Source organism: Grimontia sp. SpTr1 (genome assembly GCF_947387585.1).
Classification (GTDB): Bacteria; Pseudomonadota; Gammaproteobacteria; order Enterobacterales; family Vibrionaceae; genus Enterovibrio; species Enterovibrio indicus.
The window spans coordinates 805,244-862,914 of the sequence record NZ_CANDOD010000001.1 but is presented as its reverse complement, the minus strand read 5'-3'; the positions used below and the strand labels follow the sequence as shown (position 1 = coordinate 862,914).

The following is a 57,671-nucleotide window of genomic DNA, read 5'->3' as shown; positions in this document are numbered from 1 at the left end:
CTGAAATACAACTTCGACAAGGTGAAACTGGACCGTTCTCTGTTGTTGAACGTGAAAGAAGAAAGAGGGCAAAACCTCTATCAACTGTTAGCCAAAATCAGTGAAGTAACAGGTTGTGCATTGGTTGCTGAGGGCATTGAAACTGAAACGGAAAAAACGTTCGTAGAAAGCTGTGGCATTGATATCTGCCAGGGATTCTATTTCTCACGCCCATTACCGCTTGATGAAGCTATTGCTTGGTCTAAGGAGCACACAGAGGCGACTGGGGGCAAACAATTACAACCAGCAGAGCGATAAAAAGAAGGCCGCGATAAACGCGGCCTTCTGCTATGTCGGATATTGATTATTTGAAATCGAGAAGTTCTACTTCGAATATCAGAGTTGAACCTGGTTTTATCGAACCTGCTGACATATTGCCGTAAGCCAGCTCGGCAGGGATGAAGAAGCGCGTTTTGCCGCCTTTCTTCATCAATTGAACGCCTTCGGTCCAGCCTTTGATGACTTGGTTTAAACCGAACTCGATGGGTTCGTCACGTTGGACTGAACTGTCGAACACTGAACCATCAAGTAAGGTGCCGTGATAATGCACTTTTACACGAGATGTGGCCGAAGGTTGCGTATCTCCTTCACCTTCCTCCAACACCAGATACTGCAATCCAGAGTCAGTGGTAACAACACCTTCTTCCTTGGCGTTTTTAGCGAGGAACTCTGCACCGATTTTCTTGTTTTCTTCAGCCGCTTTTTTCGATTTTTGGCGGATAAGGATAATGAAAACAATCATCACGAGGATGACGAGGGGTAAAGCGAAATCCATTGTAACTCTCTCAGTTGGTGACCTGGCTGCGCCAGTGGATAGCATTCATTATCCAGAACTCAGTAACGAATTGGAATACATGGAATTACATCCTCGTCCTGTTTGGCTATGGTGCATTGCTTTGGTGCAACTCTTGCCCCAAATGAAATCATTTTCGCGATTGTAAACAACTGAAAATAATAGATTTCCCAGCTTAGAGGGCAATTTAATAATTGGTACGGTGTTTGCTATATAGAATTTGTGCTCCACAGCACGGCTTACACTCACTATCTCCGAAAGGAGATGAATTAGTTAGCGCATTCTCCTTGTTGCTTGTCTCCGCCATGTTTTGGACTGGCGGAGATTTTTTTTCTTCAAACTTAATTCGCCTGTGACTCCCTACTGTGATCTTTGTTCAATCTCATTGAATTATAAAGAAATTACATACAGTCCGCTGTGCGGAAACCTACCAGCCAAAACTTGTGAACCATGATGCCTTCATGCAAAAAATTTCCGCAAAAAATGTAATTAATTAAATTCATTCCGAAGCACGATACCAAAGTTTGCGATTTTCATTCGCGTCAGAAATTAAGTGGTGGAAGAGTAAATCCGAAGGAAAACACCAACACCCAAGACGTGGAGAAAAATAATATGAATAAAGGACTTAAGTTCACCGCGATTGCTGCATGTGTGGCCGGAGCGCTTGGCGTTGCCGCGACTGCTACCGCTGCACCATCGCACGATAAAGCGGTTATCGGCTACCTAACCCAATGGGAGGCATGGAAGGGAACCGATGCTGGTTTTAGCGTAAAAGGTGAAGCTACACACCTCAACGTAGATATGGACATCTACAACATCCTCAACTTTTCTTTCTTCGGCGTAGCGAAAGACGGCTCCCTGCACAGTGGAGACCTTCGCAACAAGAGCATTTATCAGCCTGGTGCGGTTCAAGAGCCGGGCCCGCTGCTTCACCCTGATGTGTATTCAAGCTGGGACTTCCACATCCTATGGGGTGAGTTGGAATACATTCATGAATACCCTGGAACTGAACCTTGGCAAGCAGAAGCACTGGCAAAAGTTCAGGCCCAAGGTTTTGTAAAAGACGGTCGCGGTTGGAAGCATGCGCCAACCGGTATCACTGGCCAAATGCCAATCCCTTTGAAAAAAGCGGGCGGTGCACCGGGTTTAATCGACTTGGCGAATGAAAAAGGCGTACAGGTGATGGCGTCTATCGGTGGTTGGAGTATGTCCAAGCACTTCCCAGAAATGGCTGCTGACCCAGTCAAAAAAGAACGCTTCCTGCAAGACATCGACAAACTGATTGCCCTAGGTTTCCACGGTATTGACATCGACTGGGAATACCCGGGCTCTGGCGGCATGAACTTCACCGGTACGGATGCAGACTACGCAAACTTCGAGCAGCTGATGGATGATATCCGTGAACGTATTGGCCCAGACCGTCTTCTGACAGCTGCTTTTAAAGCTGTGCCAGCTGCATTGGAAGGTTACGATTGGGCGCGACTGCAACGTTCAATGGACTACTTCAACATGATGACTTACGACCTGAATGGTGGTTGGTCTAATGTTACCGGTCATAACTCTCCACTATACCCATATCCAGAAGAAGAGTTTGAAGGGTTAAACCTCGATACCTTGAAAAACTGGATGGTGAACGTTAAGGGTATCAACCCGAAACAAATTAACTTTGGTGCTGCGTTCTATGGCCGTGGTGTTCAAACAACAGAAGCGGAAGCTTACCTTGGTGCACCGACTGACAAACGTAATGTGAACTTCTCAGTTGATGGCCCAAGTGTTTCTGCCGTTGACCTGACAAACTGGAAAGCGTTCGAAGGTCAACCAAACTACAACTATCTGATCAAACAGCCAGGTTGGGCACACAAGTGGGACGCAAACGCGGAAGTACCATATGCAGTGAAAGGCAAGTATTTCCTGAGCTATGACGATCCAGATTCAATTCGTAAGAAAGCGGAGTACATCGTTAATAACGATTTGGGCGGCATCATTGTATGGCAGGTGCACGGTGACATTCAGTGTGAAGGCACTTTCGTTAACTACGGCACCAAGCTGAAGCAATGTACCAATCTCCGTTCGCCGTTGGCTGAGCAAATTGATCAGGTGTTCAGCGCGAATATCATTCCAAATGAAGCCCCAGTTCTGGCCTTGCCAGGTGCTCAAAATGCAGAGAGCGGGGCGGTGATTAGCTTTACTGTGTCAGCGACTGATGCAGACGGCGACGCGCTGTCGTTCACTGCACAAGGTGCCGACGTAACCGACAACGGTGATGGTACCGCAACGGTGACGTATAAAGCGCCAAACACCGCAGTCGACCTGACTGAAACGGTGACCGTGAAAGTTTCAGACGGACGTAAATCTGACAGCGGTTCAGTGACGGTGAATGTGAAAGGTTCAGGTGATGTGGTTAACACTGCACCAGTACTGACTGCACCAGCATCTGTTTCTGTCAAAGCAGGTGAAACCGCAGTGATTGACCTTTCAGCAACTGATGCAGAAGGCGATTCTCTGACGTTTACTGCATCTGCGGGAGAGCTGGTTCAAACAGGTAACAGCGCAACAGTATCTGTGGCGACAGTAGACTCAACAGAAAACAGCGTGGTTAACGTCGTCGTTACTGTGACTGATGGTGCAGAAACTGTTGAAGCAACAGTCGTTGTGAACGTTGAAGGGTATACGCCAGTAGACAGCAACTGGGATCGAAACAAGGTTTACAACACTGGCGATAAAGTAACCCACAATGGCGTTGAATATACTGCTAAATGGTGGACCAAAGGCGAAGAGCCGGGAACGTCAGCAGTATGGGAAGCGTTTGATGATGGTTCAGCAAAAGACTGGAGCGCTGACAAAGTCTACAACGGTGGTGATGTTGCTATCTATAACGGCAGCACCTACAAAGCAAAGTGGTGGACGAAAGGTGAAGCACCAGGATCTGCTTGGGGTCCTTGGGAACTTCTATAATCCTTAGCGTTATATCCCGACAAGGCCTCGTTTATACGAGGCCTTTTTATCTGATTCTCTTAAGGAAACTATGGCAGTACTGCATGCTTTGTAGGTGGATTTTATTTGGATGCTTCTATGACGTTCAACAGACCTAGATACCTTAAATAAAATCCTGACATTTCAATCCGTTCATATCCCGAATGATTTGTTCAAAGATCTTACTGGAGACATCGATCAAGGCATCCGGGAAATCATAGTGAGGATCGTGCAAAGGTGGATGATCAACGCCGCTTCCAAGGCCGAAAAATGCTGATGGCCAGGTTCGGGAATATTCTGAAAAATCTTCAGACCACCTCATTGGCACATCGAGGTCGTTGTGAACAAACCCCAGATCTTTACATGCTTGCTTAAGAAGCATATTTGCTTCGCTGTGATTGATGATGGCATTGAATTTATCGAACCATTCAATGTTGAGCTCAAGCCCATCCCGCTCAGAATAATGTCTTGCCATGCTTTCAACCTGATAGCAGAGAGATTCAAAACACTTATTGCTGTCGCTTCGAAGCGTTGCCATTACAGTAGCTTGTGCCGGCGTCGTACCGAAGGCTGGTTGGCCCAGGCTGACATGAACGATGGTTGCAAGCGCAAAGCTGCTTGGAAAAGCAGTTGGCAGTCTTTCAATATCATTCATCAGAGCTTTTAAGGCTGGAGTCGGATTGACCGCTGTTTCTGGGTAAGCTGCATGGGCTGTTTTGCCTTTCAGTGTGATAGAAACACCTGCAGACGCGCATGCGAAGGTGTTTTCCCGACATAGGATTTGCCCTAGCGGGTGTCCCGGCACATTGTGATATCCAAAGGCATAATCGACTTTTCCCTTATCCCAACTTTCATCATCCAACATGGCTCTGGCTCCTTGGCCATTTTCTTCTGACGGCTGGAAAATAAGCGTGACTTTGCCTCGCTGGATGTCCGATTTGGACAAGCGGTAAGCCAGTGCCATCAAACTGGCGGAATGACCATCATGCCCACAGGCGTGCATGACGCCGACGTTACCAGAGCAATGACTGTGTAAGGCCACTTCATGAATGGGTAATGCATCAGTATCGGCGCGGAATAAAAGATGGGGTCCTGGCTGGCCGCTGTCGAGATGTAATACTATCCCATGTCCACCGATACCAACCTGAGGATCGTAGCCAAAGCTTTGCAATGTATCCGCAATCAGTTTTCCAGTTTTGTCTTCAAAACCAGAGAGTTCAGGCATTTTATGTAACTGGTGTCTAAACAGGATAGGATTGAACATGATTCCCCCTACAGCCGGAAATAAGCTCCACACTGTACGCTCTGAAGCACGTGATTTATGTGATCGAAGTCAGATCTGAGAGGGCATGGTGATCAGAGTTGTTATTCGTATCGTTTGTGCTTAACAGGTAAAAAAATGGCAGGTAAAACCTGCCATTTTTCTCTTTATGATTTACCAGAATTACTTGCGGACACCTTCTACGTGCAGCTCCATATCAACGTAGCTTGATGGGCCCATAACCGCGATACCGTAGTCTTTCAGTTCAAGGCGAGTAGTGCCTTCAAAGCCTGCGCGGTAGCCACCCCACGGGTCGCTGCCAGCGCCAATGAAGTTTGCAGCGATCGAGATAGGATTAGTTTTGCCGTGAAGTGTCAGGTCACCATTGATGGTGATCGAACCATCACCATTGTCTTTTACTGAAGTACTCTTGAACGTCGCCGTAGAGAATTTCGAAGCATTGATGAAGTCACCGCTACGGATGTGCTTGTCTCGCTCTGCGTGGTTTGAATCCAGGCTGGTAGTATCAATATTGACAACAACGGTTGATGCTTCAACATTGGCAGGATCATACGAAAACTCACCATCAAAGTCGTTGAAACGGCCTTTAATAAAGCTGTAGCCGAGATGAGGCACCTTGAAATTAATTGATGCATGAGCACCTTTGGTGTCAATCACATAGTTGTCGGCAACCGCCATTGTTGGCAGCATGGTAGCCGCGGCCAGTCCCAGAGCAGCAAGAGTCTTTTTCATAACGATTTGTCTCCAATCATTTTCCGTAATGTATTGTCTTTGTCTATGTAGTGGTGCTTAAGTGCCGCTGCCGCATGAAGAACAGCTAAACCTATCAATGTAAAGGCAGCGTAGTAGTGGATTGCGCCCGCAATATCTGACTGATCCGGGAATAACTCTCCAAGAGCAGGTACTTCAAACCAGTTAAATACTTCAATGGCTCTACCATCTGACGTAGAGATCAGATAACCAGATGCAAAAATAACGAACAACAACACATAAATAAGATGGTGAGCGGCATGGGCCCCCGCGCGTTCGAGACGATTCCCCACTATTTGAGGTGTACCTTTTATTGTGCGCCAGACCAACCTGAATACGGTTAAACCCAAAAGGAGAATGCCAATGGATTTATGCCAGTAGGGAGCGGTTTTGTACCAAGTGCTGTAGTAAGTGAGGTCAACCATCCATAGACCAACAGCAAAAAGGCCGATAACGACCAAGGCTGTAAGCCAATGGATGGCGCGCAAAACAGCATTGTATTGCGAAGGTTGTTCCATCTTACGTTTGTGTCCAATCAAATAAGTTAATGAGAATTATAATCATCATTAACTGTAGGTGAACCGGATACAACTGAACGAGTCATTCGAAAATTTCGATGGAACTCTGTCTACATTACTCTTCTTGTTGCCAACTTAAACTTAGAGACACAGAGTCAGCGAAACGCAAGGCATGTGGCTTATCTATTGTGACGCTGGCAAATGTTACCCAATGATGAGAGCGAGAAATCTCTAACACACTGGAGACTAATTTTTCCAACAGTAGGAAACGGCCATTTTCGACATGGTCGATGATAGATTTGGTAATCACTTTGTAGTTTAGTGCTTCTTCTACATTGTCATTCATACAGGCTTTATCGCCTGGGTAGTGGATTTCAATATTTAGTACTACGTCCTGTTTCTTCTCTTGTTCTTCAGGGTTGAAGCCAATAAAGGTACGCAGGCGAAGATTTGTAATTTTGATAATGGCATTTTGCATAGCGCAGCCTCCGTTAGTTATTTGAGTGCTCGACCGCCATCCAAATTGATGCTTTGGCCGGTCATGTAGTTACTGTTCATGATGAATTCGACGGCGTTCACCACTTCTTGTTCGCCAGGCGCTATCGCCATCAGTGATTTAGACAACGCTTTCTTTCTGTAAGCCTCGTCATCGCCTTCATTAAACATGATAAGCGCTGGAGCGATGCTGTTGACTTTGACACTCGGCGCCAATTTCTGTGCGAAGGAAAGCGTCATATTGTCCAATGCCGCTTTACTTGCCGAGTAGGCGATATGTTTCTCGCTACCTTTGCGCACGACGTAATCCGTAAAATGAATAATGTCTGAACCCGCCGTTGAGTCAGTCGCCATAAAGGGAGACAAGGCGAGGTTAAGCAGATACGGCGTTTTAACGTGTATCTGCATCATGTCATCCAGCAGGGCGGCATAGTCATCCGTTTTACTTTCGGCATTCCAGTCTGACGCGTTATGGATCAACGCACGGATCTGAATGTTCTGCTCAGCGACTTCCCTTGCGAATTGATGGATAGCGCCATCGGCTGAAAAGTCGGCCTGAATACAAGTGACCCCCATTTCCCGCAAGGCAGTCACACCGGGTTTTTCCGAACGATATGACGCGATCACGTGAAGACCCAAAGTCCGAAAATGGCTCGCCAGCGCAAATCCGATACGTTGACCAGCACCAGTGATCACAATTGTTTTATCAGTCATATAACTCTTATAGCGTTTGATGTGCGGAACCCAATACGAATGCCGATCAGAAAAGATCAGAGTTGGGCGATGATAATTTTAAAATCAGTAAGTTAGATTCTAGCAGAACGGCGAGTGAGGGAAGGATGCAAAAGAGCGTATTGGTGGTTGGCTCACACGGAACTATTGGAAAAGCGATAGCCATTCAGCTGCAGGACTTGGGGTATCAGGTACTGACACTGAGCCGTGAAGGAAAGGAGTCAGACAACCACCTTATCCTTTCCATGAGCGAACCAGAAAGCGTGGCTGTTTTGTCTCGTTGGCTTGAACGGCGTGTTGAGGGTTTGGTAGGGGTTATTCAGTGTGCAGGCCTTCTTCATTCGGGCGAAAAGAGGCCCGAGAAAAACCTCAAGCAACTTAGCGGTGACTGGCTCAGTCAGTCAATGGCGGTGAACGTGATGAGTCATGTCCACGTTGCGCAGGCATTGGACGGATTCGTAAAGCGTCATTCGAAGCTTCGTTGGTTATCGCTAAGCGCTAAAGTTGGCAGCATAGAAGACAACGGTTTGGGAGGCTGGTACAGCTATAGAATGTCTAAAGCCGCCCTTAATATGTTTATCAAAAATCTTTCCATTGAATGGGGAAGAAAAGCGCCGGCATCTTCTGTGATTGCTATGCACCCTGGAACCACGCCAAGCACACTCTCTAAGCCTTTCACCACAAATTGGCCGAAAGATAAACTGTATAGTCCTGAACTCACAGCAAAAAGAATCGTTACCGTGTTTGAGCACATGACGCCCGAAAGGTCAGGAAAACTCTATCATCACGATGGTTCAGTGATCCCTTGGTGATTATTGAAGAGGGTAGCGTCGGACGTCGATGACTCTTGCAGACCAGTAGGGGTTATCGACACGGGAAATCGTGACGCCTTTTGAGGAAGAAGCATGCATGAACTGTTTTTCGCCAATATAAATCCCGACGTGATAGCGCGTAGAGCCGGTCTTGAAGAAAATCAGGTCTCCATGATCTGCAGTTGCCAGAGAAATTTTATCGCCAGTTTTGATCTGTTGCCTTGTTGTTCTGGGAAGTGAATGCTCGAACACGGCGAGGAAGGCCTGTTGGGTAAATGCGGAGCAATCAATACCTCGCTTGGATGCACCTCCGTAGCGATAAGGTGTTCCTTCCCATTCCTCAAAATATGCAAATAACGCAAGACTTTTTGATGTATCTAAGTCAGAGCCAGAGGGTGCTAACGTCGCTGGACGAGTGGTTTCGTAGTATGTCGAATGGTCTGAACGATTTTCTGCAGATGTTGGCGACTCGCAACCCGTCATGAATAGGGCAGAAAAAAAGCCAGTAAAGAGCATCCAGATTCTCGGCATTGGCATGTTCATCTATAAAGTTGCGTCTGTTCTACAGAGAAAGTTTATGATTGCAGTGAAACATAGCGTTCGCTGATTTTTATTAAGTTTATTGACAGAAAAATAACTGTGCAATGATGTTCCACTCATGCTTTTACAGAAGTCTCAAGTCTAAAACTCTATGCAGCGCTCTGGTTTCTCCGTACATACCATTCTGTAATGTAATCAGCCAATGCAAGAACCGCAGGTTCATTTGCGCCGGGTTTGACTGCTATTCCATTTGCAATTGCCGTTTCGAGAGAATTTGAATTCACATGCTCAAGTAAATCCATTTTTTCGGTGACCGAACAAGCGGCGATCAGAGAGACCGCCATACCAGATTCAATGGCCGCATTTAAGCCATGGAAATCAGCTGCGGTGAGAACGACTTGGTGAGAGATATTTTCACGATTTAGTAATTCCAACGCCAGCCGCCCCCAACGACAGTCACTTTCTATCGCGACAGGTAAAGGCTTGTCTTTGCAGTAGCTTACGTGGCGCGACTTCGCCCAAACAAGCCTTTCGGTAGAGACTTGAGTAACTGGGTATAGATCATCATGAATATTCACTAAAGCCAGATCCAGTCGTCCATCTTGAACCTGTTTCAACAACCGTTGGCTGCTGTTACTTTGTACGGATAACTGTAGATTAGGATAGCGCTCGGTAAATCCATTCAAGACGCGTCTAAAAATCAGGTTAACGTAGTCATCGCAAACACCGAATTTCACCATGCCGTTCATATCCGGGCTATGGAAATGTGCGACAGCTTGATCATTGAGGTTAAGCATTTGACGGGCATAACTGACCAAGGTTAAGCCATGAGAAGTAAGAACATGTCGCCTTCCTTGTTTCTGGAAAATAGACACGCCCGCTAACTCTTCAAGCTTTTTCATCTGCATGCTCACTGCTGATTGTGTCCTGTGAACGCTGTCTGCAGCCGCTGCGAAGTTCCCGCAATCTGCTATCGCTACCAATGTACGAAGTTGGTCAATGTCGAAATTGGTCATTACTTCAACTCCTTTGAAGTATTTTGAAAGAAATATTGGCTTTTCTGATTAATTAAATTGATTAAATATTGCACTGTCAAGAAGGAAAACAATAACAACGTCAGGGGAGAGCAGGCATGGTAGTAAAAACCAACGAAAGTGACTTAATCAGTGATGACCAGCGAGGAATCCATCGCTTCGTAAATCAAGGCGGGATTGTCGCCAGACTGATTCATGGGTTATGGCGCTTTAATCGCAAACATTTTTTGATTGAAGATCTTTCTAAAAATCTAGATGACGAACGATTTCTAAAAGATGTTGGTTTGACGCGGGCACAAGTAGAAAAAGAAATACAGAAGCTTCGTCAAAGTAAAATTTAAGAATCGAGTCCTTGGATGCTTCCAACTATCCGACCGCACGCCAGTCTGGTGCTGCGGTATTTTTTTACCCCATCGATCCTTCAGTAACGCCACGAATAATGAGTGTTCAATTGATTTGTGTTGTTAATACAACTGAAAAACTCTGCTGTTTTACTGGCCTTTGGGATGTGAAGGATAACCGCCTGAATCTATAGGCGTGTTTTGTACTAAAAATTTGGCATGACAGGATTTGGCTGACTACACTTTTAGTAACTTAATGAATATGAATCAGTTTTTGTTATCGCTGTGGATGTGGGTTTTGACAAAAACTTTACAACCGACCTGGTTTTATGTGATTATTGTCACCATTGATGTCGACCATATTGCTTATGCTGGTATAATATTGCGACGCAATACAAATTAATGAGCGATAGAACACTAAGCAATGTCTCTTTCGTTCAGTTGCTTTTCAGCAACACTTGGTAAGATTTTTTTCATAACAATAAGGTTTGTCGTTAGACAAATCATTGGACACAAACAGTCACTGGGCTTTGGTTTGGCCGCCGACAACTCAATGATTGGTCCAATTTTGGCGTTACTGCATAGCTGGACTTTACATTCGCTTGCTGCGTGAAAAGTCAAATAAGTAACCGATACCCGGCTTCCATGGACCGGGTTTTTTATTGCCTGAAGTAAACGAAAAAGATCCAAATTAGAAACAAAAAAGCCAGACTGATGTCTGGCTTTTGTCATTTTGGAGTGTGATTACTCGCTTTTGGCAGATTCTTCTTCCGCTTTTTCAGCAATCACTGCGAATTCGCGGGTAGGTTTACCAACGATAGAGCGGGTAGGTTCTTTAACTTCAGCCAGAACGACTTCAATGGTATCGCCAAGCTGGAACTCTTTCACGCCATCAACAGAAATGGTGCCAGCGTCGCCATTACATTCGATGCGTTTCTTGTTGTCCACAATCAGCGGCGCCGGAATAAACGCCATTGCGCCATTTTCCAGCAAACGAACACGCATGCCTGCACGGTTGATATCGAAGATCTCCGCGGTAAAGGTTGTTTTCTCGGCAACGCAATCTTTAAGAAGACGGACATACAACCAATCTGCCACATCGCGTTCTGCCATTCGATGGTGTCTACGGTGCAATGCCAATTCTTCACCGATCATTTCGTCTGGTGTTTGAGCGGCATCTTCACCACGAATAATGGCTTTCAGAAGACGGTGGTTGACCATGTCGCCATATTTACGGATTGGAGATGTCCATGTGGCATAAACATCAAGGCCCATGGCGAAGTGTGGCGCTGGTGCATTACCAATTTCACTATAAGACTGATACTTACGGATGCGGTTATCCAGATAAGTGGTTTCCTGTTCATTCAACCAACGACGCAGAGCACTGAATCCTTCAATTGTTTCCAGTGATTCAGCAGTCACGTTGCCGCCGTGACCATTGATAAGCTCAACTGCATCCGCCATTTTCTCTGGGTGGAAGCCAGCGTGGGTGTTGAATACGCCGAAGCCAAAGTGTTCACGAAGTGCACGCCCAGCACAAATGTTTGCCGTGATCATTGCTTCTTCTACCATGCGATTTGCAATACGACGAGGATCCACGTGAATCGCGACAACGTCGTTGTCTTCGCTAAGTTCGAAGCGGTAGTCAGGACGATCTGGGAAGGTCACAGCATTTGCTTCACGCCATGCCATACGCGCTTTAGCCAGACTATGTAGTGCATTCACTTGTTCAGCAATGATCTCTGACGGTTGCCATTTATCACAAGAACCTGTTTCCAGGAGATCAGAAACATTGTCATAAGCCAGTCGGCCTTGAGACTTAATGGTCGCTGAGAAGAATTGCGCATCTTCTGAGATAGTGCCATCTGCCAATAGGGTAACGCGGCAGCATAGAGCAGGACGAATTTCTTCGTCACGCAGTGAGCACAAGTCGTCACTCAGTTCGCGTGGCAACATTGGAATATTGCGGCCCGGCAGGTAAATAGTGAATCCACGCTCACGCGCTTCTTTATCCAGATCAGTACCTTGAGCGACATATGCCGTTGGGTCTGCAATCGCAATGGTCAGCGTGAAAGTGCCATCTTCGTTTGCCACTGTATGCAGCGCATCGTCCATGTCTTTGGTGGACTCGTTGTCGATAGTAATAAAAGGCAGGTGAGTCAGGTCTTCACGAACCAAAGATTCGTCCAGCATTTCCCAGCTAGGCTGTGGTGCCGGTTCTTGGTTTGGCAGATTATGTTTAGCCAGCGTTACCCACCAAGGCGCGATCTTGTCATTGGCATCTGTGATTTTCTCACTGATTTCACAGAAAAAGTTATTGTCGCCTTTCAATGGATGTTGAATCAGAGTAGCGACGACCCAGTCACCTTCAGACAGTGCATCACGGCTCAAACCTTTTTTTGTTTTTGCGCGGATGGCATCTTTAAGTTGAGGGCTATCAGGCACGACATTCAACTTGTCGCGGATCATTTTTACACGGCCAATGAAACGCTCTACCGATTGTTCAATCAGCTCGTCTGGCTCAGCCACTTCTTTTTCTTTTTCGGTGCGGATAAGCGCGACGACTTTATCGCCATGCATGACTTTTTTCATGTATGCAGGCGGAATGAAGTAGCTGGTTTTACTGTCTACTTCGAGGAAGCCAAACCCTTTTTCGGTTGCTTTGATCGACCCTTCTTTTTTGGGAATGGTCTCTTTGATTTGTTGCTTTAGCTGTGCAAGTAATGGATTGTCTTGAAACATTAGCCTGGTCTCAGATTGTGAACCGCCACACTATACGGATTCGGTAGCCCAAAACCAAGTCATCACTCATTAAACCTACGTGACGATATCTGTTACGCCTTAGCGCAAACTGAGAGGTAAGTCAGCGAAATGAAACAAGAATGAACATTTCTCTCGCAAACTTGATGTAACGAAGAGGCCATATTCAACATTAATGACAGAATGACACTTTCGTAAAGGGAAGTAACGGTTTGGCGTATGGAAAGTGCTGAAGTACAGCAAAGGTGTACAGCTGAAGATGTGTCGAGCACGCTGGATAAATGGTGTGAAGACATCTTTAGCCGTCTGGTCTGTGAAAACGGAATCAACAATATTGCTCTGTTTGTCTTAGTCGATGATAAGCTGAAGCTCATCGCCAGCCAGACACAGGATGTATTTAACTTTTACCCAGCCTTCAAACCCTGCGAAGAATATAGTGGGTACTATATTGACTGGGAATCCCTCGCCAACAAGCACAAACAGCATTTTTCTTTTATTTCCGAACTGGCATTCAACGGTGGTTGGCAGCAAGACAATCAGCTCTGGGAACATGCCGTCATTCCTCTGTATAAAAGAGAGCATCGGCTTGGGTATCTGCTGGTTGAGGCTGAAACATCAACCCGCGACCGCAGACTGTCCGAAAAAGGCTTTGACTGGGTGCGAGAAAATGTCGATACGCACCTGAAATGTAAAATCCTTGCGCATCGTCTAAATCAGCAAAACGTCAAAAGCCGTAAAAGCGAACTCGACCTCGCGTTACATAATCACACGCTTGCTTCGCAACTGGGCTACCTGAAAAACTTGCATGAAATTTCCCTACGGTTTACCAAAGCCACCACTATTAATTCCTTATGTCGGATTGCTGTCGAATTAGGGCGGGACAAGCTGCAAATTGATCGTATGGGTATTTTCCTGTGTGATGTGGAAACCCACAAAATGTGGGGGACCTGGGGAACGGATCCTGATGGTCAGGTGGTAGACCGTTCTGAGTTTTGCCAGGAAATGCCAAATACGCTTTTCATGGAAGAAGCCTTTACCAAAAAAAATGAACTGATCGTAAAAGAAAACGTGCCCCTTTATTTTGGAAAGGAGCAAGTGGGTATTGGCTGGAATATCATGATGGCGATGTGGGACGGTGATGAGTGTATTGGTTGGCTGGCTGCAGATAACCTTCTATACCGGACTCCTCTTGATGAGCCGAAAAAAGAAGCGATAAAACTGCTTGCCGCCTCAGTTTGCCAGAAAATCGTTAAGCTTAGGCACACAGAAGCGTCTGATGCCCGATACAGTCAACTTGTTACCATCAATAGTGAGCGGGAATCTGAATTAAAGGCACTCAAGCATAAGTTGTTTACCAAGAAACGAAATGAACGCTGGATGGGTATCACCGATCAGGATACGGGCTTGCCGAATGCTTTGGCAATGCAAATGGCATTGCCCGGGTTGTTAAAACAGGCGAGAAAAGAAAAACAGCGGATTGCGGCCCTGTCTATCGATATTGATTGCTTTGCAGGGTATCGAAAATTTTATGGCGATGTGGCTGCGACAAATTTAGTGAAAAAACTGGCTGATGTGATGGAAAGACAGGTGGGTTCGCACCTTTCGGGGATGTTTGCTTATTCGTCACCAGGAACATTTTCTCTTCTTTTATTACATGATGATGATTTGATGCTGCGAGAAGTCGCGGAAAGCATGGTGCATGGTGTATATCATCTCAATATTCCAAACAAACCTTCTGCGAACTATCAGCGTGTGACCTTGAGTCTTGGCATGACACTCAGCTCAGTTTCAGTCTTTACCCGAAAACTTAAAATCATGAAACGCGCAGAGAAACTGAAAACAACTGCGATTAAGTTGGGACAAAATAGAGTTTGTCTTGACTAAAAAATCAAACCTCACCACAGAGCCTTGCCTGAAATAACAGCAATTTGTTTTCGAAATAGGCGTTTGCAGTCAAAAAGCCATCAGTCGTAGAAAGAATTGTGAACTTGTTCAATTTTTTCTGGCTTTTTTTGGTCTAGTGGCGCAGAATGCACGCCTTATTTGTCGAGGCCCGTAGCGTTAGATACTGTTACAGAGAGTAGGAAGTCACTTAGTTCTGAGTAGTGACCCTGTATCAGTGAATAATAACAGTGCGAAACCGCTAGCAGGGGCCCCGTTTTTTTTGTCTATATATTGGGATCCCAATGCAAGATACTGTTACTGAATTTCGCCAGTTAGATCTGGCTGAAAACATTCTTTCTGCTCTTGACGCAATCGGCTTTGTAGCGCCGACTCCTATTCAGGCAGCTTCAATTCCTCTACTACTGACCGGTGTTGATGCACTCGGTAAAGCACAAACAGGTACCGGTAAAACCGCGGCATTCTCTCTGCCTCTGCTGAACAAACTGAACCTGAACCAGCACAAACCTCAAGCGATTGTTATGGCTCCAACCCGCGAACTGGCAATTCAGGTTGCGGCGGAAGTAAAACAACTTGGCCAAAACATCAATGGCCTGAAAGTTCTCGAAATCTACGGTGGCGCGTCGATCGTTGATCAAATGCGTGCTCTGCGCAGCGGTGCTCACATTGTTGTTGGTACCCCAGGCCGTGTTAAAGACCTGATCAACCGTGAACGTCTGCAGCTGGACGAAGTACACACTTTCGTTCTGGATGAAGCTGACGAAATGCTGAAAATGGGCTTCGTTGATGACGTTACCTGGATCATGGAACAAGCGCCAGAATCAGCACAACGTGTTCTGTTCTCTGCAACCATGCCTCCAATGGTTAAAGAAATTGTTGACCGCTTCCTGCGCGAACCTGCTCGCATCGACGTAGCAGGCAGCAACCGTACTGTTGAGAAAGTTGAACAGCAGTTCTGGGTTGTTAAAGGCGTAGAGAAAGACGAAGCGATGTCTCGTCTGCTTGAAACTGAAGAAACTGACGCATCTATTGTATTCGTACGTACCCGTCAGGACACCGAGCGTCTGGCTGATTGGCTGAGCGCGCGTGGCTTCAAAGCTGCCGCACTGCACGGCGATATTCCACAGTCTCTGCGTGAGCGTACTGTTGATCATATCAAACGTGGCGTTATCGACATTCTGGTTGCGACTGACGTTGTAGCACGTGGTCTTGATGTGCCACGTATTACTCACGTGTTCAACTACGACATCCCATTCGATGTTGAATCGTACATTCACCGTATCGGTCGTACAGGTCGTGCGGGGCGTGCAGGTAAAGCAATCCTGCTGGTTCGTACTAACCAAATCCGTATGCTGCGTACCATCGAGCGTGTGACATCTACCCGTATGGAAGAAATCCAACTTCCACTGCGTGACAAAGTCGCTGAAGCACGTCTGGCACGTCTGGCTGCTGATCTGCAAGAGCAGAAGGAGTCTGACAGCATTGAAGCGTTCGTTGGTCTGGTTGAAAAACTGCAAGAACAAATCGATGTAGATGCGGCAACACTGGCTGCAATGCTGCTTCAACGTCAGCAAGGCAAACGCCCGCTGTTCTACAACGGTCCAGATCCAATGATCGCAGCGATGGAGCGTGACAGCCGTCGTCGTGAATCTCGCCGTGATGATCGTGGTCCACGTGATCGTTCAGAGCGCGGTGAGCGTCGCAGCTACAACGCAGCAGATTGGGACACTTACCAATTGCAAGTTGGCCGTGATCAAGGCGTACAAGTTAAAGACATCGTTGGTGCAATTGCTAACGAACTGGGTCTTGAGAAGCAATTCATCGGTTCAATCAAGCTGGCAACCGGTCACACTTACGTTCAGCTTCCGAAGAAAATGCCAAAAGAAATCCTGGGTCAGTTGAAGCAACTGCGCATTCGCCAGAAAGCAACTGATGCACAACTGGTTGAAGGTCACGTTGACATGTCTCCACCACGTCGTCGCAATGGCGGTGACCGTAACGGTGGTGGCGAGCGCGGTCCACGTCGCTTTGATGACCGTGGTCCTCGTGGTGGCAATCGTGGTGAAGGTCGTGGTGATCGTGGTGGTCGTCGCTTTGACCGTGACCGCGGTGGCGACAAACGCTCTTTCCGTGGTGAGCGCCGTCACGCTGACGCATAATCTGCCCGTTTAGCAATTCAATATCCCAAAGCCCGCTTTTAAAGCGGGCTTTTTGCATTTGTGTGGCTTTGAAATATTTACTTACGTATTTGCTAAATCAATAGACGCTGTTCCAAGGTTTGGGACGAGGCTGTCGGATTCGCACTGCTATATTGTTGAAACAGCAAGCCGAAACTGGGCGTTAACTCTGTAACCCACGCTCCATCATTGATGTAGCTTGGGTAAAGATGTGCATGACTGATTCCAGACATTTAAACAATCTGGGGTAGGTCGTGTAGGTTGTTTCCCTGTTTGAGGACTGTTTTATGCTGAATATGCAGTTTGATCAGCGGGTGATCATAGACACCACCGATATGGACTGGCAGCCATCGCCTTCGGATGGTGTGTTTCGCAAGCCTCTTGCCAAAGAGGGAGCCGAACGTGGGCATGCCACCAGTATTGTGAAATACGCACCCAAGTCTTCCTTTTCCCGTCACGAACACCCTTTAGGAGAAGAAATTCTTGTCCTTGAAGGCATCTTTTCTGATGAAACAGGGGACTATCCGGCAGGTACCTATATTCGGAATCCCCCCGGCTCTTCCCATGCGCCCTATAGCGAAGTTGGATGCACCTTACTGGTTAAACTTCATCAGTTTTCAGCTAACGATCGCAATCAGGTACGAATCAATACGCGTTCGGAAGAAGATTGGATAGAAGGTCAGGGGCGCTTGTTGATGCTTCCACTACATGAATTCAATGGCGAGCAGGTTGCCATGATTCGATGGCCAGCGGGACAGCACTTTTTCAATATTTCCCATTTCTGCGGTGAAGAAGTATATGTACTCGAAGGGGAGTATCGAGACGAATTTGGCAGATATGGGCAGGGAACCTGGATACGTAATCCGCATATGTTCGAATACAACCCATACGCAGAGGAAGACACTTTACTATGGGTAAAGGTAGGACATCTTCCTTATCCTGGTGTCAGTTGAAAATAGATGGCTGGTTGAACACAGAAGAATGTACAGATTAACCAACGACGATTGATATCATTGCATGTTTTATCTTCATGGACGTAAATCTGAGACAAATGTCTTCGTGGTTTATCGCTAGTATGTTGGTTGAGTGCAGGGCTCAAACTTATGAGCCTTTTTCTTGAAAGTGCCTCAGTGGCAACAGGACATGACAGACTCGGATGTTTCAGACAGACAGCCCCTTCCAGATGCAGTTTTTTGAACTGGCACCTGTACCCATGGTAATTATCAATGACCTCGGCGAGATCATTCAGAGTAACCGTGAGTGTCAGCAACTGTTCCAGATTATGCCAGATGAAGCCAACATCGACGGTTATCTCAGCTCGGCTACGTGGAATGAAGTTATCCGTTACTTTCAGGTCGTTTCCCAGGCGGTGCAGCATGAGCCATTTACCAAAGTTGTCCGCCTGACAAGAAGCAAAGATACTTACATCCTCAAAGTGAACCTACTCAATACGGTTCCCTGCAACATCTACATTGTGGCACTAACCCTTTACTATCCTGATGATGAATTGAATGAAGCCCTTCAGGAACGGTTACCTATGGGCATGGCACGTGTGGATACTGAAGGTCGTTTTATCAGTGTGAATCCAGCATATTTGGCCATGTTGGGTTATGGGGATGAAGAGATTCAGCCACTGACTGAGTTTGATCTTACTTACCATTCTGATGCAAACAGCGAAAAGCCGCTGCGCGAAAACCTTACGTTGCGTTCGGGCAACCAGTACAGAGTCGACAAACGTTATATTCACAAAAATGGGCATCAAATCTGGGTGCGTGCTTTTGTTTCTTCGATTACCTGCAAGTACACCAATCAACAGCAGTTTCTGATTGCCGTGTTGGATATCCATGAAGAAAAGCAATTGCAGGAAGCTATTACCACATCAGAGCGACGGTTTCGTGCGATCGCTGAGAATGTCAGTTCCGTGGTGTGGATTTCTGCTGCGGATCCTGAGCGCCTGTTTTACGTCAACAAATGCTACGACACTATCTGGGAAGAGAAAGTCGAAGTTCTTTATCACGATCCTCGCGCCTTCTTAAACAAGATCCATCCTTCTGAAAGAGAGATGGCAGAGAGAACACGTTTTTCCTCATCAACCGACTCTTGGAATATTAACTATCGACTGTTGTTTGATGACGGCAGAGTGAAACACATCCGGGACAGCGGCAACTGTGTTTTTGATGGAAACGGTGAACTGATTTATCGCGTAGGCACACTGACTGATATCACCGCAGAGATTGACCAAAGGGATACCGTGGTTGTGATGGCGAAAAAGCTGCGGGAAATGGTGGAATACGATTCGCTGACCGGTATTAAGTCACGTCATGCCATCATGACGGACATACAGGAAGCTTATCAGGAGTTCGATATGACCAGCGATCCATCTGTGCTGGTATATATCGATGCAGATGGTTTTAAGAACATCAACGATTCTTACGGGCACGACGTAGGCGACAAAGTCTTGAAAGCGATAGCCGGACATTTGACCTCAAATATCCGTGACTCCGATGTCGCTGGTCGAATTGGTGGTGATGAATTCGTTGTACTGCTCAGACACACCGCCACGGCAGAGATCCCACACATTCTTGAACGCCTGAAATGTGACATTGAGAGTGATGGTCTTCCGGAAGGTGTCAATGTGTCGATAAGTCTTGGTGCGATTGAGCTTTCAGAGAAAGTTGTATCAGCAGAACAATGGCTTAGCGAGGCAGACAAAACCATGTATCAGCACAAACGATCGCGAAAGAAAATGCGCCTCAGTCGAAAGCATTAGAAATGACCACTTCGCAGCTATTCTATGTTTTACCAAGATAATCTGAACGTTACTGACTCACCGCCATTTATCATTCCTCGCTAACTCGTTGATTTTCTGCTTCTGACACCATTGATGGTAGCTAGAATCTCAGTCTTCTAAGACTTTTTTCTGATACCTATTATCTGTTTCGAAAATGAGACAGTTGAGTGTAACGCTTCCGAGTATTCTCTTTGTTGAATAACAGAGGGAATGGTCATGCAGAGTGTTGTTGAGGTATTTGGTACCGCGCTTGCCAGCTATTACAACGGCAATAAATCAGGAAAACTGATTGTGAGGGAAAACAATGGTACATCCGTTATCCCAACATCAGATTTCTTTCGCCGTCCGGAAGATGTCGCCACCGACAGAATTGCGTTGTCTTATTGCCGACGAAGTGTGTTAAACGTGGGCGCTGGCAGTGGGGAGCACTCTCTCTACCTGACAGCTAAAGGCATTAAGGTTACCTCGATAGACAGTTCACCAATCGCCTGCGCGATCATGCACCAGCGAGGTGTGCCATCAGTGGTATGCGGTCATCTGTTCGATCAACACCCAATGTTTGACCGCACCTTTAGTTGGCTGGCACTTCGCGGTGTGATTGGCCAACTGGGAAATATTCGAAATTTCTTTCACTTTCTGAATCTGGCGCACCGTAATTTGTATCCGGGCGGCAGATTGATTTTAAGCTCAGAAAACCTTCGTTACGAAGGCTATCGCACACGTCATTTGACGTTTGAATTTGACGGGAGAGTGAGTGAGGAAGTGCCGTGGTTTGATATCGGCATGTCTACACTCCGAAGAGTGGCAGACAGTCACAATTTTAACTGTCGCATCGTTTACTGTGATGACAGCAATAAGTACGTGGCTTTGCTGACAAAACGGTAAACAAGACTTTTCCTAAGTCGGTATGGAAAAATGGGGCTTTAGAGCCCCATTATTTTTGAATACTTATCTACGCAATCTACAAAATGCGCACGTTCATTTTCATCTGAAATGTCTCTTGCCTGTTGTGCAAGAACGCTTCTCTCAGCCAGCGCATTTTTCACCTGCCACACCGAATAAGCTGCTTGCTTATCAAGTTCAATTTTTTGTTTTTCATCAGGTGGCAGCAATGCAAGGTTGTGGCTCATAGTAACTCTCTCTTTGTCATAATGTGCCCAGAATAAAATGAACGACCAGGCAGGGCGATAACATAGCGAAGAGCACCAGTTTCGACAAGTGTTTACGCCGCACTTACGCCTCGCTGACATTGAGAAAGCGCTTCACCGTTATGATTTTGTCTATGGAGAGGTAGGTAACAAGCGGGGATTTATGGAATTTACCTATCATGACAGGCAGACACTTTATGACGCGTGGATGTCTTACAAAGCGAAATTACGAATCACCCAAATTGAGATGGCCAAACGCCTTGGGGTGAGTCAGTTGGACTTCTCAAAGACCATGCGCGGTGATGTTCCAATGGATCGAAACTTCGTTTTCCGTTTCTGTAAAGAGATGGGGTTGGATCCCGGTAGCTCACTACCCAGTCTAAAAGACAACAAAAACATCATGAATAACGGAGCCATCGTGGTAAGAACCTCTTTAACCGTTGATGGCACCATTGCCAAGGTCGAATATTCAGGCGACCAAGTGTTTATCGAATACGTGAAAGAAATTTAAAAAGCCGTCCTTCGGGACGGCTTTAGTGTTTCTGGAGATGAGAGATTTTACTTCGTTACCATCTTAGAGATTTGTTTTGCCTTCTCTTCGTCTGACAGATTAGACGGAGGAGGAACCAGTAAACCTTTCTGGCAAGCCGGTCTTTGTGCCAACTCATCTACCCAGCGTTGCAAGTGCTCAAGACCGGAGATATCGACGCCACTCCATTCATGAATGCGAACCCATGGCCAGGTCGAGATATCTGCAATTGTGTATTCATCACCAGCCAGATAACGATTGTTAGCCAATTGACCATTCATGACCTCGAACAGGCGACGCCCTTCGTTTTGGTAGCGCTCGATCGCAGCTGGAATTTTCTCAGGGAAGTAACGATAGAATACATTAGCCTGACCCATCATTGGCCCAACACCACCCATTTGGAACATCAACCATTGCAGCACTTGGCTTTTCTTCTTTGGATCGGTAGGAAGGAATTTTCCCGTTTTCTCTGCGAGATAAATAAGAATTGCACCTGATTCGAAAACTGCGAAGTCATCATTGTCTTTATCGACAATCGCTGGAATACGGCCGTTGGGGTTGATCGCCAGATATTCAGGTTTCTTCTGATCTGCGGCCATCAAATCAAGCGCGTGGTACTCGTAAGGAAGCCCCATTTCTTCAAGGGCAATCGATATTTTGTAGCCATTCGGCGTTCCTGCAGTGTAGAGCTCAATCATATTTTCAATCCTTGTTATTTCGAGTTGGCTTCGATGAACGCTTCTCGTTGACTGACTTGCTTATACCAACGCTGAATAGAGGGCATGCTGTCATCGATGTGAATATCAATGTGCTTTATAAAATCTACCATGATATAAGCGGAAATGTCCGCCACGGAAAAATGCTCCCCGGCCAGATAGGTTGACTGCGAAAGTCTCTCTTCCAGTACTGGCAAAAATTCGATGTTTCTTAATTTACTTTCTTCACCCCAGGCTTCAACACAGCGCTCACGGTCACTGTATATGCCAGTAAGATTTCTAAATGCTTGGAAAGCAGTAAAGAGACCTTGAAGTTCGACAATTCGGTTCCACATTTCCACTTTGCCTATCTCTGCTGGCGTAGAGCCGAACAAACTGTGGTCAGTTGGAAAAGCGGCATCCAAATAACGGCATATCGCAATGGACTCACAGATCGTTGTGCCATCATCTAACTCTAAGAAGGGGATGCGTCCGTTTGGACTCATTGCTTTGAATTTGTCTGTTAGGTTTTCGCCGCCACGAATATCGACATGCACTGAAGGAATATCTATTTTCTTTTCAGCAAGAAAAAGTCTAACGCGCCGTGCGTTAGGTGCTGGTGCAAACTCATGTAGTTTCATGGATATTCCTTCTGTTGTTTTCCCTAATTGTATACTCAGCTCGTTTGGGTAGATGCGAGTGGCAGCCAAACCGTAACGTTCACGCCTTTGCCATCTGGTCGATTGGTTATAGAGAGCCGTCCTTGATGGAACTCCGCCACCAATCTGGCTACATACAAGCCCAAACCAAGGTGTGGTTTGTCTGATTTATGCTTTTCCTCCCGAACAGAGACCATGGAACCGAGTAACTGATTTCCCATATTTTCAGGCAATTGAGGTCCAATGTTAGAGACTGTGATGCGAGCCATATTGTCGTGAATCAGCATGTATATTTCGACATTGGTGTCTTGTTGGTGGAACTCAACCGCGTTGGCAACCAGCTTATCCAAAAGCTGTGCGATGTATTCTGGTACGCCGGACATCTGGTAGTTGCCATTTTTGATGTGCAGAGTAAAGCCTTGGCCAGGGTAGGCATACTCGTAGCCCTGGACGCAACCGGATACCACTTTGTCGAGCGGAAATTCTGTGCGCTCGGCATGTTCAAAGCTCTGCTCCAACCGGGTCGCTTCCGTCATGCTTGAGAGAATCGTCGCCAAGCGGGATACACCTTCCTGAGCGCGTTCGATATAGCGAAGCTGGTCCTCTTCTTTAGTCACAAACGCGAGGTTTTCCAGGGAAGACCGCACAACCGCGACGGGGGTTCTTAGCTCGTGTGACAAACTGGACGACATCTTCTCGAGATAAGCATTGTAGTCAGAAAGACGCGTGACCATGGTGGATAGAGTACGGGATAAGTCGCCGATTTCATCTTTGCTGGTCGCGGGTTCCAACTGATGCAGAACACGTCCTTGCGAGTCGATGGCGCTCTCTGCGTCATCACGCAGTTTCCTGACACGTCGAGAAATGTGAGAACCAAAAAGCAGAAGTACAACCACGCCAGTACAAATAACCGCCAGCAAGACATTAAAAAGTTGCTCCAGTGCTTTGTTACGCAGGGTTTTAATGCCTTTGGTGGTTTCTTCCACGACGACAGCTCCGACGACGGTATCACCAACTTTTACAGGGTAAGCCGCGGAAAGAATGGTGGTGCTTTCATCGGGTGTCAGGCGCCAATTTGCGTAAGGGCGACCAATCAATGCCTGCTGTACTTCAACGCCACGGAAGACAGCGGCATTGTGCATTGCATCAATGATCTTTTCGGGTGGTCGCTCAAGCAATCGGTAGTAGAAAGGATTGAGAATGTTGTTTTGAATCCAGCCCATCAATCCACTTGGTGCTTCCTGATACTTGATGGTGGTTTCCCATACACCATTGGCAGATTGCAGATCGCCTGATTTCGCGAGTACCCGGCCGTGTTGATCAACCACCCAAACTCTCGAGCTTCCATCGTTCATTCGCATTAATACGCGCTCGATATCTGGGGAGGGGACTAGCAGAGTGCCGAGGGTTTCGGCGCTTCTTGGGTTTGACGTAGCGAGTATGGTTTCAATATCGCGATTGTAACGATTGGTCACGTCGTAGTAGGCGAAACTCAATTTTTCGCCGACTAACCAATCAGGGATGGCCAGCTCGATAACATGCCCTTGTGCGGTTTCCTGCCACCAGCCATTGATGGCTTCCGATGGAAAAGTATGCTCCGTATCATCAATCGTGTTTTCAATTAGGTAGATATCTGCTTTGCCGCTTTGTTTGGCAGTGACCGCGTAACGTTTCAGCTCTCCTTGCTGCGTAGTTAAGGTGACCACCAGATGGTCGTTGCGGTCAATTCTGGCAGTGTTCTCGCGTCTGAGTATCGGGGTTTTATCGACGATATCTATCAGGGCGTAGAGGTCGTCTCCATCGCTGGCCATGATCAAATCAAAGTTCAGTTCGTTCCTTTGATAAGGTGTTCGGCTGAAAATGACATGCGCGTCTGCATAGTTCACGCGATGCGTCTGGTAGCGATCCCAATCTAAGGTTGCTCCATCGATATCGATGGGAGATTTTAATGCAAGGGCATAGAGGTCTTTGCCTTCTTCTAGCCGTGGCTTGGTGTTTTGTTGGCGTTCGAACAGTTTAGGCTGTTGATTCAGTGCCATTGAAAAGGCGCGGGCAGATCCCATCAGGGTTTGTTCCTGACCTTGCCTGAGCACATTTTCCAGCTCCCACACGTAGTTGTAACCAATAAAGGGCAGCAGGAGTAACAGGCCGCTTAACAGCACCACTTTTGTGCGGATGCCTGACACCCAGCGCCACACCTTTTCGGTGATGAACTTCATTTTGTGCTGTCCCAGCGATAACCCATACCATACACAGTGTCGATATGGTCAAACGTGTTATCCAGCGCGATGAATTTCTTGCGGATGCGCTTAATGTGAGAGGTAATGGTGCTGTCATCGACGACCACATGCGCTTCCTGCATTAAATCCTGACGACTTCTCACGTGGCCTGGTCGCTTCGCTAGCGCATGAACCATCCAGAACTCCGTCACGGTCAGATCCACCGTTTGATCTTTCCACTTAACCTGCATGCGGTTGAGATCCAGCGTGAGGTTATCGCGTTCTAGCAAGGACTCTGTTTGGGTCGAAGCGAGACTCAACAGTTCGCTGCGACGGAAAAGAGCGGCAATGCGTGCCATCAGGTGAGGAAGACTAATGTCTTTTGTTAGATAGTCATCAGCACCCATTCGCAAGCCGACAACCGTGTCTATATCGCTGTCCCTTGCGGTAAGGAAAATGATCGGAAGGGTGGCGGACATCGCACGTAGCGACTGACAAAGCTGAAAACCTCCATCAATTTCCTCTGCTAAACCGATATCGATAATGGCTAAGTCGGGCAGGCGTTGCTTAAAGCCTTCTTCAGCGTCAGGGCGGTTGGCATAGGTAGAGACCGAATAACCTTGTTTACGCAGTACATCTGCGTAGTTCTCTCGAATGGCTGGTTCGTCTTCAACAATAGCGATACGTTTCATTTTTATTCAGGTAATCAAACAGTAGATGGTTTGACTATACCGTAATTCGTGCGTTGAAAAAGGGGATCAAGCCGATTCAGGGCAAAAGCCATTTTTTTGCCACAATTGCCCCGAGCATTGCCTTTTTTGTTCCCAGCCAGTGCCATTTTGCCTTGTTTTAATGACCTCATCGAAACGACGAACGGGTTCTCCCTTCAAAACCTGAAATGGATGAGGAAATAACAATGAACAAGATGAATAAAACTCTGGCTGCAATCTCTCTGGTTATCCCTATGACAGTCTCTACGGCGTATGCGGCAGACCAAACGCTACACACAGAGCGTGACCAAACAACCGAAATGATTGGCTTTGGTGGCGGTGCTGCGCTGGGGGCGGTGATTGGTGGTCCTGTTGGAGCAATCGCTGGTGCTGTTGTGGGCGGTTTAATAGGGCAAGTGGTTAGTATCGATGAGCAAAACGAACAGCAGGCGAATGTGATTGCTGATATCAGCGAACAAAACGCGCAATTGGAAACTTATCGCTCCCTATATGCGGAAAACGAAATCGAACTGGCGAAACTCAAAGCCGAAATGAACGAGAAAGAAATCGCGATGGAATTGGCAATGGATATTCAATTCCGCACTAATTCATCAGAAATTGAGCCACATTTCCGGTTACAGCTCGATGAAGTGGCGGCTTTGATGCGCCAACAACCTGATGTGCAGTGGGATTTGGAAGGGCATGCCGACGTACGTGGTGATGAAGAGTACAACCTGAAACTCTCTCAGCAGCGTGTTCAGGCTGTCTATGACTACTTGGTTGAGCAGGGTGTTGCACCTTCGCAGTTGGCTCAAACCGCATTTGGTCATCAACTGGCATTGGAAAAAGAAGGTGACCGCGAAGGCTACTTCTTTGACCGCCGCGTGAGCCTGCGTTCTGTGTCAGATGCAATGCCTACTGCAAACAACCAGTAAAAGGAGCTGGAGATGATTATTCGTCCGGCAACATTGGAAGATGCAGAGCGCATTAATGCGCTCTGCCATACCCTTGGCTACCCTTCTGAACTCGAAGGCACCGAGCATCGCTTAGAAAAGATCATGACCCAGCCGCGGGATGCATTGTTTGTGGCTGAGCTATGCGACATGGTAGTGGGTTTTATCGCCGTGCATACCGTTGATGTGGTTCACGATGATATGCCTTGGGGAAGAATTTCATCCATGGTGATTGATGAAAACTTTCGAGATATGAGCATTGGCAAGCAGTTACTCGAACATGCTGAGACATATCTTAAGAAACAAAATTGCCATCGCATTGAAGTAACCAGTCATATCAGCCGTGAGGAGGCGCATGGGTTTTATCTTCACTTGGGTTACCGCATTACGCCCCTTCGGTTTATCAAATTGCTGGCTCAACGTGTGCTGGTGGCAGCGAGTTAAGCTACTTCGCCATGGCCTGTTCATGCTTTAGCAGCCAGGCCTTGGCATTCAGTCCTCCTGCGTATCCTGTTAGCTTTCCATTCTTTCCAATGACGCGATGACAGGGAACAATAATCGCTACAGGGTTCTGACCATTTGCAGCACCGACAGCGCGGGAGGCTTTGGGTCTGCCAACGTCTTGAGCCAGTTCGCCATAGCTTCGGGTTTCTCCCGCAGGAATGGATTGTAATGCCTCCCATACTTCGCATTGAAAGGCAGTACCCAATAGATCCAAGGGTACATTAAATTTGACGGCTTCCCCGGCAAAGTATTTTTCCAGCTGTGAAAGAGCAGCTTCGAAAGGTTCACGTGCGAAGACTTCTTCATCAGAGACTGGAATATCGTATTTATATTCTGGCAGTGAAAGGGAGGTCAGCCCTTTATCTGAAGCGGTAAGGGTAATGGTGCCAAGTGGCGAGTCGTATTCATATCGGTACTGTTTCATGAAATATCCTTATTCGTTGCCCGCGATGGCTTTCTCGTTTCCTGTAGCCAAATGGTCTGTGAAAGCCAATGCCAGATAGCTTCTCCACGGTTTCGCAGAAAGTGCAGACTTCTGGCTAATTATTTCAAAACCCGCCAAATCAGGGAGACTCAACCCCCGCAGGCGTACATAGGTATATTGTTCGTCGTTTAAGTAAGGGGTTGGTGATGCTTCTGGCCACGGTTCGTGTTTATAGCGTTCACAAATAGCCGACCAATGCGCCATGAAAGGTGCTTGTTCGTGGTCTTCTTTATTGAAAGGCTCTTTGACAAGTAATGATGCGTCTTTGATGGGGTCTATATGTTCACCCAAATAGGCTCTCAGCCCTGCTTCTTCCATATTCCAGCATCCGGGAATACGAAGCCCTTTTGCATCGCACGATGGTGCGACATGTCGCATCACTTCATCAATCACTTCTGGATTTGCGTCCAAATCCAACAGGTGGCGAATGCGGTTGACCACGTGATAGAGCAGCTTGGGATCTTCAAGTTCAATTTCCACCTCAAAAATATTCTTATCTTTCTTTAGTGTGGCGGTGAAACGGCCTTGTTGTTCCTGAACAGTAAAACGTCGGCCGTAACTATTTTCGCCGAGCCATTCAAGGCCGGGAACGATCCGCGGTGCCATATAACGTTTAAAAGCCTCCCAGTTGTAGGGAGGACGAAAACTCATACTGAGGGTCATTGCTTCATGACTTTTAAACTCTTTACGGCGCACTTGAGTGGGTGAAAGCGACAATTGTTGTTGAAAGCAGTCGTTGAAGCGTCGAATGCTGTTAAACCCCGATGCAAAAGCAATATCAGCGACTGACCACTGGCTTTCATGCAAGAGCTTTTTCGCAAACAGGATCTGTTGGTATTGGGCATATTGCTTTGGCGAACAGCCCAACGAAGCAGTAAAGAGTTTGCGAAGGTATCGATCGCTAACGCCCAGTCTTTCCGCAAGCTCAGGCACACTGTGTTCATGCAGGTAGCCTTCTTGTATCAGGCTCAATGCGCGTCGAAATGTCGTTTCTTTGCCCAACCAGGCTGGTGAACCGGGTGCGCTGTCTGGACGACAGCGAAGACAAGGTCGAAAGCCCTGTGCTGCGGCTTCAACTGCCGAAGCGTAGTAGCGTACGTTTTCTTCTTTTGGCGAAGGTGCAGGGCAGATAGGACGGCAGTAGATACCGGTTGAGACTACGGCGGTAAAGAACAAGCCATCAAAGCGTGCGTCGCGGGAAAGTCTGGCTTGTTGATAAGTCGTGTTGTCCGTCATGTCTCTATCTGAATCGTGATGTGAGTTTCAATAAACATATCATCATGAATGAAGGGTATTAGCCAGAAACGGAACTGAATAGACGATCAGGTTTGAACAAAAAACAAAAAGGGCTGCGATTGCAGCCCTTGAAGTTCTTAGGGTCTGTTGACCTTAGGGATTATTTGTTCAGGTAAGAACAAGCTGTTAGGAACGCTTGCTCCTGGAATTGCTTAAGACCGACTTCTTTCAGCGAAACCTGAATAGGGTTGCGTTTCAGTGATGCTTTCATTTCAGAAGAACTGAACACCTCCGCTTCTACGCCTTCCAGAAGTTGCAGTGCAGCTTCCATTTTGAAACCTACTGCGCTGCCCGCGAACTTACCTTTGGTAGGACGTTCACGGATAACAATTTTTTCGATTTTGTAGTCTTCCACCAGCTTGGCGAATTGCTTTTGGAAGTTGCGGATCTGCTCGGCACTTGCCGCATCAGTGATCGTGAACTTTCGCGCGCGACAATCAGGCACATCAAACAGACCTTGATTAGATTCCAGCAGGCAAATGTTTGCTTCGTTGCTTTTTAAATCGACAGCACAAATACGCATTGTTTCAGTTCCACAAGTAAAAGAGCCGACAAGTATAAGAAAAACTGTCGGCTAGGTCATGAAATAAAAAAGAGAAGTGGTGCGATTGGCGAAGAATGGAACGATCAACGGAATTCGGCAAAATCCGTTTTTAGTTTTGCTTCGGTCAGGCCGCGTATAATTTTGAGATCGGGACGCTTCTTGAGGTCAATGTACTCGACTTCACGGAAGGATTCCGTTTTCGCGGAATAGAACATTTTCACCGTTGGGGTCATCAAGTCATCTGGATTTTCTTTACACACCAATCCCACGCGACCGTTACTGAGTTCGACGACTGATCCGATAGGGTAGAAGCCAATGCAACGGATGAATTTTTTGAGAAGATCTGGGTCGAGATGGAAGGGTGTCAGACCTATCATAATCTTGAATGCCTCTGACGGTGATAGCGCGGGCTTGTAACAGCGCTCTGCGGTTAGGGCATCATAAATATCGACAATACAGGACATGCGCCCAATCAAAGTAAGTTCATCGCCCTTGAGCCCATTCGGGTAGCCGTTACCGTCAATCTTTTCGTGGTGCATCAAGCTGACGTCTCTACTGAGCTTCGGCAAATCAATCATGCTATCCAAAACTGGCTGTGACAGTGTTTGGTGCTCTTTCATGTGAAGAAATTCTTCGTCGCTAAGCTTGCCAGGCTTATTTAAGACTTCATCACGGACCAGAATTTTGCCGATATCGTGTACAAGCCCACCAATAGCGAGCTCTTCCAGCGTTTGACGATCAAGTTCCAGATAACGGCCAAAGTTCACCAAATGGAATGCCACATTCATTGAATGCTCCAGCAGGTAGGCGCTTTTTTCACGTATGCCGCTGATCCAAAGCACCGCGTCTCGGCGCTCGAAAATGTTTTCTACGATATCGGAACTGACTTGCTTGACGGGTTCAATGTCGACGGGTTTGTTCTCATAGACATCGTTGAGTAGCTTGCTCAGTTGCTTCTTTGATTTATCTACGAGTTCTTTTGCGGCACCGAACTCGTCATTGCCTTTAACGGACGAGTGCTTACCCACTTTAGTTTCGCGGTACTGAATGTCTTCGTCGGAAGTGATTTGGTCAGCGTCGATATAAACAAAAAGCACCCCCTTTTCACGCAGGTTATCAATGGTTTCCTGTCGTCGGATGAAACCCGGCTTTTTCATCTTTGTGCGGGCGAGTTGAGATTCTATTTGCTCGACGTACATGCCGATCTCAACGTTATCAATGGTGACTTTCTGCAGCATTGATGTTTGCTCCGTTAAAAATCATTCGTGGTCGTTTCTCTCTGGTTTAACCGACACCGTGTTGAAAAAGTGACAGGAAAAAGGCGTTATTGATGAATATAACTATATACAAAATACGAGTTTAAGGCTTAATAATGAGACTCAATTGTCGTAATAATTTACATGTATGCATGTCGGACTTTCTTTCAACCTTGAATGTCAGCGTTATCTGGTGGCATAACGTACTGAATATTAAAGAGTTAACGTTTAGAAACGTGCTTCTTTTACCCATTGCGACGCAGGTTTCAGTGGTCTAACCAGAATCAATGTTTAAGATTGGCCGTATTTTAAGAAGTCAGTCGTCAAAAGCAATAAATGACTCGATTATCAGCAGCAAAAAAGCTTTATGTGGCTCGCATCTCTTGATGAATTGGATGATAGCCATTTATTTGCTCTGATTATCTGTTCCCGTTAGAGTGCGTCTCTTCGAAAAGTTCTAATCGCCGCGAGTCCACTTGCTATCTATGAATATTCTAAAAACCAGTTACCACCCCGAAGTACTTCCTCTTGAGGAGAAATCTGTCTTTCATCGACGCGCCGCCCGAGCAATCGTAGTGAAAGAGGACGAGATCCTTCTTTTGTTCACCGAGCGATATCATGACTATTCGCTTCCTGGCGGGGGGATTGATGAGCACGAAAACGAAGTAGAGGGGCTAGTTCGCGAACTCAGCGAGGAAACCGGTGCTCAGAACATTCGCAACATTCGAGCGTTTGGTGCTTATGAGGAGTTTCGCCCTTGGCACAAATCGGACTTTGATGTGGTTCATATGTTGTCTTATTGCTTTTGGTGTGACATTGACGATGAGCTTGGCGACGTTTCGCTGGAAGATTACGAAGTAAAAAATGGCATGCGACCGCTTTGGGTAAATATCCATGAAGCGATTGCCCACAACAAGGAAACAATCGCAAACAGCGATAAGCAAGGTTTGTCGATTGAGCGAGAAACCTACTTGCTAGAAATGGTCGTTAAAGAGTTAGGGTTATAACAAGAAAAAGGGCAGGAAATCCTGCCCTCTATCTTCGAACTGCTTTAATCAGTAGCGATAGAAAAGTGTGAAGTTGGCGTAGGCGCTATGGTTGCGCGACGCTTCTTCGTACTGTTTTGAGTGGGCGGTGACGGATGCCACTGCTCCCCAATGCCGTGAATACCAGGTCACGCCACCGGTTACGCCGGCCTGCACGTGCTCAACGTGGACATCATCATTTTCGGGCGGCTTGTCACCTTCAATCGTAATGTCATCAAAACGGTATCGGGCTTCGACCGAGGTAAAGAAGAACATACCGTTGTCGCTATGGCTTAAAAGTCCGACATCAACGGCGTTACCCGGCAACAGAGATGTAGAGCCAAAGGTGTTCGGTAGATCAAATCCGATCCTGTATGTGCCGCCAATAGCCACTTCGCTTTGAAAGTTGCCTCCCTGGCCCCGGCCAAATACGCTAAATTCGCCAATTTGTCCTCTGGCGATAAGTTGGTGCGCTTCGATACCTGCCTGATAAACGAATTCGTTATCAATTTGGTATGCCCAGCCTTTAGGATCTGGAGAGCCCACAATTTCGTGAACAATGGACTGAGCTTCTTCAGCATAAGAGTCTGGCCCAACGGTACCTAACATTAAACTCCCTTTTACCGCGTAAAAATCGGTTTGGTGGTAGACACGTCCCATACCGTAAACCAATCCTGCATAGGGGCGCTCATTTGGTTGCGGGGTAGTGAGCTCGATATCTGACGGCGTCCACATCTGAGAACCAATTTCCAGACTGTAACCGATCACACCCGGGTCAGAAGACCAACGCAGGAAAAGACCACTGGTGTAATCTCTGTCTGTTCCCAGAGCACCATCATTATCGAGAGAAAAAGACACGGAAGCAGCCTGTAACGGGGCGCATAATAGTGGAAAAGCAAAAATTGCAGCGCCAAATAATCTGCGTGACAACATATTGTCCTTTTTAATATTTAATAGCGACTTGGCTCATGCTATACCATTCGTTAGGGTCTTACGACGGTGAGATATAAGGAGAGTGACTTGCTACAGAGAAATGAAGTGCTGGTGAGTGCGGAGTGGTTAAGAGATAACCTGAATTCACCACAGTTAAAGCTGGTGGATGCCAGTTGGTTCATGCCAGGTACAGACAGAAACGCCAAATTGGAATGGTTCACGAAGCGTATTCCCGACGCGGTGTATTTCGACTTTGATGGCGAGATTTATGATAAGTCTTCTTCACTCCCGCATATGCTGCCTTCAGAAGAACAATTTGAAAATGCAGTGGGAGCGCTAGGTATCAGTAATGATGATCACATCGTTGTTTATGACACTGCAGGTATCTTCTCAGCCCCGCGCGTATGGTGGATGTTTAAAGTGATGGGACATGAGCATGTCGCATTGCTTGATGGTGGCATGCCAGCCTGGGAGGTCATTGGCGGCGAGACCTTCAAAGATGCGCCTACATCACCGGAGCCAGAAGTATATCGGGCGAGTCTTGATAGAGAAGGCGTGATTGATGCCAACGCGTTGCTATCTGGTATTGAAGCAGGAACGCTTAATGTGATTGATGTCCGGCCGGCAGACCGCTTTTCCGGCAGCGTCGCGGAACCTAGACCCGGTGTGCGAAGTGGACATATGCCCGGAGCTAAGAACTTACCTTTTCCTTCTTTGACGGAGAACGGTAAGTTCAAGTCAAAAGAGGTTCTGGCTGAACTGCTATTACCCGTCCTTTCTGACGATTTTCCCAATGTGTCTTCCTGTGGTTCGGGGGTCACCGCTTGTACCTTTGCGCTCGCAGCGGAATGGGCGTTAGGAAGGAAAGTCACGGTTTACGATGGCTCCTGGAGTGAGTGGGGCAGTCATACTGCGTTACCCGTTGTGAAAGACTAGCTCAATGTTTGATGACAGCCCTCGCCAATGCGGGGGCTTTTTTATGTCTGCGATAAAGAAAGTCTTGGTTGTTTGGGTATTAATTAAACGGTGTAAAACTCGACATGTATTGCGTAATTTCCATGCAACAAAAATGAAAACTAAGATTGAAAGGTAGAAGGGATCAAACTTGAAATGGTATACAAGATGTAAGCAGATATTAATGGTTACAAAGTGTTAACAATATGATAAGAGTGGAGTCATGTTGTTGATTAGTATAAATGGAGCAGCAACGTGACGAACCAAATTGCTATGACGACAAACAATGTTTTACTCCCAGAGCGCATTCAGAAACTTGTACATGCCCTTTCAAATGGCGTTTACGAGAGGGAGAACACTATTCGTCTTTGTCTGCTTGCAGCACTCAGTGGTGAAAGTGTTTTTTTACTGGGGCCTCCGGGGATTGCGAAAAGCTACATCGCAAAACGCTTGATTGAAGCATTTGATGACAGCCAGTTTTTTGAGTACCTGATGACCCGCTTTTCAACGCCTGAAGAGGTGTTTGGTCCTCTTTCTATTCAGGAGCTCAAAGATAACGGTAAGTATGTCCGTTTAACAGAAGGCTATCTGCCCACCGCAGACGTGGTGTTTCTGGATGAGATCTGGAAAGCGGGCCCCGCGATTCTTAACACCTTATTGACGGTCGTTAACGAACGCGTTTTCCGCAACGGTAGTGAAGTACTGCCGGTTCCGATGCGCCTTTTGGTGACCGCGTCGAATGAGCTGCCTGAGCCAGATAGTGGCTTAGACGCGCTTTATGACCGTATGCTGGTACGCATTTTCGTCAACCGTATTCAGGAAAAGAGTAACTTCAAGCGTCTGCTGACGGGTGACAGCGGAGAGACTGAGATTTCCATCGGCAGTGATATTTCCATCAAAGCCCATGAATATGAACAATGGCAGCGTCAGATCGACAATGTTTCGCTGTCTGATGATGTGTTCGAGAAAATCTACGCCCTGAAAATGCTTCTAGAGAGAGAAGCGGAAGAAGACGGAAATAACTTCCCATCAGAAGAACTGTATATTTCTGATCGTCGTTGGAAAAAAGCAGTACGTTTGCTTAAAGCGAGTGCATTTTTTAACGGCCGACATGACGTCAATCCCGTCGATCTTTTACTCCTGCAGGAGTGCTTATGGCACAGCCCAGAATCACGCAATGTGGTCACGCAAGTGATGCGCCGTTTCGCTCAAGAGATTTGCTTTAACCAGCAAGAAGCGTTGGCGATTGCTGACGAGGCGAATGAAGACAGTCGGGAATTGGCAGAAGAAATCAAAGATGTACTCGGCCACACGGCAGAAACCGAACTTTCAATGCGAAAGGAAAAGAATCGGATTGATTTAGCCGGTGCGCGCCGCTATTCAGTCAACATGGCGAACAATCTGGTGAAGTTCGTGATGCTGGATACAAATCCTTCTGTGTCTGAAAAAGAGAAGGGTGACAGCCGATGGGTGTATGTCGACGCCAATGAATTTGAAAAGAAAATTAAAAATGGTGCGTGTGACGTTTACGGTTACGTTAACAAAAACCCTAATCTCTGCATGTTGAAGTTTGATGTCGACGGCGAGTATCGTCTCGTGATCAAAGACATTGCAAACCGTCCTGTTCCTGTTGCCATTGCTGGTATCGACGACAATGACCCAAATACCTTTACTGAGTGGCAAACGCGCAATGAAGCTTCTATTGCTAAAATTGAAGAGGCGAAACACTTAATTCGGGTTGCCCGAACACAAATTAACGCTGCTTTACCTCATCACTTTGCCAACTCTGAATTACTCGAACTTCTGGCAAACAGCATTACCGATGCGGAAGAAACGCTGCAGCGCCAAACCACCAAATTTGAGAAAGGCGCGTTCCGAACGCGCATGTTAACCGAATACTTTGAGTAAGGAGGAGCTATGGTAAGTCCAGAAAGCCTCCATCTTGGCATGATGCTGGCGGAAACTGGAATGCTTGAGCACGCTGTCACTGAGGTGATGGCCAAGCCCCAACTTCTGGTGATGACAGAAACCAGTCCGTCTGCGAAATCCGCGGTGCGTCAGCACATTCGCAAATGGCGTCACTCGGTTAAACGTCGTCTCAGCACAGATTGTATTACCAACGATCTGAAGCAAGAGATACAGCTTTATCAGAATGCTGTCTCTCTCTCTCAGCAAGACTTCACCACGAATGCGAAATCTATGATTAAAAAGCTCGAGGGTAAATCGAGCTTTTATCTCGAAGCGCGCCGTATGTTAGAGAAGAACATCGCGAAAGAAACACCGATGTTTCAGGCGTATTTTTGCAATAAGTGGTATGAACATCTGGCCAGTGCTATTCAAGATGCACAACAAAAAGAGCTGGAAGCACATAAGGATAAATTGCTTAAAGAGCTCTACCAGCGCATCGAAACCTACAAAACGCTGGAGAACGTTCAGGAGCGTGGCACCATTGAAAAAGTTGGCCGCCTCTGGGATTTGGCATCTTCGAAGGTGACACAAACGGATGTAGAACTGCTCAAACGTTTTGTCGCATTTCTAAAAGAGAACAAAGATCTTCAGGAGATCGCAGAAAAGCTTGGTCGTATGGCGAATGACGTTGATGACCCTTCGCTACACCGTTCTCCGGCGGAAGAGCTGAAGCTGGTGGAGGAACCTGATGACAGCGTAGCTGATGATATTGTCGGTATTCACCAGAGCGATAACTTAGAGAAAATCGTCCCGAACGAAACCATTTATTTGGCTGAACCCGCGCTCGAAATCCTTTTCTACAAGCACTTTGCGGATAAACGTCTTTTGACTTATCGCATGCAAGGGATGCAACGCACCCTGCGAAAAGTGAAATCCTTCAAACCCGAAAGCAAACAGGTCGAGATAGAAAAGGGGCCTTTCCTGATTTGTGTGGATGCTTCCGGTTCTATGAGTGGCTTCCCTGAGCAGTGTGCAAAAGCCATGGCGTATGCGCTGATGCAAATAGCGGTTCAGGAAGACCGAGATTGCTCAGTGATGATTTTCTCAACAGACCACATCACCTATGAGTTGACGGGGGAAGATGGACTGAAAGAGGCACTGAACTTCTTGTCTTATTCTTTCCACGGTGGGACGGATCTTGAACCTGTTTTAAATCATTCGATAGGTCTGATGGGAACAGATAAATATCGCAATGCTGATTTGGTTGTGATTTCGGATTTCATCGCCCCGGTACAGCCAAAAGAAGTACAGGATAAAGTGGACGCACTGAAACAGCAGCACAACCGCTTCCACGCCATCAATCTTTCCAAATATGGAAACCCTAAGTTGATGGAAATGTTCGATCACACTTGGGATTACCATCCGTCATTGATGGGGCGGTTGCTCAAACGCTTTTAGCGTTCTTGTCAAACGAAAGCACATAAAGAAAGCCCCGGAAATCCGGGGCTTTCTCTTTTGATTCCTTTCGATATCAGTTGGATTTCTCAGAAAACGCCAGCTTTATCCCCAAAGCGGCAAAGCTGCCAGCGAATAGTCTTTGCAACGCCACGGTTAAACGTTCTGAATTGATGATGTAATCTCGAACTAAAGCGGCGAGAGCGCCGTACATCAGAAAAACCACAAATGTCATCGCCATAAAGATGCTTCCCAATACCAACATGTTGGTGGTTGGAGATACCGCTTGAGCGGGAACAAATTGTGGTAAGAATGCCATAAAGAAAATCGTCAGCTTGGGGTTGAGAATGTTCATCAGGCAGCCTTTAATCGCCACACCCAACATGCTCATTGGCTCTTTTTCTTCGCTAAGCGACAAAGCACTGCTCGAACGCCACATAGTCCAGGCAAGGTAAAGCAGATAAGCCACCCCAACGTATTTCACGACCTGAAAAGCCAATGCACTGGTATGTAGAATGATGGCAAGACCGGTGATACTGGCAAGCATGGAAGGAACAATACCCACTGTGCAGCCCAAAGACGCCCAGATGGTTGCCCTTGTGCCGAGGAACAGTCCGGTTGAAACGGTATAAAGCACACCAGTTCCAGGAATTAGCACAACAACTAAAGAGGTTATTAGAAACTCGAGACTTACCATTATTTCCTTCCTTTCCATTTCGCCATTTGACTATGTCATCAATTGACTAAATTTATTTGTCGTAGATTTGAAACCCTGACCAATACTTCCGTTTTAAAAGCAAAAGGGCAGTCGAAACTGCCCAATATGATAGGGTCGGGTTTCAACTGTTAGCTCAGAAGCAAACTATCGTCTGCAAGTTCTTCACCACGAACTTTGCTGAACATTTCCAATAACTGAGGAACGCCCATGTTGGCACGTTCTTCACCTTCGACATCCAGAACAATTTCACCTTGGTGAAGCATCACGGTGCGATCACCGCAGGCTAGGGCATCTTTCATCGAGTGCGTCACCATGAGCGCAGTCAAACCAAACTCTGTGATGACTTTCTTGGTCAGATCGATAACAAAGGCTGCCATTCGAGGATCAAGTGCCGCAGTGTGCTCGTCCAATAACAGTAATTTACTGTCAGACAACGTTGCCATCACCAGGCTGACAGCCTGACGTTGACCACCTGAAAGAAGGCCTATGCTGTCGCTTAAACGATCTTCCAGCCCTAATCCCAGAATGGAAATGCGCTCTTTGAAGATTTCTCGGCGTTTGCCCGATAGGGCAAGACTCCATCCACGCATACTTCCGCGCTTGTAAGCCAAAGCCAGATTTTCTTCAATGGTTAAAGATGCGCAAGTACCGGCCAGTGGATCCTGGAACACACGGGCAGCCAGGGCGGCGCGTTGATGAACCTGCTGCTTTGTCACATCAGTACCATCAATGATTACACGACCGCCGACCATAAGCGTTTCACCGGAAACTGCACCAAGCAGGGTGGATTTGCCCGCACCATTCGAACCGATGATGGTCAGAAACTGGTTCTCTGGAACCGTTAGGGAGACACTGCGCAGAGCGCGGTTTTCCAGCACGGTACCTGGGTTAAAGGTGACTTGAATGTCTTTTAGCTCGATCATTTCACCGCTCCCGCTTCTTTCATCTTCTTGTTCTTCTGATACTGCTGCTTGGCTTTGGGCGCGACAAGAGCGAGTGCAACGAGCACTGCGGTGACTAGGTTAAGGTCGGAAGCTTCCAATCCGAACATACCGGAGCTAAGTGCAAATGCGACGGCCAAACGGTAAAGAACCGAACCAAGAATAACGGCAACCACAGCCACCCAGACTTTTCGTCCTGGAAGCAAAGTTTGGCCAAGGATGACGGCTGCGAGGCCTACAACGATGGTACCGACACCTGAGGTGACATCAGCAAAGCTGTTGGTTTGGGCAAAAAGCGCACCCGAAAAGCCAACAAAGCCGTTAGATAAGGCAAGACCAAAATAGGTGTAAAACGCAGTGCTTGCACCTTGTGCCTTCACCATACGGGCGTTGACACCGGTCGCCCTAAGTCCTAAGCCAAAATCACTATTGAGAAGCCGAATGACAAACCAAGCACTCAAAACAACCAGTACGAAGACCACCAGTGGTCGGGCATAGACAGGATCGATACCCATGTTTTCGAACGGCGTAAGAATGGTGTCTACACCCAATAAGGCGATGTTTGGGCGTCCCATGATGCGGATGTTGATAGAGAACGCGGCGATCATCGTCAGGATACTGGCAAGCAGATTCAAGATGCCACATTTCACAGTAAGAAATGCGGTTATTAAGCCTGTCATAGAACTTGCGATGATAGCGGCAAAAGTGGAAATCCAAGGGTCAACGCCTGAAACGATAAGCGTGGCTGCAACAGCAGCTCCCATCGGGAAGCTGCCATCGACAGTCAAATCCGGAAAATCCAAAACCCGGAAAGTCAGATATACGCCCAGAGCGACCAGGCCATAAACCAGACCTACTTCCAGCGTGCCAAAAAAGGCAATTGAGGTCATCTACTGCTCCTGACGTTATTATTTTTCTACTGTTGTTGCACGATCCAGCAATGCTTGTGGCACTTCCAGACCCAGTTTTTGCGCGGCTTTCAGGTTAATCGCCAAGTCAGAACCTACTGCTACTTTTGCTGGCAGTGCAGATACTTGCTCGCCATTTAATAGAGCAGCAACGTAGTCGGCAGTTTGAACACCGATTTGGTAGTAATCAAAGCCCAGTGCTGCTACAGCGCCGTTAGGGATATATGAGGTTGCACCACCAATAACAGGCTTTTTCGCTTGATTCGCTGCACCAACAAGACCATCAATCGCACTCGCTACTGTGTTGTCAGTGGGTGCGTAGATAGCGTCTGCCTGAGAAGCGACAATTTGCGCAGCAGACTGAACGTCAGCACTCTTCAACGCAGTTCCTTCAACCACTTTCAGGCCTTGAGCATCGGCGGCTTCACGCAGAAGCTCAACCAATGCAACTGCATTCGCTTCACCTGGGTTATAAACCACGCCAATAGAAGTCATATTTGGAAGAAGCTCTTTTGCCAGTGCTACATGTTGAGCAACGGGTGAAAGGTCTGAAAGGCCAGTTACGTTAGCATTTGGCTTTTCCATGTCCTTGATGAGTTTCGCACCCACAGGGTCGGTAACAGCGGTGAATACGACAGGAATAGACTTGGTTGCAGCAACTAATGCTTGCGCAGAAGGAGTTGCAATACCCACCAACACGTCCGGCTTCTCACCAACAAATTGGCGGGCAATCTGTACAGCGATCGCAGGGTTACCCTGCGCGGTTTGGTAAGCAAATTCTAAATTCTTACCTTGTTCATAGCCTTTGGCTTTTAGGCCATCCAACAGGCCTTGGCGGGTTGCATCGAGTGCTGGGTGTTCAACGATCTGAGAAACTGCGACTTTCGCAGTGTCGGCCATTGCTGTGAAAGGGGTAGATAAAAGTGTTGCGGCACAGCATGCCGAAAGAAGTAGTTTGGACACGTTCATATCATTCTCCGTGATGAAATGGCTATTGAGTGTTACACCCAATCTTTCCGCCAGTGTTAATCCATTGTTATATCCAAAATCTGATTCAAAATCAGGCACTAAAGTTGTGGATTAAGACGACTGTTTAAGTGGTTGCAGAGGTCTTATTTGCATATTTGTTGTTAAGTCTATGAATAAAATAGGAATTTAATCGCCAAGTAAACACTGCTTAAAGATTGTACGCACCTATTCATCAACTGATTATTGTTGTTCAAGTTAGCTACAGATCTCATTGATAAGTTATAAAGCAGTGAATGATATGTCACAATCACTTTACAGTAGTTGCCTGTGCTTTTTGTAAAAAAGTTTGATCTGCGTTGATCGTCGCTCGGTTTTTTACATTGTAAATCGAGAGGCCTAAAAGGAATGCGGAGATTCTGTGACACAGCGCTTTAGCACTTTTCTGTTTTGAAATGGCAGATCATGCTCTCATTTACCAACAGTGAAACGCCACTTATCGCCTTAAAAATCAGGTTTGTGGGTGATGCCTGAAAAGTAAACAATTTACTCTGCATTATTCTGTAACAAGATCTATCATTGTGGCGCGACAATTAGGCTCCCGACCTTTAATAACCTTAAGGGTAACAATAAATTCATATATATCAGGGAGTCATGATTTAGGGGCGTTGCGTCTGTGAGTGTATTGAACGAGCTCATGTAGCCCGGCAGTGCCCCTCGCGAAATTCATTTAAATTCGCTTGGAGGCACAAGGATGAAGTGTTTATTAGCGTTTGTGTTGCTGTTCTCCGGTAATGCATTCGCCGCCACAGGTAGTGGCAACCCCCTAGATTTAACCCAATCAGCCGTTGGTTACCTTTCTCTTCTCATTTTCGCCGCGGCTTACACGTTGGTCATGCTCGAAGAGCAACTCCACTTAAGAAAATCCAAGCCAGTATTACTGGCAGCAGGCCTTATTTGGCTGATGATTGGCTTTGTCTATTCAAATGCCGGTGAAATTGAGGTGGCACAAGGCGCGATTGAGCACAACTTACTCGAGTACGCCGAGTTAATGCTGTTCCTGCTAGTGGCCATGACCTATATCTCTGCGATGGAAGAGCGCCGATTGTTTGATGGCCTGAAAGCCTGGATCGTTGGGAAAGGTTATGATCTTCGCCAGCTTTTCTGGATTACCGGCATCCTTTCTTTCTTTATATCTCCGATTGCAGATAACCTCACCACGGCACTATTGATGTGTACTGTGGTGCTGAAGATTGGTGGCGATAATCCAAGATTCATCAACTTAGCCTGTATTAATATCGTTGTAGCAGCTAACGCTGGTGGGGCTTTCAGCCCGTTTGGCGATATCACCACGCTGATGGTTTGGCAAGCGGGGTTAGTGAGTTTCTCTGAATTCGGTGTGCTCTTTATCCCTTCTGTGGTCAACTATGTATTGCCAGCATTCATCATGTCTCTGTTTATACCAAAAGATAAACCAGACGTGGTAAATGAGTATGTCGAAATCAAACGCGGTGCGAAGCGTATTGTCGTTTTGTTCCTCTTTACTATAGTGACAGCAGTAGGGTTCCATGGTCTGGTACATTTCCCGCCAGTCATCGGTATGATGATGGGTTTGGCATACCTGCAATTCTTCGGATTCTACCTTCGCAAAACTCTGCCACGTTCGCTGGCGAGAAAACGCGCCGTTGCACAGGCAAAACAGGATGAAGCCGCACTTAAACGTCTTGGCTCAGTCATTCCTTTTGATGTGTTTCGCCGCGTCTCCCATGCGGAGTGGGATACATTGTTGTTCTTCTATGGCGTCGTAATGTGTGTAGGTGGTTTGAGTCTGATTGGATACTTGGCGACGATTTCCAATGTCATGTACCTACAGTGGGATCCCATCTGGGCGAATATTATTGTCGGTCTGCTATCGGCGATTGTTGATAACATTCCAGTGATGTTTGCCGTACTAACGATGCAGCCGGATATGTCTATGGGTAACTGGTTGTTGGTGACACTAACTGCCGGTGTAGGTGGTAGCCTGTTGTCCTTGGGATCAGCTGCTGGCGTTGCTTTGATGGGGCAGGCTAGAGGTAAGTACACTTTCTTTGGCCATTTGAAGTGGAGCCCCGTGATTATGCTGGGTTATGCAGCATCAATCATGTGTCATATAGTGCTTAATGAGTCGTTATTTTAACGATTTTTGGCTTTTCATAATGAAAGCGGCCTTAAGGCCGCTTTTTTGTTGAGCTAAGCTCATGGATTAAGCAAAATAGCGTCATTATGAATGGGTAACTTATTGGAAAGGCAATGATCTCGAAGTGGGCTGTACGTTTCTATCAAATGGCAGAGCTAGTAGGCTCTTGGAGTAAAGATCCCTCAACGCAGGTTGGTGCAGTCATTACCAAAGGCAATCGTATTGTCTCTGTCGGATTCAATGGTTATCCGCATGGCATTTCTGATAGTGCAGATACTGACGACCGTGAAATGAAGCTTCTTAAAACACTGCACGCAGAAGAAAATGCCATTCTCTTTGCAAAGCGGGATTTGGCTGACTGCGAAATTTGGGTAACGCATTTCCCTTGTCCGAATTGCGCTGCGAAGATTATCCAGACTGGCATCACGCAGGTTCACTGCCCGGAACAAACGGAAGACTTTCTTTCCCGTTGGGGAGAAAAAATTAAAGTTAGCGCAGATATGTTTAAACAAGCGGGTGTACAAGTGACTTGGCTACCGCTAGAAGCATTGAAAAACACTAACGCTAGCTAAGGTTGCGGCGATATAATCCGCGGCCAATGAAAGAAAGGCAGTATAAGGGCGCAACCATGGCCAAAACAGCACACGCACTCCACATTTTGGTTAAACACCAAAATCAGGCAGAAGATATCGTCAGCCAGTTGAAGAAAGGCGCAAAATTTCAGACGTTGGCAAAGAAATACTCTACTTGTCCGTCAGGCAAGAAGGGCGGCGATTTGGGCGAATTCAAACGCGGTCAAATGGTGCCTCAGTTCGACAAAGTGTGCTTTAACGCTGAAGTGCTGACGCCGCACATTGTGAAAACCCGCTTCGGTTGGCACGTGGTGAAGGTTCTTTACAGAACATAAGTCATATACTGATTGAGCAATAAAAATGAGGTGACACTGTCACCTCATTTTTATTCTGCTGCAAGTCTGAAATTACTTGGTGAAGATTTCGCGGAATTCGCGTTTCATCGCTGGTTTCAAGCGAGCTTGCTTCAGTTGCTTAACCAGGTCTTTCACACAGTTGTGTAGTAGTTTATCCAGCAAAACGGCTTTGTATTCTGCAGTTTGCTCTTCGTCCATGTCATCGAACTTCATGTCTTGGGTTTCTTGCATGAAATCCAGACCCGCGTAGCTTTGGCTCAGGCTAACCAGCGCGTGGAACTGCTCGAAGTTGTCCAGAATATTTTGTGCACTTGCAGGCATTGTATCCCAAGCTTCGCGAACAACACTCTCAGACGCTTCATGAATAGATGCCAGCATGGTGAACAGCTCGGCTGGTACTTGTTCATATTTGATCACTTGCTGCAGCTCTGCAGACAGATCTTCCAGCTTGACGGTTTCTTGCGTTTGATTTGCTTGTTCAGACATCTTGGTACTTCCGAAATAATATAATTTCGCGGATCGTATAATGTTGGCGAATGAAGTCAACAGTTGAAAGACAATAGGGCAGTCAACTGCTGATCATTGCATCAGAATGCGGATTTAAGCCGAAGCAGACGCTTTTTCCTGATTTGAAGCTGATTTCTCTGCTGAGTTTTTGTCCTCGTTGACCACTTTGAGTGATGGCTCGTCTTTCAGTTTGTTTTCGCCCATTAGGCAACCGCCTTTGGCAATGGTCAATTGCTCGCTTTGAATTTGGCCTTTCATTTTACCCGAGCTCAGGATGTTGACTTCGCGTGCAATACAGGTGCCTTCAACATAACCATTGATGGTGACGTGCTCTGCACGAATGTCGCCTTTAAAGTGGCCAGTAGAAGAGATAACGACGTTGCGTGCGTTGATAATGGTGCCTTCACCTTGGCCGTCAAACTGAATGTCACCTTCCAAGTCAAATTCACCGACTACACGGCACTCTTTAGCGATTAGTGACAAACATGGGCTAGATGTTGCCTTTTTTCCGAACATACCCATTACTTTCTCCTGTACTCCAAGTCGGCAAAATCTTTCACCTAAAACAACAATCGAACGATCTTATCTGAAAACTGATAAATCACGTGACAGAAAATTGTCTCTGTTGAGCCAAAATCACAGGAATAAGACAATTTTGCGGGTCAACATTCCATAAATTGACCAAAGTTCCGGCAGTTACCGCGCCAATATGGCAAATACTCGTATGTGCAGTTGCCGTGCTAGCACTAGATTGCTATAAACCGCTGCATAGGATTTAACTGAGGTATTCTCATGGCGATTGAACTCAACCCTTATGAAGCGCGAGTGATTGGATGTTTATTGGAAAAAGAAGTCACTACGCCGGATCTCTATCCATTGACCCTCAACAGCCTAACCACTGCCGCTAACCAGAAAAGTAACCGCGAACCTGTTTATGCGCTTAGCGAAGCGGAAGTACTAGACGCCGTGGAATCGCTCAAATCCAAACGACTGATCAGTGATTTGGAAGGTTTTGGTAGCCGAGTGACCAAATACCAACACAGATTCTGTAACACAGAATTTGGATCGCTCCAGTTTTCGGAGCAAGAGAAGGGTATCGTATGCGTGATGCTGCTGCGTGGCCCCCAAACCCCAGGCGAGCTTCGTACCAGAACAAACCGTTTGTGCGAATTCAGCGATGTGGGTCAGGTTGAATCAGTGCTTAATGGCATGATTGAAAAGGGTTATGTTGCTCAATTGCCAAGAGAGCCTGGTAAACGCGAGAGCCGCTACGCTCATCTCTTTGGAACAGAAGCTCCAACCGAGACGGTGACACCTTCATTCTCATCAGAACCGCAACAAGAAGGTCTCACTGAGCGTGTCGAAGCATTAGAAGCAGAAGTCGCTGAACTCAAAGCTTTGGTTAATCAACTCATGGACAACCAAGGCTAGAACATCTTTACGTCATGACTTTGACTCCTTCCAACGACGTGCCGCTCTGGCACGTCTATCTCATTCGTGCGCGTGATAACTCTTTGTATTGTGGTGTTACCACTGATGTTATGCGTCGATTTGATGAGCACCAGCAAAACGGCACAAAAACTGCAAAGTACTTGAGAGGCAAACAGCCTCTTACACTAGCCTGGTCGTATGAGGTAGGAACGAAACAACAGGCGATGTCGCTGGAGTGGTATATCAAGCGGCTGACAAAACGTGAAAAAGAACAACTTTGCAAAGAACCTGACCGTATACAGGTCTTATTGAACGACAAATTTTAGAGTGGGTATAACCATGGCACTTAAAGCAACGGTGTATAAAGCCTCAATCAATGTGGCTGACATGTCGAGAAATGTGTATCTCGATCATTCAGTAACGCTGGCGCAGCACCCGTCAGAAACTGAACAGCGCATGATGCTTCGTCTGCTTGCATGGACCATGTACGCCGATGAGCGTCTGCAATTTACAAAAGGATTGTGCGAAGACACAGAGCCGGAGCTGTGGATCAAAAACTACAGCGACGAGATTGAAACCTGGGTTGAACTTGGCTTGCCGGATGAAAAACGCCTGAAGAAAGCCTGTACGCAGGCAAAAGAAGTGGTGTTGTTCACTTATGACGACAATCCGGCCGCCGTTTGGAAAGCGAACATGTTGAACAAACTGTTCCCGTTCAAGAACCTGACCATTATCAACGTGATTGATGAAGTGTTGGATGCGGCCGCTGCGGCAAGTAGCCGCACGATGGCCATTCAGGCGACAATTGAAGATGGCCAGATTTGGTTCTCAGTAGGGGATTCGGTCATCGCGATTCAACCGGATGTCTGGAAAACTGCAGTGGCATAACCAGAATGCTTTGCAATTTGCGATAATAATGTCAATCAAGAAGCCGGGTATAAACGCCCGGCTCTTTGTTTCTTGAGCTCTGTCATCAGTTGTTCTGCGGTCATTGGCGCATAGTAGTAATGGCCCTGGGCAAAATTACAACCAATGTTTCTCAGTAGTTCCTGTTGATCGAGTGTTTCTACACCTTCCGCAACCACTTTCAATTGCAGTAAGTTCGCCATGCTGACCACTGCCTGACAAATGACCAAATCGTCTTTGGATTCGGGCAAATCTTTGATAAAGCCACGGTCAATCTTCACGGTGTTCACAGGGAAATGTTTCAAATAGGCCAGCGAGGAATAGCCGGTACCGAAATCGTCAATCGCCAGACTGATTCCCGAGGTGGTAAGTCGGTTGAGAATATGTTGGTTTCGTTCAAGGTTTTCAATGAAGACTTGTTCTGTCAGCTCAATCTGAACGCGCGAAGGTGGAATGTCGTATCGGGTAACGGAGCGAATGACATAATCTGCCAGATAGCCATCCTGAAACTCGTGGCCAGAAACATTGATAGCAATACATTTTGGCGCACAGCGCTCATCGAGCATGTGCGAATAGTGTTTAAGCGCAGTATCAACGACCCAATGACCAAGTCGTTGCATCAGGCCTGTTTCTTCGGCAGTTTTGATGATGATGTCGGTGCTGATCGCCGCGCCACTTTTGGCTTCCCAACGCACTAAAGCCTCTACGCCGACAATCTGTCGCGTGCGAAGATCGACCTGTGGCTGAAAATAGAGCTCAAGCTCGTCGTTATTGATTGCCTTGCGGATCGCACGTTCCAGTTCTTTCTTGTGATTGAGCTGGTCTTGCATGGTTTGGTTGTAGGCGACAACTTTTCGGTTTCCAAGAGCTCGTGCTTTATTGGCGGCGGTATCTGCATGACGCACCATGTTTTCCGCACGAAGATCATCACTGTAGCGATAGGCGATCCCAATGGCACAACTGGTCAATATGTCGTTGTCTTCAATGTAGAACTCTTCTTCCAGGCACATTCTCAACTGGTTGGCCTGCATTTCCGCTTCCAGCTGGGACATGCCTGCGCAGGCAATCATAAATTGATCGTGGCCCGTTCGCGCAAGGATCGCGTGCGGGGGAAGCACCGTTTTAAAACGTTTAGCTGCCTCGAACACCAATTGGTCTGCAACCAGATGACCGTACATATCATTGATCTCTCTTAACTTGTCGAGAGAAAGACACATTAAGACGATATCCTGCTCTGAGCTAAGTGCGCGGTCGAGATAGGTTTGCAGTGCAAATCGATTTGGCAGATGGGTTTGTGGGTCATGGTTCGCTGTGAACTGCAACTGAGCCTCGACTTCACGCCTTTGGATGATCTCTTTTTTCAATTTATAAACGGTTTTGGACTCTGCACGACGCCCGATAATGTTGACTTCCAAAAGGTACAGAGAAATGGCGACGAGCAATGTCACGATAATACCGGCAAGGAAAATCAGCATAGGCAGCGAGAAATAGACTTGGTCGAATTGTGGTCGTTGCCAAACTGTCAGTTGCCACTGCCCATTGAGTGCTGTGAGTTCAACCGTATCCATCATTGCGCCGCTAAAATCTGGCAGACTTCCAACAAACGGGGCGTTGCCGTCGCTCAACACGAGTTCTTGTTCAGGGCGGAGAAATTCCGTAGCAATAGCTTCGATCATCTGTTTAATGTTGTAGCTTGCGCCCAAATAACCAGCTACCCGTCCCTCAAAGAAAACGGGGTGGAGCATTTCAATAGCAATGGCACCGTTGGGGGCAACCTGAACTTCTGAAGTAGAAAGCTTTGATAAAACGGGCATGCTATTGAACCGGACGGAAGGAGCTATCTGCCAGGCACTTTCCATCCGTTTCGGTGTGAAATAAGCCGGGGATGTATAGAGGACTTCTTGGTTTTCATCTTGCCAGTAAACACCCGAGAAGAAGGGAAAGGTGCGCTCGATACCTGTGGTCGCACTCTGCCAGATATCCTCATTTACCTGACCTTTGTTTTGAAGGTTGTTGGCTAACCACACCAAAAAATAGGCTTCTTTTTGTAGGTTCACTTCAATGGCACGTTGTACGCGGTTGACTTCCACGCTCAACATTTGGTGTTGGAGATCTATCTGCCTAGAAAGGGCGCTTTTATACAAGGTAAAGGTAGAGATAAGGATTACAACGCAGACTACGACAATCCCAAGCAAAGAAAGGAACCTGGGGGCGTTGGCGTCAGAGGTTGTCACGTTTTCCGAAAGAGGTGGCACAGAAGGCAAGTTAAACCCTTACATATGAGTCATGTGTCTCTATAAAAAGTCTATGTCATATGCGTCAGATCGCAATGCGAAGTGGAAGAAAAATCCCAGAAATTCAGCAGGTCGCAGAACGGTGTCATTACATCGCCAACACATATTGTTTGGGATGTGATTTTTCAGACTGGTCTTCAATTTGGAAACAGGACAGCTAGCGCAGACTCAGCGATAGATGTCTTCTAGCTTGGGAAAGTGTCGAAGAAAGAAGATTAATCACGCTTAATGCTGATTTATGACTGAATGACTATATAGGTTTGAAATCATTCAAAAGTAATCAAACTGCAGATTAAAACATCGGTTTGACTCTATCTTCATGATAAACGACCAGTAATTTGAGAATTAGTAGTGTGGGTGCGTAGTGAAGGTAGACACTAAACGTGAAAGGATTAATTTTGAATTAGTCTCGTATTTTTACAAAGATCGTATTGCTATTTGTCCTATCCTTACTATCAATGATTTGGGATTCAACAGGAGCCTCAGTGGATTGGCTCAGAAAACACATTAAAGCGCTATCGGTTATTTTTGTGACTGTTCTTTTCGCTTACTTCTCGCAGTTTGCGGTTTCTAACTGGTTAGTGAAGAAAAAGATCAAGGAAGATATCTCCGTGCTCTCTGAACTCTACTCTGAGCTCTATCGTCAGAGTTTTGAGCAGATGCGGACGCTTGAAGAAAACTTGCTCTATCAGTGTGACAATGATGATGTCGAGTTGATGAGCGAGTCAAAGAATCAAAATCTCTTCATAGAGTATGTTGATCTGCACCTCCCCAGTGGCCGTTCTTGTTCGATCTACAACGTCGACAAGGCCGGACGTGAGTTGATGACCTTTTCCTCCGAAGAAGAGATCTTCTTTGACCGTGTATCACTCATTTTGAGTGATCATCAATTTGAAGAGATGCGTCTTCAAAACAAGCAAGGTCTTCTACGATTCATATTTCAACAGCCAAGAAACTTCCTATCTAATTGTGACCGCTGCCTATATATGGTGGTAAGGGTAAATGGTCAGGAGATATCACTCTACCAACGAAACGATTTGCCTTATCGTCAGGTCTACAGCAGAGAGTTGGATGGTGACATCAATGTCAGTTTGTACATCAATGAAGATGGGGTTGAATATCTGGTCGGGGATCTTGTGATTCTGTTCGGCGCGCTGGTGATTTTGTTTGGGGTTTTGGTGGCTGTGGGTGTGGAACTCAACCAATCAGAACGCAAAGGACTCAGTGGTCTTCTCAATGAAGCTATCGAGTCAAATGCCCTCAAGCCTTTCTATCAGCCGATTGTTATGCCGGAAGGTAATGGCTATAGAATTGTCGGAGCAGAAGTGCTGGTTCGTTGGCAGGCTAGCCACGGCGAATTTATTCCGCCGGATACCTTTATTCCGCTTGCGGAACAAAACGGGGCAATAGACAGGATTACCGATCAACTGATAGACAACGTATTGGCCCACCTCAATGACATTCGAGTGCCAGAAGGGTTCTTTGTCAGTGTTAATGTATCTCCAAGTTATCTGGAGAAGTTTGATACTGCGGACAAAATCCTTAGCAAAATTGAAGAAGCAGGTTTGGATCCTCATCTGCTGTCGCTTGAAATTACTGAGCGGACAAAGTTTGGCGATCTTAATAAGGCTGCAGTTTGTATCGAAGCGCTGACAGATAGAGGGATCTCTATCAAACTCGATGACTGTGGTACGGGCTATGGCGCTTTTTCCTACCTTCATGTGCTTAACATCGACACCATTAAGATTGATCGTATGTTCGTCGATGGTATTGGCATGGAAGACTTTAAGAACACCATTCTTGATTCCATTCTCGCGTTTGCACGTGAATCTAAGCTCCACGTAGTCGCAGAGGGTGTGGAAACCAAAGTGCAGGCTGACTACCTGATTAAATCTGGGGTCGAAATGCTCCAAGGTTCTTATTTCGGTGACCCTGTGCCTTTCGAGGTTTTCCGAAAGTTGGTAGATAGCGACGAACTTATTGACGCCTCAAACATGGCCATTCAGTAGCCATTGCCCAAAATGCCTGAACCCTCTCTTCCATCAGGTATTTTGGGTAAATGATCACACAATTTAGCAAGGTGTGAACTCCATCAATATATTTCCTGCCTAGTGATAGAATAATCAATTAGATCAATTTGTTATCTTTTCGTAAATCAGTCCACTAATGACTAGACTTGAAATGATCTTCTTAGAAAAACGTTCATTTTATTGACCTCTGACAGATTGGTTTGAGGGGAGAGAAACTCTTTAGGGTTTATGCACTCAAAGAGTCACACAGAGTTTTGGGAAGTGTTTATATGTTTAAATCTTTTTTTCTGGATAGACGCTGGTTTCACTGGTCGATTTTAGGCTCCGCGCTCATTCTTTACGTGACCTGGTACAAAGTAGAGTTGGATGTTCAGATAAATGAATGGTTCGGTTCCTTCTACAACCTGATTCAAAAAGCGCTCTCTGAGCCAAATACCGTCGAGTTTGACGAATTCCTTTCCTCATGCCTCGAGTTCTTGACCATAGCGACCATCTACGTTGTTGTGGCCGTGATTCTTGAGTTCTTTATTCGCCACTACGTTTTTCGATGGCGAACAGCGATGAATGATTATTACGTTTCACACTGGAGCAAAATTCGCCACATCGAAGGGGCATCTCAACGTATTCAGGAAGACACGATGCGATTTGCCCGCATCATGGAGTCTCTGGGCGTGAGCTTTATGCGTTCTGTGATGACCCTGTTTGCCTTCCTGCCGATTCTTTGGGTGTTAAGTGAAAATATCACTGAGCTGCCTTGGATTGGCGAAGTGTCCCGTTCGCTGGTATATATCGCCATCTGTTCTGCACTGTTTGGTACTGTGCTTCTGGCTGTTGTGGGCATCAAGCTGCCGGGATTAGAGTTTAAAAACCAGAAAGTCGAAGCGGCCTACCGAAAGGAGTTGGTTTATGGCGAAGACCACGAAGACCGTGCAGAGCCGGAATCGCTGAAAGAACTGTTTCTTAACGTGAGACGAAACTATTTCAATCTCTACCGCCATTACCTCTACTTCGATATTGCTAAATGGTCGTATATACAGGGAACCGTGATTGTTCCGTACATTGCACTGGGGCCAACCATTGTGTCAGGTGCTATCACTCTGGGGGTTCTTCAGCAAATTATCCGTGCATTTGGCAAGGTTGAGGATTCTTTCCAGTTCCTTGTGAACTCTTGGTCAACCATTGTTGAGCTAATGTCTATTTACAAGCGCCTTAAAGGCTTTGAAGAGCAGATCGATTTAGCAATTGAAGCCGAACAGTCCGCTGCGACCGATTAACCTTTGAAAACTGCGAACTGAAACGCCTCTCCTGACCAAGGAGGGGCGTTTTTTATTGCATGGCGCAAATTTATCACCTTGTACACAAAAAAATAATTGTACAAGAGTGATCCTTTCTTATCCTTAAGTTGTACAAACATAAAAATATGTATAACTAAGGAACAGCGTTATGACGATCAAACTGGGAGTGAGTGCTTGTGTTATTGGCGATCAAGTTCGTTTCGACAGTGGGCATAAGCGAAGTCATTTTGTGGCAAGCGAACTCGAACCCTTTGTAGAGTTTGTTCCTGTCTGCCCTGAAGTTGGCATTGGTCTGCCAGTACCAAGGCCTACCATTCGTCTGTTGGATCGCGGTGAACCTATCGGTGTGCGGTTGGTGGAAACCAAAGATGCAGATGCTGACCATACAGCGAAGATGGTAGATTTCAGCAAGAAAAAAGCCGAACACCTCGCGGGGATGGAGCTGTGCGGTTACGTTGTTTGTGCAAAATCCCCAACCTGTGGCATGGAACGCGTCAAGGTATACCGTGAGAATGGTTATGTGGCTTCTGAAAAGATTGGGGTAGGGCTTTACACCCAACAATTGATAGAACGCATGCCTTGGTTGCCTATCGAGGAAGATGGTCGACTTAATGACCCTGTGCTTCGTGAAAACTTTGTTTTCCGTATCTTTGCCCTTCGGGACTTCTACGACTCGATGGCTGATGGACTCTCCCGCCGAGCAATTGTTGAATTCCATTCACGCTACAAACTGGTTTTGATGGCGCACTCGCCATCCGCCTACAAAGAACTGGGCAAGTTCGTCGCAGACATTGCCAACCACGATATTAATGATTTTTACGCTGAATACCGAACCCGCTTTATGCAAGCTATTACGCAACGTGCGACGCGCAAGAATAACACTAATGTGTTGATGCACCTGCAAGGTTATTTCAAACGCGCACTCGACAAGCAACAGAAAGCGGAACTGGCGGATCTCATTCATGCGTACCGCAGAGGCACCATGCCGTTGCTGGCGCCTCTTACTCTCATTAATCACCACTTGAACCAAAATCCGGATCCTTATCTGGCTCAACAGAGCTACCTGAATCCCTATCCGGATAGCTTGAGATTACGTTATGGACTCTAAAAAGAAATTGTTGTCTATCGGCGAAGTGTCTGAGCGTACCGGGGTGAATTCCGTCACCCTTCGTGCCTGGCAGCGTCGCTATGGCTTGGTCACCCCGCAACGCACCCCAAAAGGGCATCGCCTTTACTCTGAGCAGGATGTTCAACACATTCAGGAGATTTTGTCCTGGTTAGACAAAGGGGTACCAGTCAGCCAAGTGAAAGAGTTACTTGGGATAAACCAGAACCATGCCGAGAACGTCCAAAATTTGCCGGAATGGGATACGTTAAAAAATCTGGTGACCAATTTCGAAGTGAAAGCGTTGGAAGCCAGGCTTTATGAGCTCACCAAAAACTACCCCATTCAGGTATTGGAATCGAAGTTGTTCGAACCGTTAACCGATTGGTTTGACAAACAAACCTCTGAAGCCGGTGCCTTGTGCGCACAGATATGGCGTGCGCAACTGAACAACGTACTGGTTCACTGCTTGCATATGAACAAGAAAGTGAAGGGCAAACAGAAGTGTTGGATTGTCAGTGTTACGCGGGACCAAAGCTTCCGCTTTTACCTGAAAGCGCTGACGCTACAGTCTGGGGGTTACACTGTCACTACTCTTGGTGGTGTGGGTGCAGGGTTGTCCATTCTCGGAAAAAGCATGGTGGATAAAGGGGTTTCACGGTTTGTTATTCATTCCGATCAGGCCTTTACGCCCGCGATGAAAAGGGAAATTGCCGAATTAATGATGTCGGCTGACCTCCAGGTAGAAGTATCCGGTGAATGCACCAAGATTCACCCAGAACTCGCAATGGCAAGCATGGGCTTGGCCAATAGACCACATAACAGCATGTAGAGGGAGCGTAAGGATGAAGCTGGTTTGGTTTAGGAGAGACCTCCGAATAAAGGACAACATTGCGTTGACCGAGGCCTGCCGCAGTGGTGAGCCTGTGATTGCCATATACTTTGAAACGCCAATTCAGTGGCGTTCGCATCGCCTGGCTCCTATCCAGGCAGATTTAATCCGTCGGCGTTTAGTGGTGCTTCAACAGGAATTAGAAGCGCTGAATATCCCTTTGTTAGTGCGTTCGGTAGATAGCTATAAAGACATCAATTACTCCCTAGCGCAGTTGTGCCAGCAGTATCAAATTGCCGATATCTATTGCACGAGGGATTACGAATCCGACGAAGTCGATCGTGACAACTCTATTGCAGGTATGCTCAGCCTGACAGGAACCCAGCTTCACCGCTTCGATTATAAATGCATCTTTGCACCTGGCACGGTCACCAACGGTGCTGGCAACACCTATCGTGTATTTACCCCGTTCAAGAAGGCGTGGATTGCTAAAGCAAGAGGGGAAAACATAGCACCACTGAGTGCGCCAGAACCGGTGCAAACAAATGCGCTGACGTCCTCGCTTCTACGTCAGCCTTGTAATGTGTCTTTCAGGTATCCGCAAAGAGATTCTGTAGGCTGGCCGATTGATGATAGTGCCATCATTCAGCGTTTACGAGACTTCTGCCGCTATCGTGTGGATCAGTATGACACCACACGAGATTTCCCTGCTGTTCCTGCTACCAGTCAACTGTCTCCATACCTTGCGATTGGCGCACTATCGCCACGTCAATGCTTAGCACGATTGCTGGTGGAAGAGCAGAGCTGTTTTGATAAGGACTCAGGGGGCGCCAATGTTTGGCTGTCAGAATTGGTGTGGCGGGAGTTCTATCAGCACATCATTGCTGCATACACCGATATCAGTAAAGGCAAAGCGTTCCTCGATTGGACCGAAACCATCGAATGGAACCGCGATGAACTGCTGTTTGAACGATGGAAACAAGGCCGCACGGGTTTCCCTATTGTGGATGCCGCTATGCGCCAACTCAAAGACACAGGATGGATGCATAACCGCCTTCGTATGATCGTGGCGAGCTTCCTGGTTAAAGACCTTCATATAGATTGGCGTTGGGGTGAGCAGTATTTCATGTCCAAGCTGATTGATGGCGATTTTGCCGCAAATAACGGCGGTTGGCAGTGGTCTGCATCAGTAGGCACCGATGCCCAACCTTATTTTCGTGTGTTTAATCCCACTGCTCAAAGCAAGAAATTTGATCCTAATGTGCGTTTCATCCGTAGATGGTTGAAAGAACTAGAGTCTGTTCCAGACAAGTCGCTTCACGAACCCCATGTTTGGGCAGAGAAAAATGGTATTGAGCTCTCCTATCCGAAGCCGGTCGTTGACCACAAATTGGCAAGAGAGAGAGCCATACAAATGTTCGAGATGGCGAAGAGCTATCAGAACACGCACAGGGCAGAATCATGATGCAAACAGCAGCCACATCACAAAGCGACACGTTAGACAGATTCATCTCTGTCTACACATCGTTGCGCAAGGACAATCTGAACTCTTTGGATGAGATTTATAGCGAAGATGTTGTGTTTGAAGACCCCGCTCACCGCATCGAGGGGTACGACAATCTTTCACGGTATTTCGAATCCATGTACACCAATGTCACTGACTGTCGATTTGATATTCATGACCATGCCGTAAATGGTGACGTCGCTTTCATCAGCTGGACCATGACTTTATCTCACCCAAAGCTGGAAGGCGGTGCTGAGCGCGCAGTGAAAGGATGCACGCGGCTGGTATTGAAAGAAGGGCGTGTGGTTGTGCACCGCGACTATTTCGATTTGGGTGAAATGCTTTACGAAGCGCTACCTGTACTTGGCTCTGCTGTCAAAATGATCAAAAAGAGACTGGGCCAATGAAACGTGTACTCATTACAGGGGCAACATCAGGCATTGGTTTGCAACTCGCGAAAGATTACTCCGCTGATGGCTGGGATGTAACAGCGTGTGGCAGAAACGTGATTGCTTTGCTTTCCTGGTCGAAAGGGTGTGACAACGTCACTATTTTGAGTTTTGACGCCACAGACTCCGAGGCCACTAAACAGGCGTTAATGCAAAACGAAAAGCCTTTTGACCTCATTATTCTGAATGCCGGAACCTGTGAGTACATTGACCACGGCGAAATTGACGTGACGCTGTTTAGACGCGTTTTCGATATCAACCTATTTGGCGTCTTGAACTGTATAGAAGCGCTTCAGAGTAGGTTTCAACAAGGTACCCATTTAGCTCTGATGGGCTCAACCGCTGCGTATCTTGGTCTTCCCAGAGCGGAAGCATACGGCGCATCCAAAGCGGCAATTTCCTATTTGGCTCGCTCTTTATCTGTGGACTTAGAGAATAAAGGGGTGACGGTGTCACTTATCTCTCCGGGTTTTGTGAAAACACCGCTCACCGACAAAAACGACTTCGCTATGCCGATGCTGGTGACGCCTGAAGAAGCATCAGAATCCATTCGTCATGGGCTGGCCAAAAAGAAAGTAGAAGTGCACTTTCCTAAGAGGTTCAGCTACTTCTTAAAATTTCTATCTTCACTGCCAATGGCAATGCAACTCGCGCTGGTAAGAAAAATAACAAGGAAAGCATAATGAAAATTGCAATTATCGGCTCAGGCATTTCTGGCCTGACGTGTGCGCACTACCTGCATAAACAACATGACGTCACGCTGTTTGAATACAACGACTACATTGGCGGGCACACCGCAACAGTAGATGTCGAAGTCGCCAGCGGTCAGTACGCCATTGATACCGGCTTTATCGTTTTTAACGATCGTACCTACCCTAATTTTCAGCGCCTGATGGCCGATATCGGCATTGGTGCGCAAGAAACCGAAATGAGCTTCAGCGTCCACAATGACGATAATGGCCTCGAATACAACGGCCATAGTGTCGCTTCACTATTTGCTCAGAAACGTAATCTTTTTAACCCGCAGTTCTACAAGTTCATCTCTGAAATTCTACGGTTCAACAGAGAGGCGCGTGAAGCCTATGCGGTATCGACCCATGGTGATCCGCTGATTGAGCAGACGCTGGGAGACTTTCTGACCCGTCGCCAATTCAGTGAGTACTTTTGCCAGAATTACATCCTACCAATGGGTGCGGCGATCTGGTCATCGACGCTGTCTGACATGCGAGCTTTCCCACTGAAGTTTTTCCTTCGTTTTTTTGCCAACCACGGCTTGCTGGAAGTGGCAAACCGTCCGCAGTGGTATGTCATCCCAGGTGGCTCGCGCGAGTACGTTCGTAAGATGGTACCTGCTTTTGAAGAAAGCATTCGTCTCAATGCCCGCGTAAAACAGGTTATTCGATACCCTGATCATGTCGTTGTTGAGTCAGAAAAGGGTGAAGAGTACTTCGATAAAGTCATTTTCGC

Annotated in this window: 56 protein-coding genes (2 of these 56 running past the window's edge); 30 read left to right on the top strand and 26 right to left on the bottom strand. The window is 46.8% G+C overall.

The window, feature by feature from the left end:
* Positions 1–297, top strand: the final stretch of a protein-coding gene (locus tag QL223_RS04130) for an EAL domain-containing protein (protein WP_281543980.1). It extends 1,749 nt beyond the left edge of the window; the window shows 297 of its 2,046 coding nt (coding positions 1,750–2,046); the start codon falls outside the window, past its left edge; it ends in the stop codon at positions 295–297.
* A gap of 46 nt (positions 298–343) precedes the next feature.
* Here QL223_RS04130 and QL223_RS04125 read toward each other — a convergent pair whose 3' ends face one another.
* On the bottom strand, positions 344–781 hold the full coding sequence (locus QL223_RS04125; RefSeq protein ID WP_281543999.1) for an FKBP-type peptidyl-prolyl cis-trans isomerase: 438 nt from the start codon (positions 779–781) through the stop codon (positions 344–346).
* 663 nt (positions 782–1,444) lie between these two features.
* Here QL223_RS04125 and QL223_RS04120 point away from each other — a divergent pair.
* On the top strand, positions 1,445–3,787 hold the full coding sequence (locus QL223_RS04120; RefSeq protein ID WP_281543979.1) for a glycosyl hydrolase family 18 protein: 2,343 nt from the start codon (positions 1,445–1,447) through the stop codon (positions 3,785–3,787).
* 142 nt (positions 3,788–3,929) lie between these two features.
* Here QL223_RS04120 and QL223_RS04115 read toward each other — a convergent pair whose 3' ends face one another.
* The 5 genes from QL223_RS04115 to folM all read right to left on the bottom strand — a co-directional run bounded on the left by QL223_RS04115 (position 3,930) and on the right by folM (position 7,564).
* On the bottom strand, positions 3,930–5,069 hold the full coding sequence (locus QL223_RS04115) for an amidohydrolase (protein WP_281543978.1): 1,140 nt from the start codon (positions 5,067–5,069) through the stop codon (positions 3,930–3,932).
* A gap of 180 nt (positions 5,070–5,249) precedes the next feature.
* Entirely contained in the window at positions 5,250–5,819 is a 570-nt protein-coding gene (locus QL223_RS04110; protein ID WP_002535744.1) for a YceI family protein, read from the bottom strand.
* A complete protein-coding gene (locus QL223_RS04105; RefSeq protein ID WP_002535746.1) occupies positions 5,816–6,355 on the bottom strand; it encodes a cytochrome b in 540 nt (179 codons plus the stop codon). Before QL223_RS04105 ends, QL223_RS04110 begins: the two co-directional genes overlap by 4 nt.
* A 115-nt stretch (positions 6,356–6,470) precedes the next feature.
* Complete coding sequence (gene folX, locus QL223_RS04100) at positions 6,471–6,833, bottom strand: dihydroneopterin triphosphate 2'-epimerase (RefSeq protein WP_002535747.1); 363 nt, start codon at positions 6,831–6,833, stop codon at positions 6,471–6,473.
* Between the two features lie 17 nt (positions 6,834–6,850).
* Positions 6,851–7,564, bottom strand: coding sequence for a dihydromonapterin reductase (folM, locus tag QL223_RS04095; RefSeq protein ID WP_002535748.1), 714 nt, complete (start codon positions 7,562–7,564; stop codon positions 6,851–6,853).
* Between the two features lie 125 nt (positions 7,565–7,689).
* Between folM and QL223_RS04090 the strand changes: the two genes are divergently transcribed.
* Positions 7,690–8,394: an SDR family NAD(P)-dependent oxidoreductase gene (locus tag QL223_RS04090; RefSeq protein WP_002535749.1), complete on the top strand. Its 705-nt coding sequence runs from the start codon at positions 7,690–7,692 to the stop codon at positions 8,392–8,394.
* Here the strand turns inward: QL223_RS04090 and QL223_RS04085 are convergent, their stop codons facing one another.
* Positions 8,395–8,937 (bottom strand): NlpC/P60 family protein, encoded by a 543-nt coding sequence (locus tag QL223_RS04085; RefSeq protein WP_239643924.1) that lies wholly within the window; start codon positions 8,935–8,937, stop codon positions 8,395–8,397.
* Between the two features lie 146 nt (positions 8,938–9,083).
* On the bottom strand, positions 9,084–9,950 hold the full coding sequence (locus tag QL223_RS04080) for a LysR family transcriptional regulator (RefSeq protein WP_002535755.1): 867 nt from the start codon (positions 9,948–9,950) through the stop codon (positions 9,084–9,086).
* A 116-nt stretch (positions 9,951–10,066) separates the two neighbouring features.
* Here QL223_RS04080 and QL223_RS04075 point away from each other — a divergent pair, with 116 nt between their 5' ends.
* Positions 10,067–10,309 carry a hypothetical protein gene (locus tag QL223_RS04075; protein WP_002535756.1) on the top strand — a complete coding sequence of 81 codons (243 nt, stop codon included), beginning with the start codon at positions 10,067–10,069 and terminating at the stop codon, positions 10,307–10,309.
* Positions 10,310–11,053: 744 nt separating this feature from the next.
* On the opposite strand, the gene QL223_RS04070 is transcribed toward QL223_RS04075, so the two are convergent.
* Entirely contained in the window at positions 11,054–13,051 is a 1,998-nt protein-coding gene (locus QL223_RS04070; RefSeq protein ID WP_002535758.1) for an exoribonuclease II, read from the bottom strand.
* A 237-nt stretch (positions 13,052–13,288) separates the two neighbouring features.
* On the opposite strand from QL223_RS04070, the gene QL223_RS04065 reads away from it, so the two are divergent.
* From QL223_RS04065 to QL223_RS04045, 5 genes are all read left to right on the top strand, one after another.
* On the top strand, positions 13,289–14,953 hold the full coding sequence (locus tag QL223_RS04065; protein ID WP_002535759.1) for a diguanylate cyclase: 1,665 nt from the start codon (positions 13,289–13,291) through the stop codon (positions 14,951–14,953).
* 302 nt (positions 14,954–15,255) lie between these two features.
* Positions 15,256–17,130, top strand: a complete 1,875-nt coding sequence (locus QL223_RS04060) for a DEAD/DEAH box helicase (RefSeq protein WP_002535760.1) — start codon at positions 15,256–15,258, stop codon at positions 17,128–17,130.
* A gap of 305 nt (positions 17,131–17,435) precedes the next feature.
* Complete coding sequence (locus tag QL223_RS04055; RefSeq protein ID WP_002535762.1) at positions 17,436–18,101, top strand: cupin domain-containing protein; 666 nt, start codon at positions 17,436–17,438, stop codon at positions 18,099–18,101.
* Between the two features lie 203 nt (positions 18,102–18,304).
* Positions 18,305–19,918, top strand: a complete 1,614-nt coding sequence (locus QL223_RS04050; RefSeq protein ID WP_039849535.1) for a diguanylate cyclase — start codon at positions 18,305–18,307, stop codon at positions 19,916–19,918.
* A gap of 237 nt (positions 19,919–20,155) precedes the next feature.
* On the top strand, positions 20,156–20,824 hold the full coding sequence (locus QL223_RS04045; protein WP_002535764.1) for a class I SAM-dependent methyltransferase: 669 nt from the start codon (positions 20,156–20,158) through the stop codon (positions 20,822–20,824).
* Positions 20,825–20,862: 38 nt separating this feature from the next.
* Here the strand turns inward: QL223_RS04045 and QL223_RS04040 are convergent, their stop codons facing one another.
* The gene (locus tag QL223_RS04040; RefSeq protein ID WP_002535765.1) at positions 20,863–21,069 is read right to left on the bottom strand and encodes a DUF3283 family protein; all 207 of its coding nucleotides are present in this window, start codon (positions 21,067–21,069) and stop codon (positions 20,863–20,865) included.
* Positions 21,070–21,250: 181 nt separating this feature from the next.
* On the opposite strand from QL223_RS04040, the gene QL223_RS04035 reads away from it, so the two are divergent.
* Positions 21,251–21,598, top strand: coding sequence for a helix-turn-helix domain-containing protein (locus QL223_RS04035; protein ID WP_039849536.1), 348 nt, complete (start codon positions 21,251–21,253; stop codon positions 21,596–21,598).
* Between the two features lie 47 nt (positions 21,599–21,645).
* On the opposite strand, the gene QL223_RS04030 is transcribed toward QL223_RS04035, so the two are convergent.
* From QL223_RS04030 to pdsR, 4 genes are read right to left on the bottom strand one after another with little or no spacing between them, the layout of a single operon-like run.
* A complete protein-coding gene (locus tag QL223_RS04030) occupies positions 21,646–22,314 on the bottom strand; it encodes a glutathione binding-like protein (protein WP_002535769.1) in 669 nt (222 codons plus the stop codon).
* Between the two features lie 14 nt (positions 22,315–22,328).
* Entirely contained in the window at positions 22,329–22,952 is a 624-nt protein-coding gene (locus tag QL223_RS04025; RefSeq protein WP_002535771.1) for a glutathione S-transferase, read from the bottom strand.
* Between the two features lie 35 nt (positions 22,953–22,987).
* Entirely contained in the window at positions 22,988–25,189 is a 2,202-nt protein-coding gene (gene pdsS, locus QL223_RS04020) for a proteobacterial dedicated sortase system histidine kinase (protein ID WP_002535772.1), read from the bottom strand.
* A complete protein-coding gene (gene pdsR / locus QL223_RS04015) occupies positions 25,186–25,881 on the bottom strand; it encodes a proteobacterial dedicated sortase system response regulator (RefSeq protein ID WP_002535773.1) in 696 nt (231 codons plus the stop codon). Before pdsR ends, pdsS begins: the two co-directional genes overlap by 4 nt.
* 224 nt (positions 25,882–26,105) lie before the next feature.
* Here pdsR and pdsO point away from each other — a divergent pair, with 224 nt between their 5' ends.
* A complete protein-coding gene (gene pdsO / locus QL223_RS04010) occupies positions 26,106–26,834 on the top strand; it encodes a sortase-associated OmpA-like protein PdsO (protein ID WP_002535775.1) in 729 nt (242 codons plus the stop codon).
* 12 nt (positions 26,835–26,846) lie between these two features.
* Positions 26,847–27,296, top strand: a complete 450-nt coding sequence (locus QL223_RS04005) for a GNAT family N-acetyltransferase (RefSeq protein ID WP_002535776.1) — start codon at positions 26,847–26,849, stop codon at positions 27,294–27,296.
* A gap of 1 nt (position 27,297) precedes the next feature.
* Here the strand turns inward: QL223_RS04005 and QL223_RS04000 are convergent, their stop codons facing one another.
* The 4 genes from QL223_RS04000 to QL223_RS03985 all read right to left on the bottom strand — a co-directional run bounded on the left by QL223_RS04000 (position 27,298) and on the right by QL223_RS03985 (position 30,918).
* Positions 27,298–27,780, bottom strand: coding sequence for a methylated-DNA--[protein]-cysteine S-methyltransferase (locus QL223_RS04000; protein ID WP_002535778.1), 483 nt, complete (start codon positions 27,778–27,780; stop codon positions 27,298–27,300).
* 9 nt (positions 27,781–27,789) lie between these two features.
* On the bottom strand, positions 27,790–29,076 hold the full coding sequence (locus QL223_RS03995) for an AlkA N-terminal domain-containing protein (RefSeq protein ID WP_002535780.1): 1,287 nt from the start codon (positions 29,074–29,076) through the stop codon (positions 27,790–27,792).
* Positions 29,077–29,236: 160 nt separating this feature from the next.
* Entirely contained in the window at positions 29,237–29,659 is a 423-nt protein-coding gene (locus QL223_RS03990) for a DUF3010 family protein (RefSeq protein ID WP_002535782.1), read from the bottom strand.
* Positions 29,660–29,763: 104 nt separating this feature from the next.
* The gene (locus QL223_RS03985) at positions 29,764–30,918 is read right to left on the bottom strand and encodes an HD-GYP domain-containing protein (RefSeq protein ID WP_002535784.1); all 1,155 of its coding nucleotides are present in this window, start codon (positions 30,916–30,918) and stop codon (positions 29,764–29,766) included.
* A gap of 503 nt (positions 30,919–31,421) precedes the next feature.
* On the opposite strand from QL223_RS03985, the gene QL223_RS03980 reads away from it, so the two are divergent.
* Entirely contained in the window at positions 31,422–31,943 is a 522-nt protein-coding gene (locus tag QL223_RS03980) for an NUDIX hydrolase (RefSeq protein WP_039849537.1), read from the top strand.
* 48 nt (positions 31,944–31,991) lie between these two features.
* Here the strand turns inward: QL223_RS03980 and QL223_RS03975 are convergent, their stop codons facing one another.
* The gene (locus tag QL223_RS03975) at positions 31,992–32,894 is read right to left on the bottom strand and encodes a lipid A deacylase LpxR family protein (protein ID WP_348651379.1); all 903 of its coding nucleotides are present in this window, start codon (positions 32,892–32,894) and stop codon (positions 31,992–31,994) included.
* Between the two features lie 87 nt (positions 32,895–32,981).
* On the opposite strand from QL223_RS03975, the gene QL223_RS03970 reads away from it, so the two are divergent.
* The 3 genes from QL223_RS03970 to viaA all read left to right on the top strand — a co-directional run bounded on the left by QL223_RS03970 (position 32,982) and on the right by viaA (position 37,214).
* The gene (locus QL223_RS03970; protein ID WP_281543976.1) at positions 32,982–33,830 is read left to right on the top strand and encodes a sulfurtransferase; all 849 of its coding nucleotides are present in this window, start codon (positions 32,982–32,984) and stop codon (positions 33,828–33,830) included.
* Between the two features lie 291 nt (positions 33,831–34,121).
* Positions 34,122–35,756 (top strand): AAA family ATPase, encoded by a 1,635-nt coding sequence (locus QL223_RS03965; RefSeq protein WP_281543998.1) that lies wholly within the window; start codon positions 34,122–34,124, stop codon positions 35,754–35,756.
* 9 nt (positions 35,757–35,765) lie between these two features.
* A complete protein-coding gene (gene viaA / locus QL223_RS03960) occupies positions 35,766–37,214 on the top strand; it encodes an ATPase RavA stimulator ViaA (protein WP_281543975.1) in 1,449 nt (482 codons plus the stop codon).
* A gap of 73 nt (positions 37,215–37,287) precedes the next feature.
* Here the strand turns inward: viaA and QL223_RS03955 are convergent, their stop codons facing one another.
* The 4 genes from QL223_RS03955 to QL223_RS03940 form a co-directional block, all read right to left on the bottom strand.
* A complete protein-coding gene (locus tag QL223_RS03955) occupies positions 37,288–37,908 on the bottom strand; it encodes a LysE family translocator (RefSeq protein ID WP_281543974.1) in 621 nt (206 codons plus the stop codon).
* A gap of 149 nt (positions 37,909–38,057) precedes the next feature.
* Positions 38,058–38,852, bottom strand: coding sequence for an ABC transporter ATP-binding protein (locus QL223_RS03950; protein WP_281543973.1), 795 nt, complete (start codon positions 38,850–38,852; stop codon positions 38,058–38,060).
* The gene (locus QL223_RS03945; RefSeq protein ID WP_046306602.1) at positions 38,849–39,760 is read right to left on the bottom strand and encodes an ABC transporter permease; all 912 of its coding nucleotides are present in this window, start codon (positions 39,758–39,760) and stop codon (positions 38,849–38,851) included. Before QL223_RS03945 ends, QL223_RS03950 begins: the two co-directional genes overlap by 4 nt.
* Positions 39,761–39,778: 18 nt before the next feature.
* Positions 39,779–40,747 (bottom strand): ABC transporter substrate-binding protein, encoded by a 969-nt coding sequence (locus QL223_RS03940; protein ID WP_281543972.1) that lies wholly within the window; start codon positions 40,745–40,747, stop codon positions 39,779–39,781.
* Positions 40,748–41,498: 751 nt separating this feature from the next.
* On the opposite strand from QL223_RS03940, the gene nhaD reads away from it, so the two are divergent.
* The 3 genes from nhaD (at position 41,499) to ppiC (ending at position 43,830) form a co-directional block, all read left to right on the top strand.
* The gene (nhaD, locus tag QL223_RS03935) at positions 41,499–42,923 is read left to right on the top strand and encodes a sodium:proton antiporter NhaD (protein ID WP_002535800.1); all 1,425 of its coding nucleotides are present in this window, start codon (positions 41,499–41,501) and stop codon (positions 42,921–42,923) included.
* Positions 42,924–43,036: 113 nt separating this feature from the next.
* Complete coding sequence (locus tag QL223_RS03930) at positions 43,037–43,495, top strand: cytidine/deoxycytidylate deaminase family protein (RefSeq protein WP_002535802.1); 459 nt, start codon at positions 43,037–43,039, stop codon at positions 43,493–43,495.
* A gap of 56 nt (positions 43,496–43,551) precedes the next feature.
* The gene (ppiC, locus tag QL223_RS03925; protein WP_002535804.1) at positions 43,552–43,830 is read left to right on the top strand and encodes a peptidylprolyl isomerase PpiC; all 279 of its coding nucleotides are present in this window, start codon (positions 43,552–43,554) and stop codon (positions 43,828–43,830) included.
* A gap of 72 nt (positions 43,831–43,902) precedes the next feature.
* Here ppiC and QL223_RS03920 read toward each other — a convergent pair whose 3' ends face one another.
* Together QL223_RS03920 and QL223_RS03915 are read right to left on the bottom strand one after the other, a co-directional pair.
* A complete protein-coding gene (locus QL223_RS03920) occupies positions 43,903–44,337 on the bottom strand; it encodes a DUF3069 domain-containing protein (protein WP_002535806.1) in 435 nt (144 codons plus the stop codon).
* 114 nt (positions 44,338–44,451) lie between these two features.
* Positions 44,452–44,880, bottom strand: a complete 429-nt coding sequence (locus tag QL223_RS03915; RefSeq protein ID WP_002535809.1) for a polymer-forming cytoskeletal protein — start codon at positions 44,878–44,880, stop codon at positions 44,452–44,454.
* A 270-nt stretch (positions 44,881–45,150) separates the two neighbouring features.
* On the opposite strand from QL223_RS03915, the gene QL223_RS03910 reads away from it, so the two are divergent.
* The 3 genes from QL223_RS03910 to QL223_RS03900 are packed head-to-tail and all read left to right on the top strand — an operon-like array spanning position 45,151 to position 46,677.
* Positions 45,151–45,789 (top strand): DUF480 domain-containing protein, encoded by a 639-nt coding sequence (locus tag QL223_RS03910; protein ID WP_281543971.1) that lies wholly within the window; start codon positions 45,151–45,153, stop codon positions 45,787–45,789.
* Between the two features lie 14 nt (positions 45,790–45,803).
* On the top strand, positions 45,804–46,115 hold the full coding sequence (locus QL223_RS03905) for a GIY-YIG nuclease family protein (RefSeq protein ID WP_039849540.1): 312 nt from the start codon (positions 45,804–45,806) through the stop codon (positions 46,113–46,115).
* Between the two features lie 13 nt (positions 46,116–46,128).
* A complete protein-coding gene (locus tag QL223_RS03900; protein WP_281543970.1) occupies positions 46,129–46,677 on the top strand; it encodes a YaeQ family protein in 549 nt (182 codons plus the stop codon).
* Positions 46,678–46,712: 35 nt separating this feature from the next.
* Here QL223_RS03900 and QL223_RS03895 read toward each other — a convergent pair whose 3' ends face one another.
* Positions 46,713–48,794, bottom strand: coding sequence for a bifunctional diguanylate cyclase/phosphodiesterase (locus QL223_RS03895; protein WP_002535814.1), 2,082 nt, complete (start codon positions 48,792–48,794; stop codon positions 46,713–46,715).
* 680 nt (positions 48,795–49,474) lie between these two features.
* Between QL223_RS03895 and QL223_RS03890 the strand changes: the two genes are divergently transcribed.
* The 8 genes from QL223_RS03890 to QL223_RS03855 form a co-directional block, all read left to right on the top strand.
* Positions 49,475–50,998 carry an EAL domain-containing protein gene (locus QL223_RS03890; protein ID WP_281543969.1) on the top strand — a complete coding sequence of 508 codons (1,524 nt, stop codon included), beginning with the start codon at positions 49,475–49,477 and terminating at the stop codon, positions 50,996–50,998.
* A 290-nt stretch (positions 50,999–51,288) separates the two neighbouring features.
* Entirely contained in the window at positions 51,289–52,293 is a 1,005-nt protein-coding gene (sbmA, locus tag QL223_RS03885) for a peptide antibiotic transporter SbmA (protein ID WP_281543968.1), read from the top strand.
* Positions 52,294–52,462: 169 nt separating this feature from the next.
* Positions 52,463–53,422 (top strand): DUF523 and DUF1722 domain-containing protein, encoded by a 960-nt coding sequence (locus QL223_RS03880; protein WP_002535818.1) that lies wholly within the window; start codon positions 52,463–52,465, stop codon positions 53,420–53,422.
* Positions 53,412–54,251 carry a MerR family transcriptional regulator gene (locus tag QL223_RS03875; protein WP_281543967.1) on the top strand — a complete coding sequence of 280 codons (840 nt, stop codon included), beginning with the start codon at positions 53,412–53,414 and terminating at the stop codon, positions 54,249–54,251. Before QL223_RS03880 ends, QL223_RS03875 begins: the two co-directional genes overlap by 11 nt.
* A 13-nt stretch (positions 54,252–54,264) precedes the next feature.
* Positions 54,265–55,716, top strand: a complete 1,452-nt coding sequence (gene phrB / locus QL223_RS03870) for a deoxyribodipyrimidine photo-lyase (protein ID WP_281543966.1) — start codon at positions 54,265–54,267, stop codon at positions 55,714–55,716.
* The gene (locus QL223_RS03865) at positions 55,713–56,162 is read left to right on the top strand and encodes a nuclear transport factor 2 family protein (protein WP_046303377.1); all 450 of its coding nucleotides are present in this window, start codon (positions 55,713–55,715) and stop codon (positions 56,160–56,162) included. The genes phrB and QL223_RS03865 overlap by 4 nt, the downstream gene beginning before the upstream one ends.
* Entirely contained in the window at positions 56,159–56,887 is a 729-nt protein-coding gene (locus QL223_RS03860; RefSeq protein ID WP_281543965.1) for an SDR family NAD(P)-dependent oxidoreductase, read from the top strand. The genes QL223_RS03865 and QL223_RS03860 overlap by 4 nt, the downstream gene beginning before the upstream one ends.
* Positions 56,887–57,671 carry the 5' portion of an FAD-dependent oxidoreductase gene (locus tag QL223_RS03855; RefSeq protein WP_281543964.1) on the top strand. It continues 508 nt past the right edge of the window, so the window shows 785 of its 1,293 coding nt (coding positions 1–785); the start codon lies at positions 56,887–56,889; its stop codon lies off the right edge, out of view. Before QL223_RS03860 ends, QL223_RS03855 begins: the two co-directional genes overlap by 1 nt.

Excerpts from the sequence above, each read along its gene's own strand:
- QL223_RS04125 (WP_281543999.1), bottom strand. The coding sequence starts at position 781 with ATGATTGTTTTCATTATCCTTATCCGCCAAAAATCGAAAAAAGCGGCT.
- QL223_RS04120 (WP_281543979.1), top strand. The coding sequence starts at position 1,445 with ATGAATAAAGGACTTAAGTTCACCGCGATTGCTGCATGTGTGGCCGGA.
- QL223_RS04115 (WP_281543978.1), bottom strand. The coding sequence starts at position 5,069 with ATGTTCAATCCTATCCTGTTTAGACACCAGTTACATAAAATGCCTGAA.
- QL223_RS04110 (WP_002535744.1), bottom strand. The coding sequence starts at position 5,819 with ATGAAAAAGACTCTTGCTGCTCTGGGACTGGCCGCGGCTACCATGCTG.
- QL223_RS04105 (WP_002535746.1), bottom strand. The coding sequence starts at position 6,355 with ATGGAACAACCTTCGCAATACAATGCTGTTTTGCGCGCCATCCATTGG.
- folX (WP_002535747.1), bottom strand. The coding sequence starts at position 6,833 with ATGCAAAATGCCATTATCAAAATTACAAATCTTCGCCTGCGTACCTTT.
- folM (WP_002535748.1), bottom strand. The coding sequence starts at position 7,564 with ATGACTGATAAAACAATTGTGATCACTGGTGCTGGTCAACGTATCGGA.
- QL223_RS04090 (WP_002535749.1), top strand. The coding sequence starts at position 7,690 with ATGCAAAAGAGCGTATTGGTGGTTGGCTCACACGGAACTATTGGAAAA.
- QL223_RS04085 (WP_239643924.1), bottom strand. The coding sequence starts at position 8,937 with ATGAACATGCCAATGCCGAGAATCTGGATGCTCTTTACTGGCTTTTTT.
- QL223_RS04080 (WP_002535755.1), bottom strand. The coding sequence starts at position 9,950 with ATGACCAATTTCGACATTGACCAACTTCGTACATTGGTAGCGATAGCA.
- QL223_RS04075 (WP_002535756.1), top strand. The coding sequence starts at position 10,067 with ATGGTAGTAAAAACCAACGAAAGTGACTTAATCAGTGATGACCAGCGA.
- QL223_RS04070 (WP_002535758.1), bottom strand. The coding sequence starts at position 13,051 with ATGTTTCAAGACAATCCATTACTTGCACAGCTAAAGCAACAAATCAAA.
- QL223_RS04065 (WP_002535759.1), top strand. The coding sequence starts at position 13,289 with ATGGAAAGTGCTGAAGTACAGCAAAGGTGTACAGCTGAAGATGTGTCG.
- QL223_RS04060 (WP_002535760.1), top strand. The coding sequence starts at position 15,256 with ATGCAAGATACTGTTACTGAATTTCGCCAGTTAGATCTGGCTGAAAAC.
- QL223_RS04055 (WP_002535762.1), top strand. The coding sequence starts at position 17,436 with ATGCTGAATATGCAGTTTGATCAGCGGGTGATCATAGACACCACCGAT.
- QL223_RS04050 (WP_039849535.1), top strand. The coding sequence starts at position 18,305 with ATGTTTCAGACAGACAGCCCCTTCCAGATGCAGTTTTTTGAACTGGCA.
- QL223_RS04045 (WP_002535764.1), top strand. The coding sequence starts at position 20,156 with ATGCAGAGTGTTGTTGAGGTATTTGGTACCGCGCTTGCCAGCTATTAC.
- QL223_RS04040 (WP_002535765.1), bottom strand. The coding sequence starts at position 21,069 with ATGAGCCACAACCTTGCATTGCTGCCACCTGATGAAAAACAAAAAATT.
- QL223_RS04035 (WP_039849536.1), top strand. The coding sequence starts at position 21,251 with ATGGAATTTACCTATCATGACAGGCAGACACTTTATGACGCGTGGATG.
- QL223_RS04030 (WP_002535769.1), bottom strand. The coding sequence starts at position 22,314 with ATGATTGAGCTCTACACTGCAGGAACGCCGAATGGCTACAAAATATCG.
- QL223_RS04025 (WP_002535771.1), bottom strand. The coding sequence starts at position 22,952 with ATGAAACTACATGAGTTTGCACCAGCACCTAACGCACGGCGCGTTAGA.
- pdsS (WP_002535772.1), bottom strand. The coding sequence starts at position 25,189 with ATGAAGTTCATCACCGAAAAGGTGTGGCGCTGGGTGTCAGGCATCCGC.
- pdsR (WP_002535773.1), bottom strand. The coding sequence starts at position 25,881 with ATGAAACGTATCGCTATTGTTGAAGACGAACCAGCCATTCGAGAGAAC.
- pdsO (WP_002535775.1), top strand. The coding sequence starts at position 26,106 with ATGAACAAGATGAATAAAACTCTGGCTGCAATCTCTCTGGTTATCCCT.
- QL223_RS04005 (WP_002535776.1), top strand. The coding sequence starts at position 26,847 with ATGATTATTCGTCCGGCAACATTGGAAGATGCAGAGCGCATTAATGCG.
- QL223_RS04000 (WP_002535778.1), bottom strand. The coding sequence starts at position 27,780 with ATGAAACAGTACCGATATGAATACGACTCGCCACTTGGCACCATTACC.
- QL223_RS03995 (WP_002535780.1), bottom strand. The coding sequence starts at position 29,076 with ATGACGGACAACACGACTTATCAACAAGCCAGACTTTCCCGCGACGCA.
- QL223_RS03990 (WP_002535782.1), bottom strand. The coding sequence starts at position 29,659 with ATGCGTATTTGTGCTGTCGATTTAAAAAGCAACGAAGCAAACATTTGC.
- QL223_RS03985 (WP_002535784.1), bottom strand. The coding sequence starts at position 30,918 with ATGCTGCAGAAAGTCACCATTGATAACGTTGAGATCGGCATGTACGTC.
- QL223_RS03980 (WP_039849537.1), top strand. The coding sequence starts at position 31,422 with ATGAATATTCTAAAAACCAGTTACCACCCCGAAGTACTTCCTCTTGAG.
- QL223_RS03975 (WP_348651379.1), bottom strand. The coding sequence starts at position 32,894 with ATGTTGTCACGCAGATTATTTGGCGCTGCAATTTTTGCTTTTCCACTA.
- QL223_RS03965 (WP_281543998.1), top strand. The coding sequence starts at position 34,122 with ATGACGACAAACAATGTTTTACTCCCAGAGCGCATTCAGAAACTTGTA.
- viaA (WP_281543975.1), top strand. The coding sequence starts at position 35,766 with ATGGTAAGTCCAGAAAGCCTCCATCTTGGCATGATGCTGGCGGAAACT.
- QL223_RS03955 (WP_281543974.1), bottom strand. The coding sequence starts at position 37,908 with ATGGTAAGTCTCGAGTTTCTAATAACCTCTTTAGTTGTTGTGCTAATT.
- QL223_RS03950 (WP_281543973.1), bottom strand. The coding sequence starts at position 38,852 with ATGATCGAGCTAAAAGACATTCAAGTCACCTTTAACCCAGGTACCGTG.
- QL223_RS03945 (WP_046306602.1), bottom strand. The coding sequence starts at position 39,760 with ATGACCTCAATTGCCTTTTTTGGCACGCTGGAAGTAGGTCTGGTTTAT.
- QL223_RS03940 (WP_281543972.1), bottom strand. The coding sequence starts at position 40,747 with ATGAACGTGTCCAAACTACTTCTTTCGGCATGCTGTGCCGCAACACTT.
- nhaD (WP_002535800.1), top strand. The coding sequence starts at position 41,499 with ATGAAGTGTTTATTAGCGTTTGTGTTGCTGTTCTCCGGTAATGCATTC.
- QL223_RS03930 (WP_002535802.1), top strand. The coding sequence starts at position 43,037 with ATGATCTCGAAGTGGGCTGTACGTTTCTATCAAATGGCAGAGCTAGTA.
- ppiC (WP_002535804.1), top strand. The coding sequence starts at position 43,552 with ATGGCCAAAACAGCACACGCACTCCACATTTTGGTTAAACACCAAAAT.
- QL223_RS03920 (WP_002535806.1), bottom strand. The coding sequence starts at position 44,337 with ATGTCTGAACAAGCAAATCAAACGCAAGAAACCGTCAAGCTGGAAGAT.
- QL223_RS03915 (WP_002535809.1), bottom strand. The coding sequence starts at position 44,880 with ATGGGTATGTTCGGAAAAAAGGCAACATCTAGCCCATGTTTGTCACTA.
- QL223_RS03910 (WP_281543971.1), top strand. The coding sequence starts at position 45,151 with ATGGCGATTGAACTCAACCCTTATGAAGCGCGAGTGATTGGATGTTTA.
- QL223_RS03905 (WP_039849540.1), top strand. The coding sequence starts at position 45,804 with ATGACTTTGACTCCTTCCAACGACGTGCCGCTCTGGCACGTCTATCTC.
- QL223_RS03900 (WP_281543970.1), top strand. The coding sequence starts at position 46,129 with ATGGCACTTAAAGCAACGGTGTATAAAGCCTCAATCAATGTGGCTGAC.
- QL223_RS03895 (WP_002535814.1), bottom strand. The coding sequence starts at position 48,794 with ATGTTGAGCGTGGAAGTCAACCGCGTACAACGTGCCATTGAAGTGAAC.
- sbmA (WP_281543968.1), top strand. The coding sequence starts at position 51,289 with ATGTTTAAATCTTTTTTTCTGGATAGACGCTGGTTTCACTGGTCGATT.
- QL223_RS03880 (WP_002535818.1), top strand. The coding sequence starts at position 52,463 with ATGACGATCAAACTGGGAGTGAGTGCTTGTGTTATTGGCGATCAAGTT.
- QL223_RS03875 (WP_281543967.1), top strand. The coding sequence starts at position 53,412 with ATGGACTCTAAAAAGAAATTGTTGTCTATCGGCGAAGTGTCTGAGCGT.
- phrB (WP_281543966.1), top strand. The coding sequence starts at position 54,265 with ATGAAGCTGGTTTGGTTTAGGAGAGACCTCCGAATAAAGGACAACATT.
- QL223_RS03865 (WP_046303377.1), top strand. The coding sequence starts at position 55,713 with ATGATGCAAACAGCAGCCACATCACAAAGCGACACGTTAGACAGATTC.
- QL223_RS03860 (WP_281543965.1), top strand. The coding sequence starts at position 56,159 with ATGAAACGTGTACTCATTACAGGGGCAACATCAGGCATTGGTTTGCAA.